The 57,671-nt window shown below is 70.6% G+C and carries 50 protein-coding genes, 2 pseudogenes and 1 riboswitch (2 of these 53 cut by a window edge); of the genes and pseudogenes, 19 read left to right on the top strand and 33 right to left on the bottom strand.

All coding sequences use genetic code 11. From position 1 onward, the window contains the following. Both G3I56_RS21350 and G3I56_RS43985 read left to right on the top strand, forming a co-directional pair. On the top strand, positions 1-1,138 hold the 3' portion of the coding sequence (locus G3I56_RS21350; RefSeq protein WP_164411241.1) for a M1 family metallopeptidase. 263 nt of this gene lie to the left of the window's left edge; the window shows 1,138 of its 1,401 coding nt (coding positions 264-1,401); its start codon lies beyond the left edge, outside the window; its stop codon occupies positions 1,136-1,138. A gap of 288 nt (positions 1,139-1,426) precedes the next feature. Continuing rightward, a pseudogene (locus tag G3I56_RS43985) lies at positions 1,427-1,699 on the top strand (alpha/beta hydrolase); the annotation flags it as partial. A 66-nt stretch (positions 1,700-1,765) separates the two neighbouring features. Here the strand turns inward: G3I56_RS43985 and G3I56_RS21340 are convergent. After that, entirely contained in the window at positions 1,766-2,689 is a 924-nt protein-coding gene (locus G3I56_RS21340) for an LLM class F420-dependent oxidoreductase (RefSeq protein WP_164411239.1), read from the bottom strand. Positions 2,690-2,959: 270 nt separating this feature from the next. On the opposite strand from G3I56_RS21340, the gene G3I56_RS43245 reads away from it, so the two are divergent. Beyond that, a complete protein-coding gene (locus G3I56_RS43245; RefSeq protein ID WP_203690336.1) occupies positions 2,960-3,130 on the top strand; it encodes a hypothetical protein in 171 nt (56 codons plus the stop codon). A gap of 151 nt (positions 3,131-3,281) precedes the next feature. Here G3I56_RS43245 and G3I56_RS21335 read toward each other — a convergent pair whose 3' ends face one another. From G3I56_RS21335 to G3I56_RS21320, 4 genes are all read right to left on the bottom strand, one after another. Then, the gene (locus G3I56_RS21335; RefSeq protein ID WP_164411237.1) at positions 3,282-3,755 is read right to left on the bottom strand and encodes a DUF6099 family protein; all 474 of its coding nucleotides are present in this window, start codon (positions 3,753-3,755) and stop codon (positions 3,282-3,284) included. 159 nt (positions 3,756-3,914) lie between these two features. After that, positions 3,915-4,232: a nucleotide pyrophosphohydrolase gene (locus G3I56_RS21330; protein WP_164411327.1), complete on the bottom strand. Its 318-nt coding sequence runs from the start codon at positions 4,230-4,232 to the stop codon at positions 3,915-3,917. Positions 4,233-4,312: 80 nt separating this feature from the next. Next, positions 4,313-5,485: an ATP-binding protein gene (locus G3I56_RS21325; RefSeq protein ID WP_164411235.1), complete on the bottom strand. Its 1,173-nt coding sequence runs from the start codon at positions 5,483-5,485 to the stop codon at positions 4,313-4,315. 92 nt (positions 5,486-5,577) lie between these two features. Next, positions 5,578-5,967 carry a cell division protein SepF gene (locus tag G3I56_RS21320; protein WP_164411232.1) on the bottom strand — a complete coding sequence of 130 codons (390 nt, stop codon included), beginning with the start codon at positions 5,965-5,967 and terminating at the stop codon, positions 5,578-5,580. A gap of 293 nt (positions 5,968-6,260) precedes the next feature. Here G3I56_RS21320 and G3I56_RS21315 point away from each other — a divergent pair, with 293 nt between their 5' ends. Further along, a complete protein-coding gene (locus tag G3I56_RS21315; RefSeq protein WP_164411230.1) occupies positions 6,261-10,391 on the top strand; it encodes a bifunctional nitrate reductase/sulfite reductase flavoprotein subunit alpha in 4,131 nt (1,376 codons plus the stop codon). A 129-nt stretch (positions 10,392-10,520) separates the two neighbouring features. Then, entirely contained in the window at positions 10,521-12,263 is a 1,743-nt protein-coding gene (locus G3I56_RS21310; RefSeq protein WP_343240016.1) for a hypothetical protein, read from the top strand. A gap of 32 nt (positions 12,264-12,295) precedes the next feature. Here G3I56_RS21310 and G3I56_RS21305 read toward each other — a convergent pair whose 3' ends face one another. After that, a complete protein-coding gene (locus G3I56_RS21305; RefSeq protein WP_164411228.1) occupies positions 12,296-12,811 on the bottom strand; it encodes a YceI family protein in 516 nt (171 codons plus the stop codon). Positions 12,812-12,989: 178 nt separating this feature from the next. Between G3I56_RS21305 and G3I56_RS21300 the strand changes: the two genes are divergently transcribed. Further along, a complete protein-coding gene (locus G3I56_RS21300; RefSeq protein WP_164411226.1) occupies positions 12,990-13,502 on the top strand; it encodes a winged helix DNA-binding protein in 513 nt (170 codons plus the stop codon). A gap of 22 nt (positions 13,503-13,524) precedes the next feature. Here G3I56_RS21300 and G3I56_RS21295 read toward each other — a convergent pair whose 3' ends face one another. Beyond that, positions 13,525-14,202, bottom strand: coding sequence for a sigma-70 family RNA polymerase sigma factor (locus G3I56_RS21295; protein WP_343240015.1), 678 nt, complete (start codon positions 14,200-14,202; stop codon positions 13,525-13,527). A gap of 233 nt (positions 14,203-14,435) precedes the next feature. Next, entirely contained in the window at positions 14,436-15,119 is a 684-nt protein-coding gene (locus tag G3I56_RS21290) for a hypothetical protein (protein WP_164411222.1), read from the bottom strand. Positions 15,120-15,432: 313 nt separating this feature from the next. On the opposite strand from G3I56_RS21290, the gene G3I56_RS21285 reads away from it, so the two are divergent. The 3 genes and pseudogenes from G3I56_RS21285 to G3I56_RS21275 form a co-directional block, all read left to right on the top strand. Then, entirely contained in the window at positions 15,433-16,431 is a 999-nt protein-coding gene (locus G3I56_RS21285; protein ID WP_164411220.1) for a TIGR01777 family oxidoreductase, read from the top strand. Between the two features lie 52 nt (positions 16,432-16,483). Next, positions 16,484-17,947 carry an alpha/beta hydrolase gene (locus G3I56_RS21280; RefSeq protein ID WP_343240014.1) on the top strand — a complete coding sequence of 488 codons (1,464 nt, stop codon included), beginning with the start codon at positions 16,484-16,486 and terminating at the stop codon, positions 17,945-17,947. Between the two features lie 42 nt (positions 17,948-17,989). Next, positions 17,990-18,619, top strand: a pseudogene (locus tag G3I56_RS21275) (AraC family transcriptional regulator); the annotation flags it as partial. 18 nt (positions 18,620-18,637) lie between these two features. Here the strand turns inward: G3I56_RS21275 and G3I56_RS21270 are convergent. Both G3I56_RS21270 and G3I56_RS21265 read right to left on the bottom strand, forming a co-directional pair. Continuing rightward, positions 18,638-19,966, bottom strand: coding sequence for a class I SAM-dependent RNA methyltransferase (locus G3I56_RS21270; RefSeq protein ID WP_164411218.1), 1,329 nt, complete (start codon positions 19,964-19,966; stop codon positions 18,638-18,640). A 124-nt stretch (positions 19,967-20,090) separates the two neighbouring features. Next, entirely contained in the window at positions 20,091-22,139 is a 2,049-nt protein-coding gene (locus G3I56_RS21265) for an APC family permease (RefSeq protein WP_164411216.1), read from the bottom strand. 453 nt (positions 22,140-22,592) lie between these two features. On the opposite strand from G3I56_RS21265, the gene G3I56_RS21260 reads away from it, so the two are divergent. Continuing rightward, the gene (locus G3I56_RS21260; protein WP_164411214.1) at positions 22,593-23,264 is read left to right on the top strand and encodes a TrkA family potassium uptake protein; all 672 of its coding nucleotides are present in this window, start codon (positions 22,593-22,595) and stop codon (positions 23,262-23,264) included. Beyond that, the gene (locus G3I56_RS21255) at positions 23,264-23,941 is read left to right on the top strand and encodes a TrkA family potassium uptake protein (protein ID WP_164411212.1); all 678 of its coding nucleotides are present in this window, start codon (positions 23,264-23,266) and stop codon (positions 23,939-23,941) included. Before G3I56_RS21260 ends, G3I56_RS21255 begins: the two co-directional genes overlap by 1 nt. Positions 23,942-24,097: 156 nt before the next feature. Here the strand turns inward: G3I56_RS21255 and G3I56_RS21250 are convergent, their stop codons facing one another. The 7 genes from G3I56_RS21250 to G3I56_RS21220 all read right to left on the bottom strand — a co-directional run bounded on the left by G3I56_RS21250 (position 24,098) and on the right by G3I56_RS21220 (position 30,700). Continuing rightward, positions 24,098-24,817 (bottom strand): DUF3159 domain-containing protein, encoded by a 720-nt coding sequence (locus tag G3I56_RS21250; RefSeq protein WP_164411210.1) that lies wholly within the window; start codon positions 24,815-24,817, stop codon positions 24,098-24,100. Between the two features lie 3 nt (positions 24,818-24,820). Then, complete coding sequence (locus G3I56_RS21245; RefSeq protein ID WP_123763560.1) at positions 24,821-25,219, bottom strand: OB-fold nucleic acid binding domain-containing protein; 399 nt, start codon at positions 25,217-25,219, stop codon at positions 24,821-24,823. A 66-nt stretch (positions 25,220-25,285) separates the two neighbouring features. Continuing rightward, positions 25,286-25,969 carry a response regulator gene (locus G3I56_RS21240; RefSeq protein ID WP_164411208.1) on the bottom strand — a complete coding sequence of 228 codons (684 nt, stop codon included), beginning with the start codon at positions 25,967-25,969 and terminating at the stop codon, positions 25,286-25,288. Further along, positions 25,966-28,593 (bottom strand): sensor histidine kinase KdpD, encoded by a 2,628-nt coding sequence (locus G3I56_RS21235; protein WP_239135011.1) that lies wholly within the window; start codon positions 28,591-28,593, stop codon positions 25,966-25,968. Before G3I56_RS21235 ends, G3I56_RS21240 begins: the two co-directional genes overlap by 4 nt. Positions 28,594-28,780: 187 nt before the next feature. Then, positions 28,781-29,551, bottom strand: a complete 771-nt coding sequence (locus tag G3I56_RS21230) for a DUF3710 domain-containing protein (protein ID WP_164411206.1) — start codon at positions 29,549-29,551, stop codon at positions 28,781-28,783. A gap of 1 nt (position 29,552) precedes the next feature. Continuing rightward, complete coding sequence (gene dut, locus G3I56_RS21225; RefSeq protein ID WP_164411321.1) at positions 29,553-30,104, bottom strand: dUTP diphosphatase; 552 nt, start codon at positions 30,102-30,104, stop codon at positions 29,553-29,555. Between the two features lie 11 nt (positions 30,105-30,115). Further along, positions 30,116-30,700: a PaaI family thioesterase gene (locus G3I56_RS21220; RefSeq protein ID WP_164411205.1), complete on the bottom strand. Its 585-nt coding sequence runs from the start codon at positions 30,698-30,700 to the stop codon at positions 30,116-30,118. 58 nt (positions 30,701-30,758) lie between these two features. Between G3I56_RS21220 and G3I56_RS21215 the strand changes: the two genes are divergently transcribed. Then, positions 30,759-31,232 carry a DUF3093 domain-containing protein gene (locus G3I56_RS21215; protein ID WP_164411202.1) on the top strand — a complete coding sequence of 158 codons (474 nt, stop codon included), beginning with the start codon at positions 30,759-30,761 and terminating at the stop codon, positions 31,230-31,232. A gap of 108 nt (positions 31,233-31,340) precedes the next feature. Here G3I56_RS21215 and G3I56_RS21210 read toward each other — a convergent pair whose 3' ends face one another. The 4 genes from G3I56_RS21210 to G3I56_RS21195 all read right to left on the bottom strand — a co-directional run bounded on the left by G3I56_RS21210 (position 31,341) and on the right by G3I56_RS21195 (position 34,854). Then, on the bottom strand, positions 31,341-32,258 hold the full coding sequence (locus tag G3I56_RS21210) for a hypothetical protein (protein ID WP_164411200.1): 918 nt from the start codon (positions 32,256-32,258) through the stop codon (positions 31,341-31,343). Between the two features lie 13 nt (positions 32,259-32,271). Continuing rightward, positions 32,272-32,568, bottom strand: coding sequence for a DUF4193 domain-containing protein (locus G3I56_RS21205; protein ID WP_006380512.1), 297 nt, complete (start codon positions 32,566-32,568; stop codon positions 32,272-32,274). Between the two features lie 393 nt (positions 32,569-32,961). Further along, the gene (locus G3I56_RS21200; protein WP_164411198.1) at positions 32,962-34,194 is read right to left on the bottom strand and encodes a HAMP domain-containing sensor histidine kinase; all 1,233 of its coding nucleotides are present in this window, start codon (positions 34,192-34,194) and stop codon (positions 32,962-32,964) included. A gap of 6 nt (positions 34,195-34,200) precedes the next feature. Then, a complete protein-coding gene (locus G3I56_RS21195) occupies positions 34,201-34,854 on the bottom strand; it encodes a response regulator transcription factor (RefSeq protein ID WP_006380516.1) in 654 nt (217 codons plus the stop codon). A 433-nt stretch (positions 34,855-35,287) separates the two neighbouring features. Here G3I56_RS21195 and G3I56_RS43240 point away from each other — a divergent pair, with 433 nt between their 5' ends. Beyond that, positions 35,288-35,461 carry a hypothetical protein gene (locus G3I56_RS43240; RefSeq protein WP_203690325.1) on the top strand — a complete coding sequence of 58 codons (174 nt, stop codon included), beginning with the start codon at positions 35,288-35,290 and terminating at the stop codon, positions 35,459-35,461. A 190-nt stretch (positions 35,462-35,651) separates the two neighbouring features. Here G3I56_RS43240 and G3I56_RS21190 read toward each other — a convergent pair whose 3' ends face one another. Next, positions 35,652-36,467, bottom strand: coding sequence for an inositol monophosphatase family protein (locus tag G3I56_RS21190; RefSeq protein WP_164411195.1), 816 nt, complete (start codon positions 36,465-36,467; stop codon positions 35,652-35,654). An 8-nt stretch (positions 36,468-36,475) separates the two neighbouring features. Further along, complete coding sequence (locus G3I56_RS21185; protein WP_164411193.1) at positions 36,476-37,603, bottom strand: ferrochelatase; 1,128 nt, start codon at positions 37,601-37,603, stop codon at positions 36,476-36,478. A gap of 150 nt (positions 37,604-37,753) precedes the next feature. Here G3I56_RS21185 and G3I56_RS21180 point away from each other — a divergent pair, with 150 nt between their 5' ends. The 3 genes from G3I56_RS21180 (at position 37,754) to sepH (ending at position 41,703) form a co-directional block, all read left to right on the top strand. Next, positions 37,754-38,992: an MFS transporter gene (locus G3I56_RS21180; protein ID WP_164411191.1), complete on the top strand. Its 1,239-nt coding sequence runs from the start codon at positions 37,754-37,756 to the stop codon at positions 38,990-38,992. Further along, positions 38,952-40,271: a D-arabinono-1,4-lactone oxidase gene (locus G3I56_RS21175; RefSeq protein WP_164411189.1), complete on the top strand. Its 1,320-nt coding sequence runs from the start codon at positions 38,952-38,954 to the stop codon at positions 40,269-40,271. The genes G3I56_RS21180 and G3I56_RS21175 overlap by 41 nt, the downstream gene beginning before the upstream one ends. Positions 40,272-40,677: 406 nt before the next feature. Further along, positions 40,678-41,703: a septation protein SepH gene (gene sepH, locus G3I56_RS21170; RefSeq protein ID WP_164411187.1), complete on the top strand. Its 1,026-nt coding sequence runs from the start codon at positions 40,678-40,680 to the stop codon at positions 41,701-41,703. Positions 41,704-41,816: 113 nt separating this feature from the next. Here sepH and G3I56_RS21165 read toward each other — a convergent pair whose 3' ends face one another. Continuing rightward, on the bottom strand, positions 41,817-42,668 hold the full coding sequence (locus G3I56_RS21165) for a sulfurtransferase (RefSeq protein ID WP_164411185.1): 852 nt from the start codon (positions 42,666-42,668) through the stop codon (positions 41,817-41,819). Between the two features lie 388 nt (positions 42,669-43,056). Between G3I56_RS21165 and G3I56_RS21160 the strand changes: the two genes are divergently transcribed. Further along, positions 43,057-43,860, top strand: coding sequence for a VOC family protein (locus tag G3I56_RS21160; protein ID WP_164411183.1), 804 nt, complete (start codon positions 43,057-43,059; stop codon positions 43,858-43,860). Positions 43,861-43,879: 19 nt separating this feature from the next. Here G3I56_RS21160 and G3I56_RS43980 read toward each other — a convergent pair whose 3' ends face one another. From G3I56_RS43980 to G3I56_RS21135, 5 genes are all read right to left on the bottom strand, one after another. Further along, positions 43,880-45,235 (bottom strand): C40 family peptidase, encoded by a 1,356-nt coding sequence (locus G3I56_RS43980; protein ID WP_239135010.1) that lies wholly within the window; start codon positions 45,233-45,235, stop codon positions 43,880-43,882. A 195-nt stretch (positions 45,236-45,430) separates the two neighbouring features. Continuing rightward, on the bottom strand, positions 45,431-46,081 hold the full coding sequence (locus tag G3I56_RS21150) for a thymidine kinase (RefSeq protein WP_164411181.1): 651 nt from the start codon (positions 46,079-46,081) through the stop codon (positions 45,431-45,433). 86 nt (positions 46,082-46,167) lie between these two features. Next, positions 46,168-47,358 carry a nucleotide pyrophosphatase/phosphodiesterase family protein gene (locus G3I56_RS21145; protein WP_164411179.1) on the bottom strand — a complete coding sequence of 397 codons (1,191 nt, stop codon included), beginning with the start codon at positions 47,356-47,358 and terminating at the stop codon, positions 46,168-46,170. Then, positions 47,358-47,945, bottom strand: coding sequence for a DUF5998 family protein (locus tag G3I56_RS21140; protein WP_164411177.1), 588 nt, complete (start codon positions 47,943-47,945; stop codon positions 47,358-47,360). The genes G3I56_RS21145 and G3I56_RS21140 overlap by 1 nt, the downstream gene beginning before the upstream one ends. Before the next feature lie 40 nt (positions 47,946-47,985). Beyond that, a complete protein-coding gene (locus G3I56_RS21135) occupies positions 47,986-50,829 on the bottom strand; it encodes a bifunctional GNAT family N-acetyltransferase/acetate--CoA ligase family protein (protein WP_164411175.1) in 2,844 nt (947 codons plus the stop codon). Positions 50,830-51,007: 178 nt separating this feature from the next. Between G3I56_RS21135 and G3I56_RS21130 the strand changes: the two genes are divergently transcribed. Then, complete coding sequence (locus tag G3I56_RS21130) at positions 51,008-51,289, top strand: HPr family phosphocarrier protein (protein ID WP_006379745.1); 282 nt, start codon at positions 51,008-51,010, stop codon at positions 51,287-51,289. 172 nt (positions 51,290-51,461) lie between these two features. Here G3I56_RS21130 and G3I56_RS21125 read toward each other — a convergent pair whose 3' ends face one another. The 4 genes from G3I56_RS21125 to G3I56_RS21110 all read right to left on the bottom strand — a co-directional run bounded on the left by G3I56_RS21125 (position 51,462) and on the right by G3I56_RS21110 (position 56,240). Beyond that, on the bottom strand, positions 51,462-52,157 hold the full coding sequence (locus G3I56_RS21125) for a GntR family transcriptional regulator (RefSeq protein ID WP_164411173.1): 696 nt from the start codon (positions 52,155-52,157) through the stop codon (positions 51,462-51,464). A 188-nt stretch (positions 52,158-52,345) separates the two neighbouring features. Beyond that, positions 52,346-53,119, bottom strand: coding sequence for a M23 family metallopeptidase (locus G3I56_RS21120; RefSeq protein ID WP_164411171.1), 774 nt, complete (start codon positions 53,117-53,119; stop codon positions 52,346-52,348). 12 nt (positions 53,120-53,131) lie between these two features. Beyond that, a riboswitch (cyclic di-AMP (ydaO/yuaA leader) is annotated at positions 53,132-53,300 on the bottom strand. A gap of 217 nt (positions 53,301-53,517) precedes the next feature. After that, the gene (locus tag G3I56_RS21115; RefSeq protein ID WP_164411169.1) at positions 53,518-54,906 is read right to left on the bottom strand and encodes a pitrilysin family protein; all 1,389 of its coding nucleotides are present in this window, start codon (positions 54,904-54,906) and stop codon (positions 53,518-53,520) included. Next, positions 54,903-56,240, bottom strand: coding sequence for a pitrilysin family protein (locus tag G3I56_RS21110; protein WP_164411317.1), 1,338 nt, complete (start codon positions 56,238-56,240; stop codon positions 54,903-54,905). Before G3I56_RS21110 ends, G3I56_RS21115 begins: the two co-directional genes overlap by 4 nt. 275 nt (positions 56,241-56,515) lie before the next feature. On the opposite strand from G3I56_RS21110, the gene G3I56_RS21105 reads away from it, so the two are divergent. Beyond that, on the top strand, positions 56,516-57,671 hold the 5' end (the start) of the coding sequence (locus G3I56_RS21105; protein ID WP_164411167.1) for a DNA topoisomerase IV subunit A. 1,301 nt of this gene lie beyond the right edge of the window; only the first 1,156 of its 2,457 coding nucleotides appear in the window; it begins with the start codon at positions 56,516-56,518; its stop codon lies off the right edge, out of view.

Raw genomic sequence — 57,671 nt, 5'->3', positions numbered from 1 at the left:
CGTACGCCTGTGGGGCAACGGCGACGACGGGTGCGGCACGCCCGGCAAGCCCTCCCCCGTCAGGGTTTCCAAGGTGCGCGGCGGCACTCCGGGCCGCCTCACCGTGGGCTGCACGGCACTGGGCGTCACCCTGCCGAAGCCGCTCGCACGCGGTGAGCGGACGACCATCGCCCTCGACGTGTCCATCAACGTGCCCGGACGGAACAGCCGCTTCGGCCGCGAGGGCGGGTTCCGCTTCCTGGGCAACGCGCTGCCGGTCCTGGCCGTGCACGACACGAAGGGGTGGCATCTCGATCCGTATGTGGCGACCGGCGAGAGCTTCTACGCTCTGGCAAGCGACTTCCGGGTGCGCCTCGACCACCCGTCGGCCCTCAAGGTCCCGGCGACCGGCCGCACTTGGACCCGCCCCGGCAAGCCCGGGCGCACGGTCACCCACAGCGTCGCCCATCAGGTACGGGACTTCGCGTGGGCGGCGGGCGCGTTCCGCACCGCGACCGAGACCTCGCCCGGGGGCGTGCGCGTGAAGTCGTACTGGGCGCCGGGCACTTCCGCCGCGGGCGTCCGCCTCAGCCGCCAGGACGGCGTAGCCGCCGTCGACCGGTTCGGCAGGGAGTTCGGCCGCTATCCGTACGGCGAGATCGACCTCGTGATGACCAGTGGGTTCGGCGGTGGCATGGAGTACCCCGGCCTGGTCCTCCTCGGCACCACCGAGGAAGGCAGCGCCGTCGTCCATGAGGTGGCCCACCAGTGGTGGTACGGCATCGTGGGCAACGACGAGTACAACTCGCCCTGGCTGGACGAGAGTTTCGCCCAGTACGCCAACGCGCGCTTCTACGGCTGGGACACACTCGACTGCTGGTCGGAGGACAACTGGCCGAGCGACCGCGCCGCGCTCACCAACTCGATGGCCTACTGGTCCGCGAACCGCGGCGAGTACCACGTCGTGTACACGGCCGGCCCCTGCGCCCTGGCCGATCTGGAGCGCACCCTCGGCGCCGACACCATGGCGCGACTCCTCAAGCGGTACGCCCGCGACCACTGGTACGGCGTCTCCAGCACGGCCGACTTCAAGAAGGCCGCCCAGTCGATGACCGACAAGGATCTGGGCCCTTTCTGGAAGCAGTACCGCATCCGCTGAAGCCGCCGCGAGCCGCCCGCCCGAGCGGCCTTCGGCCAGGCCCTCCACCACGCCTTCCACCGGACCGAACGCTGGGCGGCCCTGGCCGACGTACTGCGTACGCATCTGCGGGACAGTACGACGGGCACACCGCGCCCCGCGACCGCCCTCGACTCGCCGGACTCACGCACCTTCGATGCGGCGAGCCGGACGGTGAAGTGCACCGACGGACCCGGTCCGACCCCAGCCCGCATCCTGGCCGGCCTCCGCCGCACACGACGGCTGGACCCACAGCCCGTACTGACCGGCATGGAGACGTCGGCCTGCACCTTCCGGCACCACCGGCCCGCCCGCCGTACGGCCCTGGGCACCCCCGCCGCCCCGCCCGTCCTGCTGATCGCCTCCGCCCACGACCCGGTCACCCCGATCGAGGGTGCCCACGCACTGCGCCGCCCGCTGCTCGGCTCCCGCCCGGTCACCCTCGACGACGACTGCTCCCAGGGCGTGTTCGCGAGCCGGGACGACGCGTGCGTGGACTCGACGGCCGCCGTCCATCTGGTCGACGGGCGGGTGCCCACGGCGGATGTGCGGTGCGCGGGGCCGGGGCTGCCGGCGGTGACCGGCGGTGACCCGCCCCGCACTCCGGCGTTACGACAGCTGCGACTGCACCTGCGAGGAGATCAGCTCAAGGTGGTCCAGATCGTCGAGGTCGAGGATCTGGAGGTAGATCCGCTGGGAGCCGATCTCCGCGTAGCGGCCGATCTTCTCCACGACCTCCGCCGGGGAGCCCGCCAGTCCGTTGGCCCTGAGTTCGTCGACCTCGCGGCCGATCGCGGCGGCGCGGCGGGCCAGTTCCTGGTCGTCCTTGCCGACGCAGACCACCAGCGCGTTCGAGTACGTCAGCCCGTCGGCCTTGCGGCCCGCCTGCTCTGCCGCCGCGCGCACCCGGCCGAACTGGCGCTCGGTGTCCTCGACCGACGAGAACGGCATGTTGAACTCGTCGGCGTACTGCGCGGTGAGCCGCGGGGTACGGGCCGCGCCGTGGCCGCCGACGAGCACGGGGATCTTGGCCTGCGCGGGTTTGGGCAGAGCAGGTGAGTCGGTGAGGTCGTAGTGCGTGCCGTGGTGGCTGAACGTTTCGCCGGCCTTCGTCTCCCACAGGCCGGTGACGATCGCCAGCTGCTCTTCGAGGCGGGCGAACTTCTCCTGCGGGAACGGGATGCCGTACGCCTTGTGCTCCTCCTCGAACCAGCCCGCGCCCAGGCCGAGTTCGACCCGCCCGCCGGACATCTGGTCGACCTGTGCGACCTGGATCGCCAGGACGCCGGGAAGACGGAAGGTGGCGGCGCTCATCAGGGTGCCGAGGCGGATGCGCTTGGTCTCGCGGGCGAGTCCGGCAAGGGTGATCCAGGCGTCGGTGGGGCCGGGCAGGCCGTCCCCCGAGCCCATGTGGAGGTAGTGGTCGGAGCGGAAGAACGCGTCGAAACCAAGGTCCTCGGTGGCCTTCGCCACGGCGAGCAGGGTGTCGTAGGTCGCGCCTTGCTGGGGTTCGGTGAAGATGCGAAGATCCATGCCCCCATCCTGCACTCGGACCCCGGTCAACCCCACCGGCGCCCCCTGCCCCACGCCTCCCCGGTCGGGTGAAAAACCGTCAACAGCGTGCGAGGTGCGGGTCCGTGCCAGTGACTCCCCACCGCGATGATCGTTGGCTCGGGCGGAGCCGGCCCGACCGGCGCCCGCGCCGGCGGCGACCGGTCGGCCAGTTCGATTGCCGGCCCGCTCGCTCTCCGGGGCGCACCCGTGCCGGCTCCTCCGGGAGCCAGGGGCCGAGGAGGCCGTCCATTGTCCGAAGAAGTCGTGCCGCAGCAGGCGGGGCCCACACAGCCGAAGGGGCTGCTGCAGCAGATGGAGGAACTGATGGCCGCGCTGAACGCAGATCTGTCTGCACTGGACGCCGATTTTCAGTCGGCGGGGGTGTCGTCGACGTCCGCGGAGGAGACTGAGGCGGGTTGAAATTGCCCGGGCCGAGCCGCCGGGCTCGGCCCCCTGCCAGGCGGAGAGTCGGGCGCGCAACGCGCCCCGAAAGGGGCGCGGGGCTGTATCCACCTGGGGCTCCGCCGCGCGGGCGCGATCAGCCCCCACCGGCCCGCGCCGAACGAACCGCCTATCCGGCCACCCGCTCCGCTCCCCCCGCCGCCTCCCTGGCCGCCAGTTTGCGGAGCATCTCCAGGACGCGGTCGCGGGACTCGTCCGCCGCGTCGATCGATTCCATGCACTGCCAGTACGTCGTCTCGTCGTCCGCTGCGCTGGCGATGCCGACCAGGGCCATGCCCGCCTCGCCGAGGAGGGCGCCGAGGCAGAGGAGAGCGTGGCGGGCGTCGCCCAGCTCGGTGAGCTGGGCCGCACGTAACGCGCCTGCGGCGAGGGGCGGTTCATCCAGGACTCCGCAGCCCCGGCCCGCCAGTTCGGTCAACCCCAGCGCCTCGCCCCGCAGTTCGGGTGGCCCGTTGACCGCGAGGCGGCTGCCTATCGCCTGCGCGAGGGCCTGCGCCTGCCACACCTCCTTCAAGGTCTGAGACACACCGTCGCTGCTCGCGAGGGCGCGTCTACTCGTCAGGATGAGCCGCACCGCATCCATGCGCTGCCCCAGTCTGTCCCCGACGCGCTGTTCGCACGTCCGCCCGAACTCCACCGTCCACTACCCAGAGTGAAGTGCTGTGGGACGAAAAGCCAGAGGAAGGCGGAAATCTGCGGACAACAAATAGGGAACGGACCGCAGTTTGACTCCGTAGAGTAACTATTCCTTTGTCGGGAACCTCAGTTCGTTGCGGTCGATCTTCGCGTCGAGGGCCGTCAGCGCGTCGATCCCGAGCACCTCGCACAGTTGGAGCAGATACGCGAGCACGTCCGCGACCTCGTCCGTCACGCGGTGGGCGGTGTCCGGGTCGTCCATCACCCGTGCCGACTCCTCGGGCGTCAACCACTGGAAGATCTCGACCAGTTCGGACGCCTCCACGCTGAGCGCGGCGGCGAGGTTCTTGGGGGTGTGGAACGGCTGCCAGTTCCGCGCCGCCGCGAAGTCGGCCAGCCTGCGCTGGAGTTTCGCCACATCCAACCGGTCGCCGCGCTCCCGGTGTTCGGGCTGTTCATCCTGGTGTTCGGGCTGCTCGAAGCCGTCAGCGTGCTCCTGGTCTGTCACGGCTTCAGGTCTACCACCGTCACCCCCTCCACCCCCTCCACCCACGACGCGTCGCTCACCGTACCGATGAGGCGGATGTGCCCTCGGTCGCACATACGCGCCGCCAGTCGCAGGAGTTGGTCGCGCTGCCGTACGTCCAGGGACCGGTCGAAGCCGTCAGCCAGGACCGTGAGCGTCTGAAGGGCGTCGGGTACCTCGCAGGGCTGGTCGACAGCCAGCACACCGGGGCCGGTCAGCAGGACCAGCGCCAGGCCCGCGTACCTCAACTCGCCGTCACCCAGCCTGCCGAAGTGGGTGAGCGGACCGTCGCCCCGGTCGAGTACGGCACGGACGCGACCGTCGGCGATCCGGTCGGCCCGTACGTCCGTGACCGGGCCGGCGCAGCCCTCGCGGACGGCGGCGACCAAGAGCCCGTGCCGGATGGTGCATTCCACCCCGGTGCGCCAGAGGACCTCGGCCAGGTTGTCGCAACCCGGCAGGAGTCGCCCGCTCTTCACCGGTACCGCCGTGCGCATCCGGTCGGGCCGGGGGTCGCAGGCGAAGACGGACCGCAGGGCGACCACCATCTGCTCGGCGGCGGCGATGACCTGTCGCTGCCCGTCCGTCTTCCCGGCCACCCGCAGCGGCAGCAGGGCCGTGCCGAGCCGGTCGTCCGGCATCGGGGCGCGGGTGACCGACGCCGAACCGGCAGTGTGCCAGGCGGCCTGGACGGTGCGCCTGCCGGGATCGCGCAGCGCCGTCTCCAGGAGGACCACCCCGCCGGCGCTCAACCGCTCGCCCACGATGCGCAGTTCGGGCTCGGCCTGGACGGCGACGTCGAGCAGTACGGGACCCTCGGGGCCGTCCGCCGTACAGCCGATACGGAAGCCGCGCCGGCGCTGGGCGTCGGGGCGGGCGCGTTCCGGTACGCAGGCGGCCGGGTCCGGGAACGCCTCCCCGACGGTGGCGCCGGAGCCGAGGCGGGCCAGCGACTCGTACGCCCTGAGCGCGGTCGTCTTGCCGCCGCCGCTCGGCCCGGCGAGCAGGGTGAGCCGCCCGAGCGGGAACCTGGCCCGGCGGTGCCCCGCGTAGGCGGACAGCCTCAGTTCGGTGACGCTCGGCCGGTCGGGACGCGCCGCCCGCTGCGCTGCGGTGGACGGAGTGGGCGGTAAGTCCAGTGACAGGGTCATATCCGGACCGTAGGCCTCCGCCCGCGAGGCGAACCGTTCCGCCCGCCGCACCTTCCTACGAACGGGGGACGGATCTCGTGGCGAGGCCGGTCTCAGTGCTCCGGAATCCCCGCTCCCCCCATGAGCCCCCCGACCTCTGTGCCGGGCGGGGTGAGAAGGAACACGTTCCGGTCGACCCGGTGCATCCCGCTCGAGAGGCCGAAGACGACGCCCGTGCTGAAATCGAGGACCCGCTTGGCGGTGTCCGCCTCGGCGCTCGTCAGGTCGAGGAGTACCGGGATGCCCGCCATCAGCGTCTCCGCCACCTCGCGCGCGTCCGCAAAGACGTTGACGCGCAGGACGACGAAACGGCGCCTGGCCTCGGTCGCCGCCTCGGGTATCGACCGGTGGCCCACCGCGGACGGCCAGGCGTCCCGGCCTCTGAGCGGTACGACCTGGGCGAGCCCCTCCCACTGTTCGTCGGTGACATCGTGGCTCCTCATCGGCACACTCCGCCCTGGCTCGCACTGACTGTCTGCATCAGCCAATTCTTACTCATGGTCACCCGATCGGCCCAATACGACACGCTCAGCGACCTCCTGTGTGAGAAAAACCCGAACACCTATACGTACCTCACAGCACTGACACTCCGGCTGTGCAGCGGGTGTAACCGCTCATGATCGGATCACGTGACATCGACGTAACGGGCAATTCGTACGCTCGGCGGTAGCAGTCCCGCATGGAGAAGAACAGCGAGAGACAGCGAAAGACAGAGCAGGTCGGAGAGAGGCAGCACGTGACCACAACCCCCACGACCACGCAGGTGCGGACCGTGTGCTCGTACTGCGGGGTGGGCTGCGGAATCGTGCTGGACGTCGGGCTCGGACCCGACGGACGGCGTACGGTCTTCAAGGCGTCCGGGGACAAGGCGCATCCCGCGAACGCCGGGCGGCTGTGCACCAAGGGCGCGACCACCGCCGACATGCTCAGCGCACCCGGCCGGCTGACCACCGCGCTGGTCCGGGACGGCCTCGACGACCGGGGCGAGGAGCTGGTGCCCGCGCCCGTCGCGGACGCCATCGCTGAGACCGCGCGCCGGCTGCGCGCCATCGTCGACGAGCACGGGCCGGACGCCGTCGCCTTCTATGTGTCCGGGCAGATGGGCCTGGAGGCCCAGTACCTGGCGAACAAGCTGGCCAAGGGGTTCGTGGGCACGAACCAGATCGAGTCGAACTCCCGGCTGTGTATGGCGAGCGCGGGCACCGGATACAAGCTGTCGCTGGGCGCCGACGGGCCGCCCGGCTCGTACGACGACTTCGACCACGCCGACGCCTTTCTCGTCATCGGGTCGAACATGGCCGACTGCCATCCGATCCTGTTCCTGCGGATGATGGAGCGGGTCAAGGCGGGGGCGAAGCTCATCGTGGTCGACCCACGGCGTACCGCCACCGCCGCCAAGGCCGATCTGTTCCTGCAGATCAGGCCCGGGACGGATCTGGCCTTCCTCAACGGCCTGCTCCATCTCCTGCACGCCGACGGGTACACGGACCAGGAGTTCATCGCCGCCCACACCGAGGGCTGGGAGGAGATGCCGGCCTTCCTCGCCGACTACGCGCCGGACGCCGTCTCCGCGATCACCGGCATCCCCGAGGACGACATCCGGGAAGCGGCGCGGATCATCGGGGAAGCCAGTGCGTCCGGTGAGTGGATGAGCTGCTGGACCATGGGGCTCAACCAGTCCACGCACGGTACCTGGAACACGAACGCCCTGGTCAACCTGCATCTCGCCACCGGCGCGATCTGCCGCCCCGGCAGCGGGCCGTTCTCCCTCACCGGGCAGCCCAACGCGATGGGCGGCCGGGAGATGGGGTACATGGGGCCGGGGCTTCCCGGGCAGCGGTCCGTGCTGGTGGACGAGGAGCGGGCGTTCGTCGAGGAGCTGTGGGAGCTGCCGGCCGGCACGCTCCGCAAGGACGGCGCCGGGCACGGCACGATCGAGATGTTCCGGCGGATGGCCGAGGGGCGCATCAAGGCCTGCTGGATCATCTGCACCAACCCGGTCGCCTCGGTCGCCAACCGCCGTACGGTCATCGAGGGCCTGGAGGCCGCCGAGTTCGTCGTCACCCAGGACGTCTTCGCCGAGACCGAGACCAACGCGTACGCCGATGTCGTCCTGCCCGGCGCGATGTGGACCGAGGCGGAGGGCGTCCTCGTCAACAGCGAGCGCGGTCTCACCCTCGCCCGGGCCGCCGTCGACCCGCCCGGCGACGCCATGGCCGACTGGCGGATCATCGCGGCCGTCGCCCGCGCGATGGGGTTCGAGGGGTTCGCGTACGAAAGCGCGGAGGACGTCTTCGAGGAGCTCAAGCGGGCGTGGAACCCGAAGACCGGCTGGGATCTTCGCGGGGTCACCTACGAGCGGCTGCGCGAGACTCCCGTGCAGTGGCCGGCGGCCTCGGTGGACGGGCCCGCGCGCAATCCCATCCGGTACCGGGAGCAGGAGGGGGCGGGACCGCGGTTCCCCACTGCCAGCGGGCGTGGCGTCTTCCACGCCCGGCCGCATCTGCCCGCCGCCGAACTGCCCGACGACGACTTCCCGTTCGTCCTGAACACCGGGCGCGTGCAGCACCAGTGGCACACCCTGACGAAGACGGGGAAGGTCGCCCAGCTCAACAAGCTGAACTCCGGGCCGTTCGTGGAGGTGCATCCCGAGGACGCCCGGGAGTTGGGGGTCGAGGACGGCGACTCCGTCGAGGTCGCCTCGCGGCGCGGACGGGCCGTACTGCCGGCCGTCGTCACGGACCGCGTGCGGAGGGGTTGCGTCTTCGCGCCCTTCCACTGGAACGACCTCTTCGGGGAATACCTCAGCATCAACGCGGTGACGAGCGACGCGGTCGATCCGCTGTCCCTGCAGCCGGAGTTCAAGGTGTGCGCGGTGTCCCTGGTGAAGGTGCACCGGCCCGAGGCTCAGGTGCAGCGCCCTGAAGCCCCTCCATCCGCTCTCCCTCAAGTTCCGGTCGCCGTGCCGGAGTTCGCGTTCACACCCGCGCCCCCGCCCGTTCTCAGCTCGCAGGAACGCCAGTACCTCTCGGGTTTCCTCGCCGGAATCCCCACCGGTGCCGCGGGAATCCCCGTGCTGCCCGCCTCCGCTCCCTTCAGCGCCGAGCACGCCGACTGGGTGAACGGAATGCTCGCCGGCATGTACTCCAGGACGGAGGAGGCCCCGCCGCAGGAACGGGTCGGTGTCGGGGTCGAGGTCGGCGGGCGTGAGGTCGTCGTGCTGTGGGCCTCGCAGACCGGCAACGCCGAGGAACTCGCCGGTGCGGCGGCCGAGCGGCTGAACGCCGGCGGGCACCGGGCGAGGCTCGTCGGCATGGACGAGGCCGATGTGACCGCCCTCGCGCGCAGTGCCGATCTCCTCTTCATCACCAGTACGTTCGGCGACGGCGACGCCCCCGACAACGGCTCCGGCTTCTGGGACTCGCTCTCCGGGGAGCAGGCACCACGGCTGGACGGCGTGCGGTACGCCGTACTCGCGCTGGGCGACTCCTCGTACGACGACTTCTGCGGGCACGGGCGCCGACTGGACGCGCGGCTCGACGAGTTGGGGGCGGTGCGGATCACTCCGCGCACCGACTGCGAGCCCGACTTCGAACCGTCGGCGGACGCGTGGCTCGACCAGGTCCTCGACGTGCTGGACCCGAGCGCCACGAACGGCACCACGGGCACGGAGACCGAGCAGGAGCAGCGGGCGGGCGGTACGGCTTCCCCGGCCTCAACTCCCGTCCCCTCCCCTGCCGTCCGGTCCGCCAAGCCCGCCGCCTCGCCCGCCCGGCTCGTCGGCAACCGGCTGCTCAGCCTGCCCGGCGCGACCAAGGAGGTGCGCCGGTTCACCTTCGACACGAGCGGTACGGCACTGACGTACGAAGCGGGTGACGCGCTCGGGGTGCGGCCCGTCAACTCCACGTCCCTGGTGGCGGAATGGCTGGCCGTGACCGGACTGGACGCGTCAACCGGCGTGCGGGTGGAGGGAGTCGGTGAGTTCTCGCTCTCCGAGGCGCTGCACCGGCAGCTCGACATCACCCGGATCACACCCGACCTGCTGCGCTTCGTCTCCGAACGAGCCCGGGACAACCGCGAGTTGAAGAAGCTGATGCGGTCGGACAACAAGGACGGGCTGGCCCGCTGGTCGTGGGGTCGGCAGGCCGTGGACGTGGTCGCCGAGTACGGGGTGCGGGCGTCCGCACAGGAGTGGGTGACGGTGCTGCGGCGGATGCAGCCCCGGCTGTACTCCATATCGTCGAGCCCGCTCGTCGACCCGGCGCGGGTGTCGCTGACGGTGTCCGTGGTGCGGTACGAGAACCTGCACGGCCGGCCGCGCGGCGGGGTCTGCTCGCCCTTCCTGGCCGACGCTGGGCCGGACACTGCGGTGCCCGTCTTCGTGCAGCGCTCGCCGTACTTCAGGCCCCCCGGGGACGCCTCGACGCCGATGGTGATGGTCGGGCCGGGTACCGGAGTGGCGCCGTTCGTGGGGTTCCTGGAGGAGCGGCGGGCGCTCGGGCACGCGGCGCCGAACTGGCTGTTCTTCGGCGAGCAGCACCGCGCCACCGACTTCTACTACGAGGACGAGCTGGCAGACCTGGTCGCCGAGGGCACGCTGACCCGCCTGGACACCGCGTTCTCCCGCGACCAGCGCAACAAGGTCTACGTCCAGGACCGGATGCGCGAGCACGGGCCCGAGCTGTGGCACTGGCTCCAGGAGGGCGCCCACTTCTACGTCTGCGGCGACGCCTCCCGTATGGCCAAGGACGTGGACCGGGCGCTGAGGGACATCGCGGTGGCACACGGCGGTCTGAGCGAGGACGAGGCGGGTGTGTACGTGAAGCAGCTCATCGCGGCGAAGCGCTATGTGCGGGACGTGTACTGAATGACGCCATGACGCGAGGCCGTCCGAATCGACATAAATGACTACTGGCGGACATTCTTACCGGCCTCACACCGGACCCTTCACCTCCACCCGCGTGCGGCACACCGGGCACGATTACGTTCCGGTGTCGTGCACTTGGCAGAAGCAGCGCCGGACATCACGGCGAAGACGGCCCCTCCGCGATCCCGGGCCCCGGAGGCCGACTCCCCCGCGCAGTGGCATCGCGTCCTGACGCTGCTCGCGACCGTCAGCCTGTTCATCGGTACGCGGGCGGTGTGGACGCAGGCCGCCAGCCACCGGCCCGTCGTCGCCGCCGTCATCTCGCTCTGCTATCTGTCGATCCTGGCCTGCGGAGTACTGGCGCTGACCGTCCGCCGGACGCGTTCGCTCGCCCACGTCGACCTGTGTGTCCTGGTCACGGCCGTGACACTGACCCTGTGCACGTTCGCCCTGAACCACGGCGGCGGCGACGAGGGCGTCCTCACCGCGCAGGCCGCCCGCGAACTGGTCGCCGGGCACCCGGTGTACGGGCAGCCCTGGCCTTGGCTCTTCCAGCACAACCCCGACGTCGCCCTGACCCCGACGATGAACGGCGGCTACGACCTCACGTACGGCTACCCGCCCCTGGCCCCTCTGCTGACCGCGCCGTTCCTGTGGCTCGGGCACGGCGCGCTCGCGGCGACCGCGGTGACGACCGGGGCGCTGCTCGTCGGTGCGGTGACACTGTGGCGGCTGCTGCCGGTGCCGTGGCGGTCGGCGGCGACCATGGCGTGTCTGGGCTTCGGTTTCCTGCCGAGTTACGCGCGGCTCGGCTACCCGGCGATCATCGGGCTCGCGCTGCTCATCCCGGTGGTGGTGCGCTGGCCGCGGCTCGGTGCGGGCGGGCGGCTCGGGTGGGGCGGCCTCGCGCGGGCTGCCTGTCTGGGCGCGGCCTGCGCGGCGAAGCAACTGCCGTGGTTCCTCGTGCCGTTCCTGCTGGCCGGGATCTACGCCGTGCGCCGGGGTGAGCTGGGCGCCCGGCCCGCCGCCGGGGTGGTGCTGCGGATCGCCGGTACGGCGGTCACCGTATGGCTGCTGATCAACACGTACTTCGTCGTGAGTGAACCGCGCACCTGGGCGGGCGGGGTCGCGCTGCCGCTGACGCAGAACGCGACGATCCACGGGCAGGGCCTGGTGGGCGTAGCGCTGTACTACACCACCGGCAGCGACCGGCTGGCCTGGTACAGCCACGCGAGCATGCTGCTGACGGGGGCCCTGCTGGCGCTGCTCGTCCTGTTCGTGCGACGGCTCGGTCCGGCGGCCATGGTGCTGCCGTGGTGCGCCTTCTTCCTGGCGACGCGTTCGCAGGACGGCTACTACCTGCTGATGACCCCGCTGTGGCTGGCCGCCGCGGTGACCACGCCGGCCGCGTCGTTCGCCGGCGCGTGGCAGCCCCGGCCGCGCTTCCTGTCGGGTCCGCGCGGGCGTCCCGCGCTGGTCGCGACGGCCGCGCTGCTCCTCGTACCGGCGCTGGCGAGTGCCGCCGTGGCGGCGACGGGTTCGCCGCCGCTGCGGATGCGGGTGACGAGGGTGCTCACGGTCCGGCCGGGCGCCGTGTCGGAGCTGACCCTCCGGGTCACGAACGTGGACGACAGCGCCCTCACACCCCATTTCACGCTCACCACCGGTCAGGGCATGAGTCGCTGGTGGAAGGTGGTCCGGGGGCCGGCCACGCTGCCCGCCCGCGCGAGCGCCGTCTACCGGCTCCAGCCGCCCGGACCGGTGTTCCACGTGCCCCGGCGCCCTGGTACGCGGATCCGGCTGCGCGTCTTCACGGCGTCGCCGGACACGCTGTCGAGCATGGACGTCAGGCTGCCGGGCGAGCGGCCGTAGAGCCCTGCGGCCCTGCGGCACCGCCCCTCAGCTCAGGCGGGGGTGCGGCTGAAGCGGAGAGTAGCCGTGACCGTCGTAAGGCCGCGGATCATGCCCAGCTGGTTCCAGCCCAGGCCGAACTGGCCGCGGTCCACGGTGAACTCCGCGTCCAGGGTGAGCGCGTCGGCGCCTGCGTCGGTGAGGCGCGCGGTGAGGGTCGTGGGGCGGCTGATGCCGCGCACGGTCAGCTGACCGTTGACGTCGACCGTGTCGCCGTCGCGGAGTTCGGCGCCACGCACCGCGAAGGTGATCTCGGGGTGGTTCTCGGCGTCGAAGAAGTCGGCTCCGTGCAGGTGCTTGTCACGCTTGGCGTGCTTGGTGTCCAGGGAGGCGGCGTCCAGGGTCAGGGTGCCCGTGGCGGAGCCGTCGGGGAGGACCTCGCCACCGCCGCCGGTGATGGCGAAGGTGCCGTTGACGGTGACCAGGTTCCACATCGTCTTGTGCTTGATGGCGACGGTGGAGGCCGTCCGGTCGAGCTGCCACAGGCCGGTTTCCACGGCAACGGTCATGAAATGTCTCCTGACAGGAACGAGGGTCGTGCGAGTTGTGCAAGGTGTGCGAGTCGCGCGACCCGAGTCATCCAAAGTCATCCAAATTTGGATGATGGGGCGATGGCGCCACGCTAGCCTGTTATCCAAATATGAACAACCCATAGTGCAAAATTGGACGACCGGTAGAATCGACGGCATGGCCGCCCCTCCCGAACACTCCGCAGAGCTGACCCGATGTCCCACCGCGCAGGAGGGCGGGCTGCTCCCGGCCGAGCTACGGGGCTGGATGGTCCTGCTGGCCGCGACCGGGGCGATCGAGCAGCGGCTCGGCCCCGTCCTCAAGGACACGCTCGGGGTCTCCCACGACGAGTTCCTGGTGCTGTGCCTGCTCGCCGAACGGCCCGACGGCGGGCTGCGGATGACCCGCATCGCGGAGCTGCTCGGCCGCCCCAAGACCCGGCTCACCTACCAGATCGCCTGCCTCTCGCACGCCGGGCTGGTCACCCGGCGCTCGGTGTGCGGCGACAAGCGGGGCGTCGAGGTGGCCCTCACCGACAAGGGCCGCCGCGTGTTCACGGAGGCCTCTCCGACGCTGGCCGACACCGTCGGCTCGGGGCTCGCGGAGATCGGCCCCGAGGAACGCGAGACGATGTGCGGGCTGCTGCCGGAGAACCCGGAGCGGGCGGACGCGGGCAGGGAGAAGCGGTGAGCTCCCTGCCGCGTCCCCCGCGTCAGGCGGCCAGCACCGCCGGCGGGTGCTCGTTCGCGACCTCGGACGCGGACTCCGGCGCCGCCTGACTCTCGGCCTCCGTGAGCAGGTCGACGAGGGTCGCGCGGGCCCGGGCCACGCGTGAACGCACCGTCCCCACCGGGCAGTCGCTGACCTCGGCCGCCTCCGCGTAGGGCAGCCCCATCAGTTGCGTGAGGACGAACGCCTCGCGCCGCTCGTCGGGCAGCGCGGCCAGCAGGTCGAGGAGCGCGACCCCGTCGTCGAAGCCGGGCAGCCCGCGCGGCTGAGCCAGTTCGACGGTCAGCCGCCAGTCTTCCGTGTCGCACAACCGGGGCCGGGCGGCGGCGTGCCGGAAGCTGTCGATCACCGCGCGCCGCGCGATGGCCATCAGCCAGGAGCGTGCCGAGGACCGCCCCTCGAACCGGTGCAAACTGCCGAGCGCCCGCAGGAACGTGTCCTGGGCCAGGTCGTCGGCGGCCTGCGGATCGGCGCAGAGACGGGCGACGTACCGCACCACATCGCGGTGCAGGGCTCCGACGAAACGTTCGACGGCGACCGGATCGCCACCACGGGCGGCGAGCGCCCAGGCGGTTATCGACTCGTCGACCGAGAGGGCCGGGGAGGCCGGGAGGGTCGAGAGGATCGGGAGGGTCGGGGCGGGCAGTACAGGAGTGATCACCTGGTGTCCTTCTCGGATCATCCGGAATCCGGCAGGGCGGCCCACGCGACGCGGTGCGAGGCAGCACGACGCAAGGGCGGTGCGGTGCACGAGACGTCGTGGGCGCACGCCGCTACCGGCAGAGGGAGGACGGCCGTCCGTGAGGGTGGGTGCGGCCGAGGCCCGGGGCTCCCGCGGGGGCCGACACGGATCGCGTCGGTGCCACCTGGAGCGGTCCCGGGGAACCAGCTGTCTCAGACGACAGCGAGCCCTGTCGGCGGGCCCCGAGAGGTGATCACGTGGACGAGCGGGAGCAGCCGCGGCGCCCGGTCCGAGCCGCTGCGCCGCAGGTGCGGACGGGGGCGGTCCGGCGTCGCGGGCAGCGCGAGCGCCAGCCGCAGCGGAGCCGCCAGCCGACCGGCCACCGCCCGCAGGATGCGGAACGCGGCCCGCTCGCCGTACGCCAGCCACAGACCGCACAGCAGCGCGGCGAGCGTGTGGGCGGCGAGCATGCCGTACGAGGACGACAGGACGTCCATGCCATGGCCGCCGTGGGCCAGGTGACCCACGCCAGCGCCCATGTCCATGCCCATGCCGGTGACTGCGCTGGTGCCGGCCATGTCCATGGAGTCCATCGCCATGCCCGCTGAACCCGCACCCGCGTCCGCGCCCGTGCCCGTCCCCGTGCTCCGGGTGAGCGAGAACGCCGAGTGGAGCGCGCCCTGGGCGACGACCACCACGCCCACGACCAGCGGGAGTCCGCGCTCGCGGCCGGTCAGGCACCAGCCCGCGCCGCCCGTGACCAGGGCCCCGGCTGCCAGCGTCCACCAGGCGACGGCGGATCCGGACATCAGCACATGGCCGAGGGCGGCGAGCAGCACACAGACGGCCGCGAACACCGCGGCCCGTAGCGTGCGTGCACCCCACCCGGCAGTCATGACGGCTCTCATCCTCCTGTCCGGCGCTCGAACGTCACCGGTAGGTACGCAAAGTACCGATCAACGGTTCGACGGGGTACCCCCGGCCGGTCGGCGGGGTTCCTCCGGACACCCTGCAGATGCTCCGTCCGACCTGCGAGTTCCCAGTCCGGAGGCATGAAGGGGAACGCTTCCCCGCCGAACTCCGGCCCCCGCACTCAGATCGAACCCACAGATCCTGTCAGCACCGCCACCGAATCCCGGGCGCTTTTTGAACACGTTCAAATATTTGCGCTACTCTCTCACCAACACGTTCCAAGCCCTAGGGGGAGCCGTGAAGGTAGTCATACCCGGAGGAACCGGTCAGGTGGGTGGCATCCTGAACCGAGCGCTCACCGCCGCGGGTCACGACGTCACCGTCCTGACCCGACGGCCGGCGCACGACCGGGAGATCGGCTGGGACGGCGAGACCCTGGGCGCCTGGTCCGAGGCGGTCGACGGCAGCGACGTCGTGATCAACCTGGCGGGCCGCAGCGTCAGCTGCCGCTACACGCCCGCCAACCTGCGGGCCATGATGGACTCGCGCGTGCACTCCGCCCAGGTCGTCGGCGAGGCGATCGCAGGCGCCGCGCGGCCTCCCCGGCTCTGGCTCCAGATGAGCACCGCCACGGTCTACGCCCACCGCTTCGACGCCCCGAACGACGAGGCGACCGGCGTCATCGGCGGCGCCGAACCCGGCGTACCGGACTACTGGGCCTACAGCGTCGACATCGCCAAGGCCTGGGAGAGGGCCCAGGAGCAGGCGGCGACCCCCGCGACGCGCAAGGTCGCCCTGCGGACAGCCATGGTGATGAGCCCGGACCGCGGCGGCGTCCTCGACGTCCTGCTGCGGCTGGCCCGGCTCGGCCTCGGCGGCCCGGTCGCGGGCGGCGCGCAGTACGTGTCCTGGATCCACGACCACGACTTCGTACGAGCCGTCGAGTTCCTGGCCGACCGGGACGACCTCACCGGCCCGGTGAACCTCGCCGCTCCCCACCCCCTTCCGCAGCGCGCGTTCATGCGCGCGCTGCGCGCCGCGTGGGGCGTTCCGGTGGGTCTGCCCGCGACGCGGTGGATGGCGGAGCTGGGCGCGTTCGCGCTCCGCTCGGACACCGAACTCCTGCTGAAGAGCCGCCGTGTCGTTCCCGGCAGGCTGCTCGACGCGGGCTTCACCTTCGAACACGCCGAGTGGCCGGAGGCCGCCGCCGACCTCGTACGCCGGGTGCGTGCCAGGGCGGGGACGAGCGGCGGAACCCCGGACGCGACTGTCGCCAACGGCCGGTCCGTGCGCTGACGGCGGACAGCCGACAGCGGCCCCGCCGAGGAGCCGCCGTGGAGTCGCGCAAGTGACCCCTGGTGCGTGGGCCGTCGAGGGCGAGGGGGAAGCTGGTCACGACCAACTCTCCCTGGAGGTACGTGAGATGACGAGCCGTCTGCCACGCCGTACGGTGCTGGGCGGAATGATCGGCGGTGTGGCGCTCGCCGCCGCCGGCACGGGGGCCGGATCCGCACTGGCCGCAGGACGAGCACCGGGCGCCGCCGGACAGGCAGCCGGCCCGGAGCCGTACGTGCCGGTGGCCGTGGGCGCCGGGGGCGGGCCCGCCGGGACGGACCGGGTGCATGTCCTGAAGGTCGGCCCCGGCACGGCGACCACCGTCCTCGTGCTGGTACCCGGCATGTTCGGGGCGGCCAACGACTTCCGGCTGCTGGCCCGTGACCTGGTCGCGGCCGTGCCCGGGTTGCAGGTGTGGGCCCTCGACCGCCGGGAGGAGAACCTCGCCGACCGGACGGGATTCACGGGCCCGGACCCCCTCTCCTACTATCTGGGCGGCCACTACCGCACCCAGGACCCGGCAGCCTCCCCCTTCGCCGCGCGCTGGGGCCTGCCCCTGACGCTCGCCGATCTCCGGGCCGTCGTCCGGTCGGCGGGGCGCGGTGGCCGGCGGGTGGTGCTCGGCGGGCACTCCTGGGGAGCGACGACCGCGATGGCGTACGCGGCCTGGGACTTCGACGGCTGCCCCGGCTACCGGGACCTCGCCGGGCTGGTGGCCGTCGACGGCGGGGTGCTCGGGGCCTTCGACGGGACGGGCGACCCGGTCCACGACTCGCCGGAGGAGGTACGGGAGCGGCTGGCGGCCATCGACGCCGGGGCGGTCTTCGACCTGACCCTGAGCGGTGTGGGGCTCGGCAGCCGCGCGGAGAGCACCCAGATCTGGTACCAGCTCGCCGGCCACTACGCGCTCCACGACCCCGACGGCACCTCGGTCCTCCAGCCCCGTCTGCCCGACGCCCTGCGCCTGCCGTACACCGTCACCAACGCGGCCCTGCTGGGCTTCTTCGTGGACGCCGGCTTCGGTTGGCCGAACGCCATCACCGTGCACTCGGGACACCTCGCCGACAGCGGGGACGTACGCGGCTGGGTCGACGCCGGGATCACACCGATAGGCCGGGTCGCGGCGGCGTACGCCGGTCCGGTGCCGACCGTGTGGGAGTGGTACTGGCCCGCCCGGCTCTCCGTCGACCTCGACGTCGCGGACGCCTACACCGACACCCCGCTCACCCGCTCCCTGGGCCTGCGACTGCACCACGCCGACCGTCTCGACGTACCGCTGTACGCCTTCGGGACGAGCCAGGCCAAGGGCACGATCGAGGAGGCGGCGCGCAGGGTGGTGGCCGGTTCCCGTATCCCGTACGCCACTTACGAGACGGACACCGGCATGAACCACCTCGACCCGCTCTTCGCGGCCCCGGGCCACAACACCCTGACGCGGACACTGGCGGAGTTCCTGAAGGGGCCGGCTGCCCGCTGAGGAAGGAAGCCTGCCCGGCCGGTTCCCCGCGAGGAACCGGCCGGCCCCCGAGCTCCGGGTGCCGGCGCCTGGGACACGGAAGGGGCCGACAGCACGCTCCTGATGAGTGCTCTGTACACCGTGGGCAGCGGCACCCCGGGCAGACTGCTCGCCGCGCTGCCACCCCTGGCCGTCATCGAGGCGCACGTGGGTGTCTGCCCGGTCGGCCGGACGACGTTCGAGGAGATCACCCGCGAGGAGCCCGGTCAGCAGATCCTCCTGGACCGGGTACTGGACCTGATGCTCATCACCGCCCTGCGCGCCTGGTTCACCCGCCCCGGCGCCCAGGTCCCCGCCTGGTACCGGGCGCACGGCGACCCCGTGGTCGGCCCCGCCCTGCGGATGCTGCGGAGCGACCCCGCCCACCCGTGGACCCTGCCGGCCCTGGCAGCGAGGACCGGCGTGTCCCGGGCCGGCCTGGCCCGCCGCTTCGCCGCCCTCGCCGGACAGCCGCCCATGACCTACCTGAGGAAACGGCGCCTGGCTCTGGCCGCCGACCTCCTGCGCGAGCCCGACGCCACGCTCGCCAAGGTGGCGGACCACGTCGGCTTCTCCAACGCCTTCGCTCTCAGCGCCGCGTTCAAACGGGAACACGGCGTCAGCCCGAGCGAGTACAGAACAAGCGTCACATGAGCCCCACGGAGCGGTGACTCAGGCGCCTTTTGCGGCCGGCTCCAGGATCGCGACACACTCCACGTGATGGGTCATCGGAAACAGGTCGAAGGCCCGCAACGTCCGCACCCGATACCCTCCCTCCCGGAAGTACCCCAGATCCCGCGCCAGCGCCGCCGGGTCGCACGCGACGTACGCGATCTTGCGTGCCCCAAGCTTCACCAGCTGCTCGACCGTCTTCCGGCCGGCCCCCGCGCGCGGCGGGTCCAGGACGATGAGGTCGACCTCGGTGATACCGGTGCGCGGCAGCACCGCCTCGACCTTGCCCTGTTCGATGCGGACGCGATCGAAGGCGGCGAGGTTGTGCCGGGCGTCCTCGACGGCGCGCTTGCCCGACTCGATGCCGAGGACCGCGCCCTTGTCGCCGATCCGGTCGGCGAGGGCGCCCGCGAAGAGGCCGACGCCGCAGTAGAGGTCGAGGGCCATGTCGCCCTTGCGCGGGAGCAGACCCTGCATGACCGCCTTCGTCAGCATGTCCGCCGCCGCCGGGTGGACCTGCCAGAAGCCACCGCTGCCGACCCGGTGTGTACGGCCGTCGGCGCGCTCACGGACGAAGCCGCGGCCGTGGACCCGGTGGATGCCGCCGTCGTGCTCCTCGACCCGCATGACGGAGACGGGCTTGTCGAGCTCGACCAGGGGCAGCCGGGCGCCCGGCTTCGGCTCCAGGATTACCATGCGGTCCTGGGATCCGGTCGCGGCGATCACGTCGACGGACTCCATGCCGGACCAGTCGTGCTTCTCGATGCCCAGCTCGCTGACGCCGGGCGCCGCGATCATGCAGTGCTCGATCGGCTCGACCTCGTGCGAACGGTGGTGCCGCAGCCCGGCGTTGCCGTCCGCGTCCACCGCGTACTGGACCCTCGTACGCCACTGGGGCACCTCGCCCGGCGGCAGTTTGTCGCCCTCGGCCGGCATGACCGTGCCGTCCCAGCCGGCCTCCTCGGGGGTCAGACCGGCGAGTCGCTGCAGCTGTTCGGTGATGACCTCGCCCTTGAGGCGGCGCTGGGCTCCCGGCTTGGCGTGCTGCCAGTCGCAGCCGCCGCAGCGGCCGGGTCCGGCGTACGGACAGGGGGCCTCGACCCGGTCCTTGGACGCCGTCAGCACCTCCACCGCGTCGGCGCGCAGGAACCGCGCCCCTTCCTCACCGTCCGTCACCCTGGCCACGACCCGCTCACCGGGCAGCGTGTGCCGGACGAAGAGCACCTGTCCGTCGTCCGTACGGGCGACACAGTGGCCGCCGTGGGCGACGGGACCGACCTCGACCTCGTACTCCTGCCCCGCCAGCGATTTCTTCGGTTCTGCCTGCATGGCGGGGTGACTCCAGGGGAGAGAAAAGGGAACGGCCGGACAACAGCCCACCAGTCTACGTGGGTGCCGCCCGACCACTCACCACAAGCCTTTACCAGACGTGGTCACCGACAACCGACAGCCGTCAGTTCTTCGAGCTCGGTTCGTGTGTCCGCTCCTGGGCCGGCCCGCGCCGGACGGATCCGGGCGCGTTCCAGTCCTGCCGCTTGCGGGCCCGCTTCTTGGCCACCTCGGACGACTCGAGCTGGTAGGGCACCGACGTCACCATCACGCCCGGCGTGAACAGCAGGCGCCCCTTGAGCCGCAGCGCGCTCTGATTGTGCAGCAGCTGCTCGTACCAGTGGCCGACCACGTACTCCGGGATGATCACGGACACGACGTCGCGCGGCGACTCCCGGCGCAGCCCCTTCACGTACTCGATCACGGGCCGGGTGATCTCCCGGTACGGCGAGTCGAGCACCTTCAGCGGGACGGTGATCCCCCGCCGCTCCCACTCCTCCTGGAGCGCCTTCGTCTCCGCCGGGTCGACGTTGACGCTGAGCGCCTCCAGCGTGTCGGAGCGCATCAGTTTCGCGTACGCGAGCGCGCGCAGCGTGGGCCGGTGGATCTTCGAGATCAGGACGACCGAGTGCACCCGGGACGGCCGTACGCTGTCGTCGCTCGGGCCTTCCGGGGCGGCGATCTCCTCGGAGACCCGGTCGTAGTGCTTACGGATCGCCGTCATCACCGCGTAGAAGATCACCATGCCGAGCAGCGCCACCCAGGCGCCGTGCGTGAACTTCGTACCGAGTACGACGACCAGCACCAGCCCGGTGAAGAAGGCGCCGAAGGTGTTGATGGCGCGGGAGCGGACCATCTGCCGGCGCTTCGTCTGGTCCTTCTCGGTGGCCAGGTGGCGGTTCCAGTGCCGGACCATGCCGGTCTGGCTGAGCGTGAAGGACACGAACACGCCGACGATGTACAGCTGGATGAGGCGGGTCGAGTCAGCCCCGTAGATCCACACCAGCAGGATGGCGGCGCCGGCGAGCAGCACGATTCCGTTGGAGAAGGCGAGCCGGTCGCCGCGCGTGTGCAGCTGGCGCGGGAGGTAGCGGTCCTGCGCGAGGATCGAACCGAGCAGCGGGAAGCCGTTGTACGCGGTGTTGGCGGCCAGGAAGAGCACCAGCGCGGTGGCGGCGGCGAGCAGGATGAAGAAGAAGCTGCCGTCACCGAACACGGCCTCGGCGACCTGCGAGATCACCGGGTTCTGGACGTAGCCGGAGCCGACCTCGACGCCCTTGTCCAGCAGGTCGTGCGCGGGGTTCTCGGCCATCCGCACCTTGGTGGTCATGGCCAGCACGATGATCCCGCAGAACATCGTGACGGCGAGGATGCCCATCGCCGCGAGCGTGCTCGCCGCGTTCTTGGACTTGGGTTTACGGAAGGCCGGCACACCGTTGGAGATGGCCTCGACGCCGGTGAGCGCGGCACAGCCGGAGGAGAAGGCGCGCAGCAGCAGGAACACGAGTGCGAACCCGGCCAGTCCCTGGTGTTCGGCCTTGATCTCGTACCCGGCCGTCGGCGCGCGCATGTGGTCGCCCAGCACCAGGCCGCGGTACGCGCCCCACGCGATCATGATGAAGACGCCCGCGACGAACACGTACGTCGGAATCGCGAACAGCTTCCCGGACTCCTTGACGCCCCGCAGGTTCATCAGCGTCAGCAGCACGATGACGGCGACCGCGCAGAACACCTTGTGCTCGACGACGAAGGGGACGGCGGAGCCGAGGTTCTCGATGCCGGAGGCGATGGACACGGCGACGGTCAGCACGTAGTCGACGAGCAGCGCGCTGGCGACCGTGAGGCCGGCCTTGGGGCCGAGGTTGGTGGTCGCCACCTCGTAGTCGCCGCCGCCGCTCGGGTAGGCGTGCACGTTCTGGCGGTAGGAGGCGACCACAGTGAACATCAGTACGACGACAGCGAGCGCGATCCACGGGCTGAAGTGGTACGCCGACACGCCCGCGATCGACAGGACCAGCAACACTTCCCCAGGGGCGTAGGCCACGGAGGAGAGGGGGTCGGAGGCGAAGACGGGGAGAGCGATGCGCTTCGGCAGGAGCGTTTCGCCGAGCCGATCACTGCGCAGTGCGCGCCCGATCAGGATCCGTTTGGGCACGTCGGTCAGTTTGGACACGGACAGGATCGTAAGCTCCCCGCCTTGCTCTGGGCACATCCGGGTGAAAACCCGACGGTCCGCCGAGTGAAATCCCGGCATCCGAGACAGGCGAACACCCCTGGGACCGCGTCCTCATGGCTATATGACGAAACCACAGCACCCCTTATGTCATCTTTAGCCAGCTTTCCGGCTTCCTCTCGCTCCTCTCGCTTCCTCTCTTGCCCGGGAGACCCCATGCCGCAACTCGCCGCGGAGCTGATCGGCGCCGCTCTCGCACTCGTCGTCCTCGTCCTGCTGACCGTGGCCAGCGTGCGCAGCATCAGCCGCAGGTAGACGGCCCGCGGGTACACACGGAGTGCACACGGGGGTGCCCTGCGGCCACCGTGCGTGTATAGCTTGGGCAGGGGTCTGAGACCCTGTTCAAGCCAAGTCGACAACGGCGGGCTTCGACATCGGATCGGAAGGACGGTCGTGCACATCGTCATCATGGGCTGCGGCAGAGTGGGTTCCGCTCTCGCGCAGACCCTGGAGCAACAGGGGCACACGGTCGCCGTGATCGACCAGGACCCCACCGCCTTCCGACGACTGGGCTCCGGGTTCGGCGGCCGTCGTGTCACCGGGGTCGGTTTCGACCAGGACACCCTGCGCGAGGCTGGTATCGAGGACGCCGGCGCGTTCGCCGCCGTCTCCAGCGGCGACAACTCGAACATCATCGCCGCCCGGGTGGCCCGCGAGATGTTCGGCATCGAGAACGTCGCGGCCCGTATCTACGACCCGCGCCGGGCCGAGGTCTACCAGCGGCTGGGCATCCCGACCGTCGCCACGGTCCGCTGGACGGCCGACCAGATGCTGCGCAGGCTGCTGCCGTCCGGTGCGGAACCGCTGTGGCGCGATCCCACCGGTGGCGTCCAGCTGGCCGAGGTGCACGCGTCGTCGGCCTGGGTCGGACACAAGATCAGCAAGATGCAGGACGAGACCGGCGTACGTGTCGCCTTCCTCACCCGCCTGGGCGAGGCGGTTCTGCCCACCTCGCAGACGGTGCTGCAGGAGGGCGACCTGGTGCACGTGATGATGCGTACGGACCACGTCGAGAAGGTCGAGGCGTCTTTCGCCGAGGGCCCTGAAGAGGAGGCCGGTCACTGATGAGAGTCGCCATTGCCGGTGCCGGTGCCGTCGGCCGCTCGATCGCGGGCGAGCTGCTGGAGAACGGCCACGAGATCCTGCTGATCGACAAGGCCCCCACGGCCATCTCGGTCGAGCGGGTCCCCCAGGCGGAGTGGCTGCTGGCCGACGCCTGCGAGATCACCTCGCTGGACGAGGCGGCGTTGCAGCGCTGCAACGTCGTGATCGCCGCGACGGGCGACGACAAGGTGAACCTGGTCGTGTCCCTGCTCGCGAAGACGGAGTACGGCGTTCCGCGCGTCGTCGCCCGCGTCAACAACCCCAAGAACGAATGGCTGTTCACCGAGGCCTGGGGCGTGGACGTGGCGGTCTCCACTCCCCGTCTGATGTCGGCCCTGGTCGAGGAGGCGGTGAGCGTCGGCGACCTGGTGCGCCTGCTCCGGTTCAGCCACGGCGACGCGAACCTGGTCGAACTGACCCTCCCCCCGGAGTCGGCGCTGGCCGGCACCCAGGTGGGCGACGTGGAGTGGCCGGACGACACGTCCCTGGTGACGATCATCCGCGGCTCCCGGGTCCTCACCCCGACCCGCGAGGACTCCCTGGAAGCCGGCGACGAACTCCTGTTCGTAGCCGCCCAGGCCAGGGAGGAACAACTGGAGGACCTCCTGTCGGTACGCAAGGAGGAAGCCCCGAGCTGACCGACGCTTTTCAGCCCGTCCGGCGTTTGAGGACGAGGCCGTCCAGGCCGAAGGGGGGTCTGGGGGCGCAGCCCCCAGAGATGGGGCACGGGTAGGGGCGGCGGGGGCGAAACACCCCGACGCCCGCTCCCACTGTTCGACTCCCCTACGCGGAACCTACTCGGAAGAGGAAGCCGCAGCCTTCCGCTCCTCAGCCGCCCGCTCCTCCGCCTCCATCTCCGCGAACACATCGATCGGCGCCGGCGCCTTCGCCAGGAACACCCACGTGAGCCACACGGCCAGCAGGAACGGCGGAATCTTCAACGCCACCAACACCCACCCGAGCGACGCCGTGTCGGCCCACAGGTACAGCGGGAAGAGAATCGCGCACTTGGCGAGCAGGATCAGCCCCCACGCCCAACTGGCCTTCGTGTACGCCTTCTTGCGCCCCGGATTCCGCGTACGCCAGGAGAGGTTCTCCTTGAAGACCGGGCCGAGGATCAGCCCGAGCAGCGGAACACCGGCCAGCGTCGTGATGATGTACGCCAGCGCCAGCCCCAGCGTGTAGAACATGCCGGGCAGATAGAAGTTCTTGGCGTTGCCCGTAAACATCGCGAAGAAGACACCGAAGGCGACACCGAACACACCGCTGAAGGCGTGCTTGACGGTGTCCTTCATGACGAGGCGCACCACGACCAGCAGCACCGAGACACCAAGGGCCGCGATGGCCGACGAGTGCAGGTCCTTGTTGATCGTGTAGATCGTGACGAAGAGCAGCCCCGGCAGGACCGTCTCGATCATGCCCCGCAGACCGCCGAACGCCTCGAAGAGCGCGGCCTCGGTCACCGCCCTGGAATCGTGCTGGGCGTCTTCGGTCGGCTTGTCGAGCGACGTCACCGGCTACTCCCGTCCGAGAGGTCTCAGTTCGTATTTCGGATTGAACAGCACACGGCGGCCCCGGCTCATCGAGATCCGCCCCGACGCGATCAGCTTGCGCCCCGGCTCTATCCCGACGATGGAACGCCTGCCGAGCCACACCACGTCCAGCGCGGCCGAACCGTCGAAGAGCTCGGCCTCCAGGGCCGGAACCCCCGCCCTCGGCCGCAGCGTGACCGTGCGCAACGTACCAGTAACCGTCACTATCTGTCGGTCGTGGCAGTCACCGATACGCGTACAGCCCGCGGTCTCGGTGTCCTCGCGCAGCTCCTCGGACTCCAGGTCCTCCTGCGACGAGGAGAGCCGGTCGAGCATGCGCCGGAACCGGCCCACCGGCTTCTCGGAACGAGGAACAGCACTCATACCTGAAGCGTACCGGCGCCCACCGACACCGACGTACCCCGGGACCATGCCTCCCTGAGGACAGCCCTACCGCTCGAACCGGTACCCCATCCCGGGTTCGGTGACGAAGTGCCTCGGATGCGAGGGATCCGCCTCCAGCTTGCGCCGCAGCTGCGCCATGTACACGCGCAGATAGTTGGTCTCCGTCCCGTAGGACGGCCCCCACACCTCCTGGAGCAGCTGTCTCTGGCTGACCAGCCGTCCCGTGTTGCGCACGAGCACCTCCAGCAGATGCCACTCCGTGGGCGTCAGCCGTACGTCACGTCCGCCGCGGTGGACCTTCTTCGCGGCGAGGTCGACGGTGAACTCGTCGGTCTCGACCATGACGTCGTCCTCGGCGCTCCCGGTGGGCTCGGCCCGGCGGACCGCGGCCCGCAGCCGGGCCAGGAGTTCGTCCATGCCGAAGGGCTTGGTGACGTAGTCGTCGGCGCCCGCGTCGAGCGCCTCGACCTTCTCGTCGGACGAGTGCCGGGCCGACAGCACCAGGATGGGCACCCGTGTCCAGCCGCGGAGCCCCTTGATCACCTCGACGCCGTCCATGTCGGGCAGTCCCAGGTCGAGCACGACCACGTCGGGATGGCGGGCGGCGGCGAGTTCGAGGGCGGTGGCACCGTCGTGGGCCGCGTCGACCTCGTACTTGCGTGCCCTGAGGTTGATCACGAGGGCACGCACGATCTGCGGCTCGTCCTCGACCACCAGCACCCGGGTCATGAAACCTGCCTTTCCGACTCCGCCGCCGCTGTCCCTGCCGGCCCTGTCCCTACCGCCGCTGTCGGCACTTCTGTTCCCGTTTCCGTCGTCCCCGCCCCACCACGCCGCAGGAACTCATCCCCTGCGCCCGCCGTCGCCGCCCGCACCGTGAGCACCATGCTCAGCCCGCCCCCAGGCGTGTCCTCGGCCCGCAGGGTGCCGCCCATCGCCTCGGCGAACCCCCGCGCCACCGCGAGCCCCAGCCCCACCCCGGCCCCGCGCGGAGCGTCACCGTATCGCTGGAAGGGCTCGAAAATGCGGTCCTTGGCCTCGTCCGGCACCCCCGGCCCCCGGTCCACCACCCGCACCTCCACCCGCTCGGCGATGGCACTGGCGGCCACCAGCACCGTCTCCCCGTCCGGGCTGTACTTGACGGCGTTCTCGACCAGGTTGGCCACCGACCGCTCCAGCAGCCCGGGGTCGACGGCAACCATCGGCAGGGTCTCGGGAATGTCCAGCTCGACGCTGTCCTCGGGTACGCCGCCCAGCGCCATCGGCACCACCTCGTCGAGGTCGATCTCCCTGATCAGCGGGGTGACGGTGCCGGTCTGGAGCCGGGACATGTCGAGCAGGTTGCCCACGAGGTGGTCGAGCCGGTCGGCCCCGTCCTCGATGCCGGCCAGCAGTTCGGCCTGGTCCTCCTCGGACCACGCCACATCGTCCGACCGCAGCGACGAGACCGCCGCCTTGATCCCGGCCAGCGGCGTACGGAGGTCATGGCTGACAGCGGCGAGCAGCGCCGTGCGGATCCGGTTGCCCTCGGCGAGGGTACGGGCCTGGTCGGCCTGGGACTGGAGGCGCCGGCGGTCCAGCACCACGGCCGCCTGGGCGGCGAACGCGGCCAGCACACGCCGGTCGGCGGCGGGCAGTACCCGGCCGGACAGCGCGAGCGCCATGTGGTCACCGACCGGCATGTCCACGTCCGCGTCCTCCGGCCGCTCCACCGCCTGCCGGGTGCCGACGCTGCCCGCGCAGGTCCACGGATCGACGTCGGAGGCCCGCTCCAGCAGGGCCACGGACTCCATGCCGAAGGTCTCCCGGACCCGGTCGAGGAGGGCCTCCAGGCTGGTCTCGCCGCGCAGGACGCTGCCCGCGAGGAAGGAGAGGATCTCCGACTCGGCCCGCAGCCGGGCCGCCTGATGCGTGCGCCGGGCGGCCAGATCCACCACGGACGCCACCGACACGGCGACCCCGAAGAAGATCACGAGGGCGACGATGTTCTTCGGGTCGGCGATGGTCAGCCGGTGGTACGGCGGCGTGTAGAAGTAGTTCAGCAGCATCGAGCCGACCGCCGCCGAGGCCAGCGCCGGGTACAGGCCGCCGAGCAGGGCCGCCGCCACCGTGAGCGCCAGGAACAGCAGCATGTCGTTGGCGAGACCGAGGTCGACGGCGTTCAGCAGCAGCGCGAGGACCACCGGACCGGCCACGCCGACCAGCCAGCCCCACACGATCCGCGCCCGCCCGAGCCGGGCCCCCCGGGCCACGGGCAGCCCGCGGCCCTTGCCGGCCTCGTCGTGGGTGATCAGATGGACGTCGAGGTCGGGCCCCGAGTCCCGGGCCACGGTCGCGCCCACCCCGGGCCCGAAGACGTACTGCCAGGTCTTGCGCCGGGAGACGCCCAGCACGATCTGTGTGGCGTTCACGCCCCGCGCGAAGTCCAGCAGCGCCGCCGGGACGTCGTCCCCGACCACGTGATGAAACGTTCCGCCAAGATCTTCGGCCAGCGTGCGCTGAACGGCCAGCTCCTTCGGCGAGGCATTGGTCAGACCGTCGCTGCGGGCGACGTAGACGGCCATGACCTCGCCGCCGGCGCCCTTCTCCGCGAGCCGCGCGGCCCGCCGGATCAGCGTGCGGCCCTCGGGGCCGCCGGTCAGTCCGACGACGATCCGCTCGCGCGAGCCCCAGATCCTGGAGACCTGATGCTCACTGCGGTACTCGGTCAGGTACTCGTCGACCCGGTCCGCCACCCACAGCAGTGCCAGCTCCCGCAGAGCCGTCAGGTTCCCCGGCCGGAAGTAGTTGGCGAGAGCCGCGTCGACCTTGTCGGACTTGTAGATGTTGCCGTGGGCCATCCGCCGCCGCAGCGCCTGCGGGGACATGTCGACCAGCTCGATCTGATCCGCACGCCGGACCACCTCGTCGGGGACGGTCTCCTGTTGACGAACACCAGTGATCGACTCAACCACATCACCCAACGACTCAAGATGTTGAATGTTGGCAGTCGAGATCACGTCAATACCCGCGGCCAGCAACTCCTCCACGTCCTGCCAGCGCTTGGTGTTGCGCGAGCCGGGGATGTTGGTGTGCGGCAGTTCGTCCACCAGGGCGATCTGCGGCCGGCGGGCGAGCACGGCGTCCACGTCCATCTCGGTGAACACGGCTCCGCGGTAGGGCAGGTCCTTGCGCGGAATCTGCTCCAGCCCGTGGAGCATCACCTCCGTGCGCGGCCGGCCGTGGTGCTCCACGAAGGCCACCACGCAGTCCGTCCCGCGCTCGACACGACGGTGCGCCTCGGACAGCATCGCGTACGTCTTGCCGACGCCCGGTGCCGCACCGAGGTAGATCCGAAGCTTGCCGCGTCCCATGGCCTCATTGTCTTCCCGCGCCCACTGATTGCGCAGCGTCGACCTTACGTCCAACAATGTCGACAAAAGGGACGAGAAGCGGGCCGAGACAGGTCTTTGACGCAACCCTGACGCACCCACCGGCGAACGGAACACGGGCCGTACTCCTCGGTGAGGAGTACGGCCCGTGGCGTGAGAAGTGACGCGGCTAGCGAACCTCGGTGATCTCCGGTCCGCGCTGCAGCTGGCCCATGCCGCCACCGAAGCGGGAACCCGCCTCTTCCTCGACCTGCTGGACGCCCTCGGGCACCATCTGCGCGTCGTTCGGCAGTTTCAGGACGATCGGGTCGCGGGGCGCCATCGGCCCCTCGCCACGGACGACGACCGTGTCCCTGAAGATCTGCTCCAGGAGACCGGCGGCCTGCGGCTGCACGGCGCCCTGCCCGGAGATGACCCCTCGCAGGAACCATCGCGGACCGTCCACACCGACGAACCGTACGACCTGGAAACCGCCCGTGCCGTCCGGCAGTTGCACCGGCACCTGCGCCCGCAGCTCCCAGCCCAGCGGCCCCTCGACCTCGTCGACGATGCCACCCTGCTGGGTGATGCCGCTGGCGATCTCCTCGCGCACCTCGCCCCAGATGCCCTCGCGCTTGGGCGCGGCGAAGGCCTGGAGCTGCACGGCGCTGTCGCGCAGCACGACGGTCGCCGCGACGATCGCGTCACCCGCGACCTCGACACGCAGTTCCATGCCGTCGACCCCGGGCACGAACAGTCCGCCCAGGTCCACCCGGCCCTCGCCGGGCTCGCGCACCTCGGTGTCGTCCCAGGGCCCGTCGGGACGGGGCTCCGGCTCCAGCCGGACGCGCGCACGGCCGCCCGCTGCTTCGTCCGCCTCGGTATCGACGCTGTCGACGACCTGCTCGGCCTCGCCGGCCGCGTCCTCGGCGGCACCCTTCTTCTTGCGACGTCCGAACACGTCACTGTCCTTCCCGGTCGGCTACGACCGAAGCGTATCGATTCCCACCCGTTGTGCCGCTTACTGCGGCCTGATCGCTGTGACCGCTCGCACCGCCCACCGAGGCGTGACCGCCGGTGGACCCGAAGCCCCCCTCGGCCCGCGCCGAGCCTGGAAGTTCCGCGACCTCCCGGAAGCGGACCTTCTCGACCTGCTGGACGACCAGTTGGGCAATCCTGTCGAAGCGCTCGAATCGCACGGGTTTGTGCGGGTCGAGATTCACCACGATCACCTTGATCTCCCCACGGTACCCGGCATCAACCGTCCCCGGGGCATTCACCAGAGCGACACCGCACCGGGCCGCGAGGCCCGAACGAGGGTGCACGAAGGCCGCGTACCCGTCCGGGAGCGCGACAGACACCCCGGTGGGGAGAACAGCCCGTTCCCCGGGCGCCAGTTCGCACTCCTGCGTGGTCCGCAGGTCGGCTCCGGCGTCACCCGGCTGCGCGTACGCCGGAAGCGGTACGTCCGGATCGACGCGGCGGATGAGTACGTCCAGGGGCTCACGGCCCACGGGTGCGGGGCTCACGGGTTCACCTCGAATGCGCGGGCGCGCCGGATCTGGTCCGGGTCGCTCATGGCCGCCTGGATCTCCTCCGGGCGGCCGTTGTCGATGAAGTGCTCGACCTTGACCTCGATGAACAGCGCCTCGGCGCGCACCGCGACGGGCCCGTCGGGGCCACCGATGCGTCCGGTGGCGGTCGAGTAGATCTTGCGCCGGGCCACCGCGGTGACCTCGGCCTCCAGGTACAGCAGGGTGCCGACGGGCACGGGCCGGACGAACTCGGTCTCCAGCCGTCCGGTCACGGCGATGGTACGCAGCAGCCAGTTCAGCGAGCCGAGTGTCTCGTCCAGCGCGCTGGCGAGCACGCCGCCGTGGGCGAGGCCGGGGGCGCCCTGGTGGGCCTCCCGCACGGTGAACTCGGCGGTGACCGTGACACCGTCTCCGGCCCGGGCGGCGAGGTGCAGTCCGTGCGCCTGTCCGTCGCCGCATCCGAAACACTGTTCGTAGTGGGCACCGAGGAGCTCTCCGGGCGCGGGCGCGTCCGGGTGCCGCACGGGCGCCACGGCGTCGACGGGGGGCTTCAGAGCTGCGGAAGTACCACTCACAGCCGCAGACCTTACCCGCGAGTCGGCCGCCGACCGACACCATGCCAAGCTTGGCTCCATGCAGCATTCCGCCTCCCCGTACGAAGAACGCCTCACGGCCCCCCGCTCCTGGTGGCTGATCTCGTTCCTGGTCGGCGTCTCCTTCGCCCTGATCCTGCTCCCGTTCGGCACGCTGCCCCTGCTCGGCGGCCTGGTGGGCGGCACCGCGGTGGCCGCGGTGGCGGCGAGTTCGTACGGCTCGATCCGGATCCGGGTCGTGGGGGACGCGTTGATCGCGGGCGAGGCGAAGATCCCGGTGGCGGCCCTGGGCGAGACGGAGATCCTGGACGCGGAGGAGGCGCGTGCCTGGCGCACCTACAAGGCGGACACCCGTGCCTTCATGCTGCTGCGCTCCTACATCCCGACGGCGCTGCGCGTCCAGGTCACGGACCCGAAGGACCCCACCCCGTATCTGTACCTGTCGACGCGGGAGCCCGAACAGCTGGTGGCGGCAATCGAGTCGGCGCGGGCGGCTGTGCGCGACGCGGGCTGAACCGGCCGGAGCGGCGACTCGGCGCGCGTCGGCAAATTCTTCTTCGGCGGCGGGCAAAGACTTGCCCGCCGCACCTGTGTCCAGGGTCGCGCGCGCCTCTCCAAGCCCCTACTTCCCGAGTTCCTTCGGCCCGTCCCCGAGGCTCAGCGCGTCCGTGGGCGGCTCGAGCGGGGGCAGTTCCGGGAGCTGGTCCCAGGGGACCTGGAACGTGCGCAGGTCCTTGCGGATACGTTCCGCGAGCTTTCTGGTGTCGCGCCGGTTCATGACCGCGCCGACGGCGGCGCCCACCATGAACGGCATCAGGTTGGGCAGGTCCCGGATCATCCGCTTCATGATCTGCTGGCGCAGTTCACGCTTCATCTGGCCCCCGAGGGCCGAGTTGATCGTCGACGGCTTCGTCACGTCGATCCCGCGCTCACCCGACCAGGAGTTCAGGTACGCGGTACTGCGCTGCTTCAGGGTGCCCGGCGGCCGCACGCCGTAGACCTCGTGCAGTTCAGCGATCATTTTCAGCTCGATCGCGGCCACACCGGTGATCTCGGCGGCCAGCTCGGTCGGCATGGCCGGTGGCACCGGCAGCATCGCCGCCGCCCCGATGCCCGCGCCGACGGCTCCCGTCGCGCTCGCGGCGCCCACGACGAGCTTGTCCGCGAGCTGCTCCGGACCGAGACCCGGGAACTGCCGACGGAGAGTGGCGAGGTCGCGTACGGGGATACGCGGGGCGTTCTCGATGATCCGGTCGGTGAGGTAAGCCAGGCCCGCCCTCGCGCGGCTGCCGCCCTTGCGGACGCCTTCCCTGGCCTTCTCCCGGATCGTGGCCGCCCGTCCGGTGACGGGTGCGGAAGGCTCGGCCGGCACCGGGAGGTCATCCCCGTGGTCGGCCGGCCTGGCGGCCGGTTCGAGCGAGGCCGATCCTGTATCGGATGAGCCCCGCTCGTCGTCACGCACACCGGGGCCGTCCTGCGGCCCCTGGTCCGCTCCCCGCAGGGGGAAGCGGCGCTTCCAAGGTGGGGTCGAGCCTGTCACGGCCGACCCTTCCTCAGTCGCAGTCGCGGCAGATCGGCTGACCGTTCTTCTCGCGGGCCAGCTGACTGCGGTGGTGCACCAGGAAGCAGGTCATGCAAGTGAACTCGTCCTGCTGCTTGGGCAGTACCCGGACGGCCAACTCCTCGTTCGAGAGGTCCGCGCCGGGCAGTTCGAGGCCCTCGGCGGCCTCGAACTCGTCGACATCTACGGAGGAAGTCGACTTGTCGTTCCTCCGTGCCTTCAGTTCTTCAAGACTGTCCGAGTCGACGTCGTCGTCGGTCTTGCGTGGGGTGTCGTAATCCGTTGCCATGTCGCGCTCTCCCCCTCTGGGTGTCTGCGGTGTCTCAGCGCAGGTAACGCGTGAGAGGCCGGACTTGTGCCCGACCTGAGGCGGAGATTTTGCCTCACATCAAGGTCTGTTACTCAATCGACACCCAACCGGCCCCTCGGAGAGAGATCGGCATGGATGGCGATCGGGACCGTACACGGTCCGAATGCCATTCTTCAAAGGCCCCCACCGTGTACTTCCCGTGATCAAGACCTTCGAAAACCCGGATCTACCGGGCCTTACGACGACTTGTGCAATCACGGAGAGTGGATGGCCGTAAATTCGCCCTTGTGATCGATCACACACGAGGCCGCCGGGAGGGTACCCCGGAAATTCCGCGCAAAGCGAACATCCTCGCGTGTCGGCGACATGATCTCAGATCGGCAGGGCGACTCGCATCACGAGTCCACCTCCCTCACGCGGCAGGGCCGAGATGTGGCCGCCGTGAGCGCGCGCCACAGAGCGTGCGATCGATAGTCCGAGGCCCACACCCTTGTCACTGCCCGTACGCTCCGTACGCAGCCGCCTGAAGGGCTCGAAGATGTTGTCGATCTCGTACGCCGGGACCACGGGACCCGTGTTCGAGACAACCAGTACCGCCTGCCCGTGCTGGACCTCCGTGGTCACCTCGACCCAGCCGTCCTCCGCCACGTTGTACCGCACCGCGTTCTGTACAAGGTTCAGCGCGATCCGCTCCAGCAGTACGCCGTTGCCCTGGACGACCGCCGGATCGCGCTTCCCGCGCAACTCGACGCCCTTGGCCTCGGCCTCGGCATGTGTCTGGTCGACGGCCTGCTCGGCGACCTCGGCGAGGTCGACCGGTTTGCGCTCGATGATCTGGTTGTCGCTGCGGGCGAGCAGCAGCAGGCCCTCGACAAGCTGCTCGCTGCGCTCGTTGGTGGCCAGCAAGGTCTTGCCGAGCTGCTGGAGTTCCGGGGGCGCCGCCGGGTCGGACAGGTGCACCTCCAGAAGCGTGCGATTGATCGCCAGCGGCGTTCTCAGCTCGTGCGAGGCGTTGCCGACGAACCTCTGCTGTGCGGTGAAGGCCCGCTGGAGACGCTCCAGCATGTCGTCGAGGGTGTCCGCCAGCTCCTTCAGCTCGTCGTCGGGGCCGTCCAGCTCGATCCGGCGGGACAGGTCCGAGCCGGCCACCGCACGGGCGGTACGGGTGATCCGGCCGAGCGGGGTCAGGACCCGGCCGGCCATGGCGTAGCCGAAGGCGAAGGCGATCACGGCGAGGCCGAGCAGCGTGAGCAGGGAGCGGCTGAGGAGGTTGTCCAGGGCATGCTGGCGCTGCACGTTGACGCACTCGTTCATGGCTCTGTTGAGCTCTGCCGCAGTCGGCGAGGACGGGAAATTGCACACGTCGCTGCCTACCTGGCCGACGATGATCTTGAAGGGCAGGTCGCTGCCCACGTTCAGCGCGTTCGCCGCGAACAGGTAGATGATCGACAGCAGCAGGATGCCGGCGATCAGGAACATCCCCCCGTACAGCAGCGTGAGCCGTATGCGGATGGTCGGGCGCAGCAACGGGAACTGCGCCTGCGGCCTGCGGGGGTCCCAGGTGGGTTTCGGGGGTGTCTGGGGAGGTGCGGGTGTCGTTGCCACCGCTGATCAGATCCGGTAGCCGGAACCCGGCACGGTGACGATCACCGGCGGCTCGCCCAGCTTGCGGCGAAGAGTCATCACGGTCACCCGGACGACGTTGGTGAACGGGTCGGTGTTCTCGTCCCAGGCCTTCTCCAGGAGCTGCTCGGCCGAGACGACCGCGCCCTCGCTGCGCAGCAGCACCTCCAGGACGGCGAACTCCTTGGGCGCGAGCTGGACTTCCTTGCCGTCGCGGAAGACCTCCCGGCGGTTCGGGTCGAGCTTGATCCCGGCGCGCTCCAGGACGGGCGGCAGCGGCAGGCTCGTACGCCGGCCGAGGGCACGCACGCGTGCCGTCAGCTCGCTGAAGGCGAAAGGCTTGGGAAGGTAGTCGTCGGCGCCGATCTCCAGCCCCTCGACCCGGTCGCTGACATCCCCGGAAGCCGTGAGCATCAGCACGCGCGTGGGCATGCCGAGTTCGACGATCTTGCGGCAGACGTCGTCGCCGTGCACCAGCGGGAGGTCCCGGTCGAGGACGACCACATCGTAGTCGTTGACGCCGATGCGTTCCAGGGCCGCCGCGCCGTCGTACACGACGTCGACGGCCATGGCCTCCCGGCGCAGTCCGGTGGCCACCGCATCGGCGAGCAGTTGCTCGTCCTCGACGACGAGTACGCGCACGTCGTTTGTCCTTCCTCGGGGTCGCCCGCGGGCCGGGACGGCACGTTGGCGGAAACTTTTCCAGTGGTCAGGCCTCCATCCTGCCGCTTTGGGCCGTAAACCGGTTGTAAGAGGCCTCTGGACGATCACTGCGGGGCTCCTTCCCGGCCGACCGGAGTCGCTCCTGCCGACAGTGACGGAAGAAATCTTGGTGGGCGGAGGTTTCCTCTCCGGGGAGCGCGGGGAGGACGGCTTTACACCCCGCGATCACGCTCTGCGTGTGCCATGACACCTAGTGGTACAACGAACCGCTTTCCGCGGAGCGGGCGTGGGTGTCCGGCACCGTGGCCGCCCGGCAGGGCAACGCCGGGCATCCAGTTGGAGACGTGATCGCCCCTTCCGGACGGCACACCCCCGTGCCGTCGACCCACGACCCAGGACGAGGGGGCGCAGCATGGACGCATTCACCGCAGGACTTCTGCAGCGCATAAGGGCGACTGAGACCGACCTGACGCGGGCTCGCGACGAGGGCGACGACTTCCTCGTCGAGGTTGAAGAGGCCGACCTCGACGAACTGCGCCGCCTCGCCGCCGAACATGGCGTGGAGGTCGGCGCGGCCAGCGTCTGATCAGTCCGTAAGAGAGAAAAAGAGGAGCCCCGGCATCGATCCAGTGCCGGGGCTCACCTCTTTTTGCCCGTTCGCCTTAGGGGCGCCGAAGCCGGTTTCGAGACGCCGATCGCCTGACGACAGTGAACCTTGGTGGGCCCGCGCCGTTGCCTCAATCGGGGTTGGTGTGGTGGGGCCAATGTGCCCTTCGTCAGTCGTGCCAGGCTCCGAAGTCCTCCAGGAGGCGCTGAAGGGGTTCGAATACCCCGGGGGTGCCCGCGACCGTCAGATGGCGTGACGGGCGCTCTCCGGGGCGTCCACCGGTCAGCGCGCCCGCCTCCCGGGCGATCAGGTCGCCCGCGGCAACGTCCCAGGCGTTGAGACCGCGCTCGTAGTAGCCGTCCAGGCGACCCGCCGCCACGTCGCACAGGTCGACCGCCGCCGAGCCGCCACGCCGGATGTCACGCAGCAGCGGGATCAGTCGCCGGGCCACCTCGGCCTGGTGGGCCTTGACCTCGGCGACGTAGTTGAAGCCCGTCGACACCAGGGCCTGGTCCAGCGGCGGGGCCGGGCGGACGGCGAGCCGGCGATCGCCCTTCCAGGCCCCGGAGGCCCAGGCTCCCCCGCCGAGCACCGCGTGGAAGGTCTCGCCACGCATGGGCACCGCCACCACGCCGACGACGCGCTCGCCGTCCTGCTCGGCCGCGATGGAGACGGACCAGGTAGGCAGCCCGTACAGGTAGTTGACCGTGCCGTCGAGCGGGTCGATGACCCAGCGGATGCCGCTGCTGCCCTCTCTGGAGGCACCCTCCTCGCCGAGGAAGCCGTCGTCCGGGCGATGGTCGGAGATCACGTCGGTGATCAGCTTCTCCGCCGCGATGTCCATCTCCGTGACGACGTCGATGGGGCTGGACTTGGTGGCGGCGACCGCGAGGTCGGCCGGTCGGCCGTCCCGCAGCAGCTCCCCCGCGCGGCGGGCGGCCTCCTGGGCGAGCCGGAGCAGTTCGGGCAGCAGGGCGTCGCTCACAGGGGTCCTCACGCGTACGGGCTGTCGGCGCCCGCGGCGGCGGGCCTGGGGGCACGGGACGGGCAGCAGCCCACGGGGCACAGGTCGTGGCTCGCGCCGAGCGCGCCCAGGGCGCACGGCGTGATGTCCTGCCCGCTCTCGGTGGCCGCGCGTTCCAGGACGAGTTCACGGATCGCGGCGGCGAAGCGCGGGTCGGCGCCCACCGTCGCGGAGCGGCGCATGGGCAGGCCAAGCTCCTCCGCCTTTGCCTTGGCCTCCGTGTCGAGGTCGTACAGGACCTCCATGTGGTCCGACACGAACCCGATCGGCGCGATCACGACGGCCGGGGCCCCGGCGCCGTGCAGCTCCTCGACGTGGTCGCAGATGTCGGGCTCCAGCCACGGGATGTGCGGTGCTCCCGAGCGCGACTGGTAGACGAGCCGCCAGGGGTGGTCGACGCCGGTCCGCTCGCGTACCGCGTCCGCGATCAGCCGCGCGGTGTCCAGGTGCTGATTCACGTAGGCCCCGCCGCCCCCGTGGCCCTCGACGGGTCCGGAGGTGTCGGCGGACGCGGTCGGGATGGAGTGGGTCGAGAATGCGAGGTGCGCCCCGTCCCTGACGTCCTCGGGGAGTTCGGCGAGGGAGGCGAGCACGCCTTCGGTCATTGGCTCCAGGAAGCCCGGGTGGTTGAAGTAGTGCCGCAGCTTGTCGACCTGGGGCAGGTCGAGGCCCTCGGCCTCCAGGGCGGCCAGGGAGTCCGCGAGGTTCTCGCGGTACTGGCGGCAGCCCGAGTACGAGGCGTACGCGCTGGTGGCGAGGACGAGGACACGGCGCCTGCCGTCCTGGACCATCTCGCGCAGGGTGTCGGTCAGATACGGGGCCCAGTTGCGGTTGCCCCAGTAGACCGGCAGGTCCAGACCGTGATCGGCGAAGTCCTTGCGCAGGGCGTCCAGGAGGGCGCGGTTCTGGTCGTTGATCGGGCTGACCCCGCCGAACAGGAAGTAGTGCTGTCCGACTTCCTTGAGGCGTTCCTTGGGGATGCCCCGTCCACGCGTCACGTTCTCCAGGAACGGGACCACGTCGTCCGGGCCCTCGGGGCCGCCGAAGGAGAGCAGGAGCAGGGCGTCGTAGGGGGTGGCGTCGAGCGCATCTCGCATGGTTCCGATCCTGCCACCCCCCTCTGACAGCCGGGATCCCGGCCCGTCCCCGCGGGTGCGTTGGGTTCACCTGACTCGTAAGCTGTAACGGCTCCCTTCACGCCTTACCCGCGTATCCGTCACGCCTTACCGGATCGACCGGAGACTCCCGTGCCCAGCCCCTACCGCGCCCTGTTCGCCGCCCCCGGCTCCAGGCGCTTCACCGCCGCGGGGTTCCTCGGCCGGATGCCGATGTCGATGATGGGCATCGGCGTGGTCGCGATGGTCTCCCAGCTCACCGGCCGGTACGGGCTCGCGGGCGCCCTCGCGGCGACCATCGCCCTGGCCGCCGCGGTGGTGGGCCCGCAGATCTCGCGCCTGGTCGACCGGTACGGACAGCGCCGCGTGCTGCGTCCCGCGACGCTGTGCGCCCTGCTGGCCTCGGCCGGGCTGTTGCTCGCCGCGCACTTCGGGTGGCCGGACTGGGTGCTGTTCGTGTGCAGCGCCGGCATCGGCTGCGTACCGAGCGTCGGCGCGATGACCCGGGCCCGCTGGGCGGCCGTGTACCGGGACACCCCGCAGCTGCACACCGCGTACTCCTTCGAGTCCGTGGTGGACGAGGTCTGCTTCATCTTCGGGCCGATCATCTCGATCGGGCTGTCGACGGCGTGGTTCCCGGAGGCGGGACCGCTGCTCGCCGCCTGTTTCCTGGCGGCCGGCGTCTTCTGGCTGACGTCCCAGCGCGACACCGAGCCGAAGCCGCATCCGCCCGCGCAGCACAGGAGCGGTTCGGCGCTGCGCTCCCCCGGTCTCCAGGTCCTGGTGGTCACCTTCACGGCGACCGGGGCGATCTTCGGGGCCGTCGACGTGGTCACCGTCGCCTTCGCCGAGGAACGGGGTCACAAGGGCGCCGCGAGCGTCGTACTGGCCCTCTACGCGGCCGGCTCGTGCGCGGCGGGAGTCGTGTTCGGGCTGCTGCACCTCCCGGGAACCCCGGAACGTCGGTGGTTGCTGGGCGTATGTGCGATGGCCGTGAGTATGATCCCCCTCCTACTGGTCGGAAACTTGCCGTCTCTGGCCGTGGCGCTGTTCGTTGCGGGTCTGTCCATCGCTCCCACGATGATCACGACGATGTCCCTCATCGAACAGCACGTACCACGCGCGCAACTGACCGAGGGCATGACCTGGGTGAGCACCGGGCTCGCGGTCGGCGTCGCGCTCGGCTCCTCCGTGTCCGGCTGGGTCATCGACGCCGCCGGTGCGAGCGCCGGGTACGGGGTTCCGGTGGCGTCCGGGGCCGTCGCGGTCGCGGTCGGTTTCCTCGGGTACCGCCGGCTGAACAGACCGGCTCCGTGTCGGGGAGGCACCGTTGAACAGCACAGTGAGCGGCAAGAGCGGCACGTGGCGTAACTGGGCGGGCAACGTCACCGCCCGGCCCGCCCGGGAGGTCACGCCCGCTTCCGTGGAGGAACTTTCCGCGGCCGTGCGGGAGGCAGCCGCGGACGGGTTGAAGGTGAAGGCTGTAGGTACCGGGCACTCCTTCACGGCCGCCGCCGCCACGGACGGGGTGTTGATCCGCCCTCAACTGTTGACCGGCATCCGCAATGTTGACCGGGAGAACATGACGGTCACGGTCGAGGCGGGCACTCCGCTCAAGAGACTCAACATGGCCCTCGCCCGCGAGGGTCTGTCGCTCACGAACATGGGCGACATCATGGAGCAGACGGTCTCGGGCGCCACCAGCACCGGCACGCACGGCACGGGCCGTGAGTCGGGCTCGATAGCCGCCCAGATCAAGGGACTTGAGCTGGTGACGGCGGACGGTTCGGTGCTCGTCTGCTCCGAGAAGGAGAATCCGGAGGTCTTCGCCTCGGCCCGGGTCGGCATCGGCGCCCTGGGGATCATCACGGCGATCACCTTCGCCGTGGAGCCCCTCTTCCTGCTCACCGCCCGCGAGGAGCCGATGACCTTCGACAAGGTCACCAGCGCCTTCGACGAACTCTGGGCCGAGAACGAGCACTTCGAGTTCTACTGGTTCCCGCACACCGGCAACACCAACACCAAGCGCAACAACCGCAGCGCCGGCCCCGAGAAGCCGGTCAGCCGGATCAGCGGCTGGATCGAGGACGAGTTCCTCTCCAACGGTGTCTTCCAGGCGGCCCAGCTGGTCGGCCGGACGGTGCCCGCCACGATCCCGACGATCGCCCAGATCTCCAGCAAGGCCCTGTCCGCGCGGACCTACACCGACATCCCGTACAAGGTCTACACATCGCCGCGACGGGTGCGCTTCGTGGAGATGGAGTACGCCGTTCCGCGCGAGGCCCTGGTGGCGACGCTGCGCGAACTCAAGGCGATGGTCGACCGGTCGGACATGCGGATCAGCTTCCCGGTGGAGGTGCGCACGGCCCCCGCGGACGACATCACGCTCTCCACGGCCTCGGGCCGCGACAGCGCCTACGTCGCCGTCCACATGTTCCGCGGAACGCCCTATCAGGCGTACTTCACCGCCGCCGAGCGCATCTTCACGGCACACCAGGGACGGCCGCACTGGGGCAAGGTGCACACACGGGACGCCGAGTACTTCGACGGGGTCTACCCCCGCTTCGGGGAGTTCACCGCCCTGCGGGACCGGCTCGACCCTGAACGCCTGTTCCAGAACGACTACTTGCGCCGGATTCTCGGCGCGTAGCGAAGCAATCGACTCCGTTTCCGATGTTTACGTGAACCACGCTGCGCCCGAGGTCACGGAACCGGCGGGGGAACGGCCAACTCGCACTCTCCGGCTGGAATTGGGTGGCGTGCCAATCCACGCACGTGGCCCAAATGGAGTACTGTTGCGAGCCCTGGGTCCGGTCTCCCGCCTGGGCGTCCGGGACTTTCCAGGACGACCAAGAGGGGGCTCGTTGCACAGGGTGACGGAGTTTGTCACTTAGCGTTGCGAATAGATAACCGTGGCATAACGGCGATCTCGGGCCCACGCCCGACACGCCGGGCAACTCGGCAAGGTTGTGGCAGGCTGCACCCGGGCAGGCCACACTCGACTAGCGGAAGCAGCGACGCACGTGACGTCGGCAGGCACCACCCGGGAGGTCCCCATGCCCGAACTGCGTGTCGTGGCCGTCTCTAACGACGGCACACGGCTGGTGCTGAAGGCTGCGGACAGCACGGAGTACACGCTTCCGATCGATGAGCGTCTGCGCGCCGCCGTACGCGGCGACCGTCCCCGCCTCGGCCAGATCGAGATCGAGGTGGAGAGTCATCTCCGCCCCCGCGACATCCAGGCACGCATACGTGCCGGCGCGTCCGCGGAAGAGGTGGCGCAGCTCGCCGGGATTCCGGTGGACCGCGTACGCCGCTTCGAGGGCCCCGTGCTGGCCGAGCGAGCCTTCATGGCCGAGCGGGCCCGGAAGACTCCGGTCCGTCGGCCCGGTGAGAACGCCGGTCCACAGCTCGGCGAGGCCGTGCAGGAGCGGCTGACGATCCGTGGCGCCGACAAGGAAACCGTCCAGTGGGACTCCTGGCGCCGCGACGACGGCACCTGGGAAGTCCTCCTGGTCTACCTGGTGGCCGGCGAACCGCACTCGGCGAGCTGGACGTACGACCCGCCCCGGCGGCTCGTCCAGGCCGTCGACGAGGAAGCCCGCTCGCTGATCGGCGAGTCGGACGACCTCTCGGCGCCCGAGCCCAGCTTCCCGTTCGTACCGCGCATCGCCCGGCTGCCTCGCGACCGCCCGCTGGACCGTCCGGCCCTGCCCGCGCCGTCGTCCGAGCTCATCGAGGAGGGCGTGAGCGCGAGCGAGCGCGACTCGCTGACCAGCCTCCTGGAAGCGGTACCGAGCTTCCGCGGCGACATGGTCGTGCCGGAACGGCCCTCCTCCACGGAAGTCGCGGAGGAACCGGCACCCGAACCCGAGCTGGAGGAGCCCCCGGCTCCCGCGGCCTCGGCCGGTTCCGCCTACGCGGACGTGCTCATGCCCCGCTCGGTCGGCGCCCACCGCGACCGTCTGGTCGGTGCCACCGACCGCCAGGCCGAGGCGGACGGCGTCCGTCCCGGCCGCAGAGCGGCGGTACCGAGCTGGGACGAGATCGTGTTCGGCACACGCCGGAAGAACAAGGAGTAGTCACCCGTCCGGGTTACTCGTACGACTGTGGGGCCGCATCCGTCGGATGCGGCCCCACAGTCGATCACGCCCCCGTTCGGCCGCACACTCCGCCTGCCTGCCGAACCACCGCGCTACTGCGGATCGGGCCCCACCGCCACGGGCCGCGCCGGATCTCCCGACCATTCCGACCAGGAGCCGACGTACAGTGCGGCCGGAATACCAGCGACAGCCAGGGCCAGGACCTCGTGGGCGCCCGAGACGCCCGATCCGCAGTACACGCCCACCGCGGTGGCGTCCGTCGCGCCCAGGGCCTTGAAGCGGGCCGTCAACTCGTCCGCGGGCAGGAACCGCCCGTCCGCGGCCACGTTCTCGTTCGTGGGCGCCGAGACCGCGCCCGGGATGTGCCCGCCGACCCGGTCGATGGGCTCGACCTCGCCCCGGTAACGCTCCCCCGCACGCGCGTCGAGCAGCAGCCCGGAGCGGGCCAGCGCGGCGGCCCCGTCTGCGTCGAGCAGCCCCACCGCTCCCGGCACCGGCGTGAAGTCGCCCTCGGCGGGCATCCGTACGTCTGTGTCGAGTACCCCCTCCCAGGACGGCAACCCGCCGTCGAGGACCCGCACGTCCGGGTGACCCGTCCAGCGCAGCAGCCACCAGGCGCGGGCCGCCGCCCAGCCCTGTCCGCCGTCGTACACGACGACCGGGACTCCGGACGAGACGCCCGCGCGGCGCATGGCGGCGCCGAACGCCTCCGGGTCGGGCAGTGGATGCCGGCCGGCCGGTCCCGCCGCCGAGGCGAGTTCCCTGTCCAGGTCGACGAAGACCGCGCCGGGAAGGTGCCCGGCGGCGTACTCCGCGCGCCCGTCGAAGGGCGCCACGCCGCCCGCGGCGGGCATGCTCAGCTGCCAGCGGATGTCGAGCAGGACCGGCGGATTGGAACCAGCCAGCTCGTTCACGAGTTCGAGTGGGGAGATGATGGCGTTCATGGCTCCATCCTTACCCACGGGGTGGCCGCGGCGGCCGGGGCGGGCTACTCTCCCGCCGGACAGGTTCGATCACGCGGCGTACGGGATCGGGCACATGCTGTACAACTGATGGACACCTTGCGGCAATTGCGCCGAAATGGGCGGGAAACACCGGTTGAGGCAACCTCAGGACGAGGACGTACGGGGTCGGCGCGGCCCGGACGCGCGGTACCGCGGGTGGTGCGAGCATCGGCACGGAACGTGCGGGCACGCGGGCACGTGACAACGCAGTACGGCACGAGCGACGTGCGCGACGGAGTACGCCGTACGACAGCACGCGGCAGGTCCGCCGACACGGCGGACAGCGGAAGTGACACGGCCACCGCGAGGGGTCGAGGAGAGAGTGACGATGACCGAGGCACGGGAGTCGGCCGACCGGAACAGCGAAGCGCCGGCCCGGCACGCGCCCGGCACACCCTGCTGGGTGAGTCTGATGGTGCACGGCATGACAGCGACCCAGGACTTCTACGGGGAGTTGTTCGGCTGGGAGTTCGAGCTGGGCCCGCAGCAGCTCGGCTGGTACGTACGGGCCCTGCTCGACGGTCAGGAGGTGGCCGGCATCGGCCTGCTGCCGCCGGACCGGCATCTTCCCGTCGCCTGGACGCCGTACCTCGCCTCGGACGACGTGGACCTCACGGCGGAGATGGTCCGGCACTCGGGCGGCACCGTGGGCGTGGGCCCCCTGGACGCGGCCGAGGCGGGCCGGCTGGCGATCGCCTCCGACCCGATGGGCGCGGTGTTCGGCATCTGGCAGACCGCCGCCCATCTGGGCACGGGTATCACCGGAGTCCCCGGCACCCCCGCCTGGAACGAGCTGGTGACCCGCGACTCGTCGAGCGTCGCCAAGTTCTACAAGACCGTCTTCGGCTACGAGGAGGAGCCCGTGGTGTCGGCGGACCTCGACTACGTCACCCTGCACGTCGAGGGCCGCCCGGTCGCCGGCATCCACGGTGTGGGCAACTTCCTGCCCCGCGACCGGGGCCCGCACTGGATGACGTACTTCGAGGTCGCCGACACGGACGCGGCGGCAACCCGCCTGGTGGACCTGGGCGGTCACGTCGTCAACCCCCCGCACGACAGCGCACACGGCCGCGTGACGACGGTGACGGACCCGGAGGGGGCGATGTTCTCGCTGATCCAGGGAGCCCGCTGAGGGCCCCCTGGGAGGGCGTCTACGCGGGCCGCAGGACGCTGTGGATCGCCGCCTCGCCGGCCGCGAAGATCGAGTCCTCCTGCACCCTCGAACCCGGACTCGGTGCGTGCATCATCATTCCGTCACCCACGAAGATGCCCACGTGACCGACCTGGCCCGCGTCCCCGTGGAAGAAGACGAGGTCACCGGGCCGGACATCGGCGACGCTGATCGCCATACCGGCGCTCGCCTGCTCGTGCACGGAACGGGGAAGCGCGACCCCGGCGGCCTTCCAGGCGGCCTGGATGAGGCCCGAGTTGTCGTACGACCCCGGCCCGACCGCGCCCCAGACACACGGTCTGCCGATCTGCGCACGGGCGAAGGCAACCGCCTTCGCGGCCTTCGCGCCGGGCTCCACACCCAGCATGAGGCCGGTGCCGAAACTCGTGCCGGTCCCGGCACCCGGAAATGATTCCGCGCCCAGGTGGTAGGTCCCCGTGGCATAGGAGGTCTGGATGCCGTGGGGCGGCGTCTGGGTTGTGTAGGCCGTCTGCACGCCCTGCGGAGGCGTGTGCGTTCCGTAGGACGGCGTGCCGTGCGGCGGCGTCTGTGTGATGTAGGGCGTCTCCGTCACGGGGAACGGGTCGGCGACCGGGAACGGTTCCGTGACGAGGGGGAGTTCGGTGACAAGGGCGTAGTCCCCGTCGCGGAGCGTGCCCGCGTAGAGGGGTGTTGCCGCGTCGAGGAACGCGTCCGCGCTCAGGCCGGCCGGCTGGGGCAGTTGCCACTCCTCGGCGGGCTGCGGGCGAGCCTGTTCAACGGGGTTGGGCAGGCGCCAGGCATCCTCGACGGGCAGCGAGCCGACCGGGAGCGGAGAAGCGCCCTGGGCAGGCGACGGGAACCAACTGGGCTCGGCCGAAAGGGCGTCCAGGCTCCCCCGGGCTTCCTGGCGCGGAGCGGGCACGGCCGACAGCGCGGCCATGGGTGCGGCGGGCAGCGCGGGCACCAGTCCTGCGGGCAGCGCGGCGCCGGGTCCGGCGGTCAGCTCCGCCACCGGAAGGGCGGTCAGCTCGACGTTGGGGCCCGCGGGTCGGGCGGGCCGGGCCTCTGCCGCGCGGGCCGGACTCCTGTCGGGCGGGAGCACCGCGGGCACGGTCGGGCCCAACTGGGCGCGCCCCACGTCGAACCACGGTCGGGCGACCTCGTCAAGGGCGGGATCGGAACGCCTGCGTGCGGTTTCGGGCGCCGGGTTGACGCGCTTGCGTATCCCGAGCCTCATCGCGCGGGTGGCGTTGAAGGTCCCGGTGAAAGTCTCGGCCTGGTCGTAGAGGCTGTTGATCCGTTGCTGGACCTCCTCACGGCTCGGCCCATCATCTCGGGTTCGTTCCGGCGCCATGGCGGGACGAGCTCCTTCCGTGGTACGTCCCCCCGGCCCACTGTCAGGTGCGGACAGCAGGTTTGGGAAGGTGTTCGGAGGTCAACTTAGCCAACTTGTGTGCTTCAGGTGAAGGTTGAAGCGCGAAATGCCCGATACGTTATTGTGACCTTCATCGTATCGAGAACGGCCGGAAAGAACCGCCCAGGGTAACGATCAGGCCGAATTGACCGGCAGGACGTCCGGAGAGATGACGGAGGCGTGCGCGGAGGCGCTGGTCATACGGCGTCGGTGGTGGCGTCGGCACAGCACCTCGTAGCCGACTTCCTCGGCCGTCCGGTTCACGTCACCGACGACGACCTGTTCACCCTCCACGACCATCACGCCTCCCACGGTGCGCGCGTTGTGCGTGGCCCGTGCGCCGCACCAGCACATCGCCTCCACCTGGAGGGTCTCGATCCGGTCCGCCAGCTCGATCAGCCGCTGCGAGCCCGGGAAGAGCTTCGTGCGGAAGTCGGTGGTGATGCCGAACGCGAAGACGTCCAGTCCCAGGTCGTCCACCACTCGCGCCAACTGGTCGATCTGCTGCGGCGCGAGGAACTGCGCCTCGTCCACGATCACGTAGTCGACCTTGCCGCCCCTGGACATCTGGTCCACCAGATAGGCGTGCAGATCCATGCCCACGGTCGCCTCGACCGCCTCCGTCACCAGACCCAGCCGCGAGGAGAGCTTGCCCTCCCCCGCCCGGTCGTCACGCGTGAAGATCACACCCTGCAGCCCCCGCGCCGACCGGTTGTGCCCGATCTGGAGCGCCAGCGTCGACTTCCCGCAGTCCATCGTTCCGGAGAAGAACACCAGCTCGGGCATGGGAGGTCGAGCACCTTTCGGCGAGATACGCGCAGGACAGGAGGAGGGCGGGAGGCTGGGCAGGGGCTGTCGGGCGGGAAGGGGCGTCAGGAGCGTACTTGCAGGAGCGGGACCAACTGTTCCGCAGGGGTCATCGAACCGTGGTTGCCGACCATCGCCGACTCCCTCGGCTCCCGCTCGGAGGCCACGATCAGGACGTCGTCCCGAGCAGCCGCGACCACGTCACCGATCCGGCCGTACACCCGCTCGTCGACCGTCGGTCCGAACCAGCCCGCCGCGATCGCCTCGTCGCGCGAGGCCACCCAGAACTGCTCGCCGAGCACCTCGCGCCAGCAGGTCAGTACGTCGGCCTCGGCACCCGGCACCGCGTACACGTGCCGCGCACGGCCCTCGCCGCCCAACAGGGCGACGCCCGCGCGCAGTTCCCAGTCCTCGTCGAAGTCGATGCGGTGCTGCTCGTCGAACGGGATGTCGATCATGCCGTGGTCGGCGGTGACGTACAGCGCGGCGCGCGGCGGGAGTTGCTCCGCCAGCCGCTGGACGAGCCGGTCGACGTACATGAGCTGACCGCGCCAGGCGTCCGAGTCGACGCCGAAGCGGTGGCCCTTGCCATCCACTTCCGCGTAGTACGTGTAGACCAACGAGCGGTCACCGGCAGCCAGTTGCTCGGCCGCGAGGTCCATCCGGTCCTCGCCGGTGAGCTTCCCCCGGAACGTCCCGCCACTGAGCGCGATCTTCGTCAGCGGGGTGTTCTCGAAGGTCGGCGAGGAGACCTGGGCCGTGTGCACACCGGCCGCGTGCGCCAGCTGGAACACCGTGGGGTACGGCTGCCACGCGCGCGGGTCCGTCCACGGCTGCCAGCGCAGTTGGTTCATCAGGTCGCCGGTGGCCGGATTACGCACGGTGTAGCCGGGCAGTCCGTGCGCGCCCGGTGGCAGCCCGGTGCCCACGGAGGCGAGGGAGGTCGCGGTGGTCGCCGGGTATCCGGTGGTGATCGGGCGGCCCGTGTCACCGCGCGAGCTGCTCATGAGCGAACTCATGAAGGGGGCCTCGTCCGGGTGGGCCCGGAGCTGCTCCCAGCCCAGTCCGTCGATCAGGAACACGCAGTTCCGGTCGGCGGGTGCCAGCTCCGGGATCGTCGCGGACATGCCCGGTACGCCCATGCCGGCGGCCAGGGTGGGCAGCAGGTCGGCGAGCGACCCCGAGCCGTAGTGCGGGACTGGGGCGGAGGACACGGCCAGTGGTTCCGGGTAGTCCCAGGCGGTCGGCTGCGCCATCAGCGGGGGACGTCCGCGGTCGCCTCCGAGAGGGCCTGGGCGAAGACGAGGGCCTGGCGGACCGTCTCCGGGCCGTCACCGGCCTCGCTGACGCGCAGGCTCAGGTCGTCCGCCGTCGAGCTGCCGGTGTAGCCGTGGTCCGCCTCGCAGTTGGGGTCGCCGCAGGCGGCAGGCTCCAGGTCGATGCGGGAGACGGCGCCCCAGCCGATGGTCAGGACGACCTCGCGGGGCAGCGTGCCCGGCGCGTACGACTCCGGGTTGGCGACGACCCTGCTGAGGACGACGGACGAGATCCGGCCCAGCTTCACGGATTCCGTGGACGTGGTGGCGTACGGCGTCGGGGACGTGGTGTCCTCGGCCTGCTCGTCGGTGTGGCTGACGATGAAACGGTTGCCCGTGAGGACGAGCACGGTCACGTGCCGACGCACCTCGTTCGCGTCGAATGTCGTCTCCTGGTGGACCAGGTACGACCGGATGGAGTCGCCGCCGATCGCGGCCTCCACCGCCTCGGCCACGAGGGCCGGGTAGTAGCCGCTGCGCTCGATCGCCGCTCGCAGCCCCTGGGTCGACGTACTGGTCTTGGCCATGTGCCCATCCTACGGGGGACCACTGACTGCGAGGCACCGCTCAGTACACAGGAAGTGTCCTGGGACCCAGGTCGTCACGGACGGGCGGCGGCGCCAGCCGCACCGACGCGCCGAGCACGCTCAGTCCGTGCTGCGCGACGACCACCGGCTCCAGGGACACCGCGATGACCTCGGGGTGATCGTCGACGAGCCGCGACACCCTGAGCAGCAGTTCTTCCAGTGCCCCGGTGTCGACCGGCGCCGAGCCGCGCCAGCCGAAGAGGAGCGGCGCCGTCCGGATCGACCGGATCAGCGAGGCCGCGTCGCGGTCGGTGACCGGTATCAGCCGGTGCGCGATGTCCCCGAGCAGCTGCGAGGCGGGGCCGGCGAGCCCGAAGGAGAGCACCGCTCCGGCCGCCGGGTCGATCACCGCCCGTACGACGGTGTCGACTCCCCGCGGCGCCATCCCCTGCACCACGGGCCGCACCTCCTCCGGGCTACCGAAGAGGCCGGTCAGTTCGGCGTACGCCCGCCGCAACTGCTCCTCGTCCGCGAGATCCAGGCGTACGCCGCCCAGGTCGGCGCGGTGCCGCAGGTGCGGGGCGGTGGCCTTCAGGGCGACGGGGTAGCCGAGGGTCCGCGCGGCGGCCACGGCGCCCTCGGGGCTCGGTGCGGGCAGGGCCCCGCGCACCGGGATGCCGTACGTCCCGAGCAGCTCGCACGTCTCGTCCGTACCGAGGGTGAGCCCCTGCCCACGCGCGAGGAGCCCGCCGATCTGCGCGGCGGCGCCCTTCTCGTCGACGTCCTCATAGCCGGGCACCTTGCCGGGCTCGGCGGCCTCCCGCCGCCACTGCGCGTACTTCACGGCTTCCCCGAGGGCCCGCACGGCACGCTCGGCGGCGGGGTAGGCGGGGATGAGACGGGAGCAGGAGTCCGGGTTGGGCGGGGTCGGGGATTCCGGTGCCTGCGGGACCCGCGCGCGGGGCTGCCGTTCCGGCACTGCGGTGCCGGGTGCCGGTGCACCTGCCTGCGGGGCGGTGCTGGCCGCGGCCGACAGCGCCTCCGCGAGCCCGCCCAGCTCCACATGAACCACCAGCACGGGCTTTCCGGGAACCTCCGCCGCAGCCGTCCTCAGCGCCTCGGCCAACGCGGCGTCCCCGGGGGAACCCTCCCCCACCGTGGGGATCGCGGTGACGACGACCGCGTCGCACTCCTCGTCGGCCAACGCCTCCGACAGCGCCCGGTGGAAGTCCCCGGGCGTCGCCGCTGTCGTCAGATCCAGTGGCGCCAACGGCCGCAGCCCCTCGGAGAGGCACGCGTCGTACGTCAGCAGGCCCAGTGACTCCGAGTTCCCCAGGATCGCCACCCGCGGACCGGCGGGCAGTGGCTGCCGGGCCAGCAGCAGCCCCGCGTCGACCAGTTCGGTGATCGTGTCCACCCGGATCACCCCGGCCTGCCGCAGCAGCTCGGACACCGTCGCGTGCGGCAACCGCGTGGCCCGTACGGCATGCCCCTGGGGGGCGGCGCCGCCGTGCCGTGTCCCCTGTACGACCACCAGTGGCTTCGCCGCCGCCGTGCGCCGCGCGAGGCGGGTGAACTTGCGCGGGTTGCCGATGGATTCGAGGTACATGAGGACGACGTCGGTGTCCGGGTCGTCGTACCAGTACTGGAGTACGTCGTTGCCGGACACGTCTGCCCTGTTGCCGGACGAGACGAAGGTCGACACCCCGGTGACCCCGGTGACGCCTCCCCCGCGCCGGTGCAGGCGGGACAGCAGGGCGATCCCGATGGCCCCGGACTGCGCGAACAGCCCGATCCGCCCGGGCCTCGGCATCTCGGGGGCGAGCGACGCGTTCAGCCGGACGTCCGGCGCCGTGTTGATGACGCCGAAGGCGTTGGGGCCGATGATGCGCATCCCGTACGTGCGCGCGTGCCGCACGAGTTCACGCTGCCGCTCCCGTCCCTCGGGGCCGCTCTCGGCGTACCCGGCGGAGACCACGACGAGTCCCTGCACGCCGTGCTCACCGCACTCGGCGACGACACCGGGGACGTACGCGGCCGGGACGGCGACGACCGCGAGGTCGACGGGGCCCCCGATGTCGCCGACCGATCGGTGCGCCGGTATTCCGTCGATGTCCTTCTGGTCCTCCGGGAAAGCGCTGTTGACCGCGTACAGGTCACCGGTGAAACCGGCGTCCCTGATGTGGTCGAGGACGCTGCGGCCGACGCCGCCGGGGGCCCGGCCGACGCCGATGACGGCCACGGCTCCCGGGACGAGCAGCCGCCGCACGGATCGCGCCTCGGCCCGTTGCTCCCGCGCGCGCTGGACGGCGAGCGAGCGGTCGGTGGGCTCCAGGTCGAACTCCAGGCGTACGACACCGTCCTCGAAGCTGCGCTTCTGGGTGTACCCGGCGTCCGTGAACACCTTGATCATTTTACTGTTGGCCGGCAGCACCTCGGCGGCGAAGCGGCGGATGTCGCGCTCGCGGGCGACAGCCGCGATGTGTTCGAGGAGGGCGGAGGCGACGCCCCGGCCCTGGTGCGCGTCCTGCACCAGAAAGGCGACCTCGGCCTCACTGGCGGGACCGGAGGCGGGCAGTCCCTCGGCGTCAATACGGTCGTAGCGTACGGTGGCGATGAACTCGCCGCCGACCGTGGCCGCGAGCCCCACCCGGTCCACGAAGTCGTGGTGGGTGAAGCGGTGGACGTCCTTTGCGGACAGGCGCGGATAGGGCGCGAAGAAGCGGTAGTACTTCGACTCGTCCGAAACCTGTTCGTAGAAGCTGACCAGCCGGTCGGCGTCGTCCGCCGTGATGGGCCGGACACGGGCGGTGCCGCCGTCGCGCAGCACGACGTCCGCCTCCCAGTGGGCGGGGTACTCGTGCCGGTCCGCCGAGTTCTGCATGCGCCCCAGAGTACGGCTCGCGTCCGACAACGTCGCGGGGCAGTCTGTGGGGGACCGAAGTCGGGCCCAGGCCGGGGTTCGAGCGCGGTCCGGGACGGGTTTCGGCCTGCCTCCCGGCACGCTTCACGCTATGGAATAATGGTCTAGACAACCCTGAGACAGTGAAGGGCAGCATCACATGGCTGAGCGCCGCGTCAACGTCGGCTGGGCGGAGGGCCTCCACGCCCGCCCCGCCTCCATCTTCGTCCGTGCGGCCACGGCCGCCGGCGTCCCCATGACGATCGCCAAGGCCGACGGCAACCCCGTCAACGCGGCCTCCATGCTGGCGGTCCTCGGCCTGGGCGCCCAGGGAGGCGAGGAGATCGTCCTCGCCTCCGAGGCGGAGGGCGCCGACGCCGCGCTCGACCGCCTGGCGAAGCTGGTGGCCGAGGGACTCGAGGAACTTCCCGAGACGGTCTGAAAAGTCCGGCGGAGTCCTTGATTGACGGTGGCCGCGGACGCCACCGCAATAGCGTCATCCGCACACGACGAAGGGCCCGCCCGAATATCGGGCGGGCCCTTCGTAATTCCCGGTCGCAGGCAGCAGAAATAATCCCCCGCGAATTCAACCCTCTTTGTATACGGCGCCCGTGTTAATGACGCAGGCCCGTCATGTTTACGGGATGTTGCGAAGTCCTCACACGATCCGCCCGGTCCCCGGCGCCCGGAAATCGAAGCCGGTGCGCACCGGTCGCGCGCTCGGTGTGCAGCGCCGTGATCGCCCGTGCCCGCTCGCTGTCACCGCGCGCCACCGCGTCCACTATCGCCCCGTGCTCCGCCCAGGAGTCGACGGGACTGGCCGGCGCCTCCACCGCGTACATCCAGGCGATCTTGTGCCGGAGCTGGGTGAGCGTCGAGGTCAGGGCATGACTCCCGGAGGCCTGGGCGAGCGTCTCGTGGAACCAGCCCCCCAGGGAGCGCAGATCCTCACTGTTCCCCCTCCTGGCCCGCTCCTGGCCCAGCCTGACCAGGCCCCGCAGCACCTTGAGGTGGGCCTCGGTGCGACGCTGGGCGGCCCGGGAGGCACCCAGTGGCTCCAGAAGCATGCGCATCTCCAGCAGGTCGGAGGCCTCCTGCTCGGTGGGTTCCGCGACGCACGCGCCCGCGTGCCGCCGGGTCACCACGAAGCCCTCTGCCTCCAGGGTGCGCAGGGCCTCACGGACGGGGACGCGCGAGACGCCGTACCGGCGGGCGAGCAGTTCCTCGGTGAGCCGGCTGCCGCGCTCGTAGACACCGGCGACGATGTCGTCCCGGATCGCCGTGCATACCGAGTGCGCCGGAATACGCATGTCCGACCTCCGCTTTAATCCCCGTGAAACGTCGACGATTGACGTGTGTTCAGTGACTCTATTGCAGAGAACCGGAATTTCCGACGGCAGGCCGGAATCCGTGGATATTTTTTGGACACACCACCCTCCGAAACACCGAAAGCCCCGGCTCGGGGAGCCGGGGCCACGACAAGTGGTGCGCGGGGTCGTCAGACGTTCACACCGTGCGAGCGGAGGTAGGCGACGGGATTGATGTCCGAGCCGTACTCCTGCGTCGTGCGCGCCTCGAAGTGGAGGTGCGCGCCGGTGACGTTGCCGGTGGCTCCCGAGAGGCCTATCTGCTGGCCCGGGGTGACCGTCTGACCGACGGAGACATTGATGGACGACAGATGACCGTACTGAGTGTATGTACCATCAATCATCTTGATCACGATGTTGTTGCCGTAGGACCCACCCCAGCCGGCCTCGACGACGGTGCCGGAACCCACCGCCTGGACAGTGGTGCCGGACGCGGCGTGGAAGTCGACGCCTGTGTGGCTGCCGGAGGACCAGAGGGCGCCGCCCGTCTTGTAGCCCGTGGAGATGTACGAGCCGGCGATCGGGGCGACATAGCTGGTCAGGCGCTTGCGCTCGGCCTCACGGGCGGCGCGGGCCTTCGCCTCGCGCGCCTCCTTGACCCGCTCCTCCGCCTCCTTCTGCGCGGCGGCCACAGCCCGCTCCTCGGCGGCGGCCTTCTCGGCGGCCTGCTCCTGGGCGACGGCCTGCGCGTCGATCTGGTCGGCGAGCGCCTCGCCGATGGAGATCACCGGGGTGAGACCGGTCTGCTCGACGGCGGACTCCGCGGCGAGAGCCGGAGCGGCGAGGGAGCCGACGACGCCGGTGGTCGCGAGGGCTGCGACTCCGGCCGCGCGGACCGTCGTACGGGTGACAAGACTGGGACGGCGGGGACGACGGTGCTTCCCGGTGGCGCGGGTGAACGCCATGTGGTGGTGGGTCCTTTCCTTCCTTCTCGCCTACCGGGTTAGCTGACGGGTTCGGAGCAGGAAGGTCTCCTACGGACACCCTCGCTGCACGCGCGGGCATCCGATTCACCCCAGGGACTGCACATGGTGGGTCCCCGGCTCCCCTGGCTCGCGCCGTACGGGGACTCGGCGATGACTGTCCGGTTGCCGCGGGTGCGGCGCAGTGCATGACGGACAGCCGGACAGACGCTAAGCGGGACGTCTTTCAATCAACAAACCGATCACGGGTTTTGTAGCGCATGCCACAGTGCAGACAGTCCACCTCTCCATCAATACGGACAACTTGCGCATCAACATGGACAAAGAAGCCCCGGTGACGCTTTCGCCACCGGGGCCTCTGTCGTGTACGCCGGGTGCCGCTACTCGGCGGGGACGACGGTCACTTCGCCGATGCCGAGGGCCCGGACGGGCTCCTCGATCGTCGCCGCGTCACCGACGAGGACCGTCACCAGACGATCCACCGGGAAGGCGTTGACGGCCGCCGCGGTGGCCTCCACGGTGCCGGTCGCGGCGAGCTGCCGGTACAGCGTCGCCTGGTAGTCGTCGGGCAGGTGCTGCTCGACCTGGTCGGCCAGCGTGCTCGCCACGGCCGCCGCGGTCTCGTACTTGAGCGGGGCGACACCGACCAGGTTCTGCACCGCGACATCGCGTTCGGCGTCGGTGAGCCCCTCGGCCGCGAGGGTCCGCAACACCTTCCAGAGGTCCTCCAGCGCGGGACCGGTGTTCGGCGTGTCGAAGGACCCGCTGATGGCGAGCAGCGAGGCGCCCGTGCCGTCCGGCGCCGACCTCAGGACCTGGCCGAACGCCCGCACACCGTAGGTGTAACCCTTCTCCTCGCGCAGGACACGGTCCAGGCGGGAGGTGAGGGTGCCGCCGAGGCAGTACGTGCCGAGGACCTGGGCGGCCCAGACACGGTCGTGCCGGTCGGCGCCGATGCGGCCGATGAGCAGCTGGGTCTGCACGGCGCCGGGGCGGTCCACGATGACGACCCGGCCGGTGTCGTCGGCGGTCACCGGCGGCACGGGCCGCGGCTCGGCCGACGAGCCCGTCCAGGCCCCCAGGGTGTCGCCGAGCAGCGCGTCCAGGTCGATGTCGGTGAGGTCGCCGACGACCACGGCCGTGGCTGTGGCGGGCCTGACGTGCCTCTCGTAGAAGGCGCGTACGGCAGCCGCGTCGATCTTCGCGACCGTCTCCTCGGTTCCCTGGCGCGGACGGGACATCCGCGAGGCCGCCGGGAACAGCTCCTTGTACAGCTGCTTGGCGGAGCGACGGGCCGGGTTGGCCGTCTCGTGCGGGATCTCGTCGAGCCGGTTGCGCACCAGCCGCTCGATCTCGCTGTCCGAGAACGCGGGCGCCCTGAGGGCGTCGGCCAGCAGACCGAGCGCCTTGGGGAGCCGCGACACGGGGACTTCGAGGCTGAGGCGCACACACGGGTGGTCGGCGTGCGCGTCGAGGGTGGCGCCGCAGCGCTCCAGCTCGGCGGCGAACTCCTCGGCGGAGTGCTTGTCGGTGCCTTCGGAGAAGGCCCGGGCCATGATCGTGGCCACTCCGTCGAGACCGGCCGGCTCGGCCTCCAGGGGGGCGTCGACGAGCACCTCGACGGCGACGACCTGCTGGCCGGGGCGGTGACAGCGCAGGACTGTCAGACCGTTGCCGAGTGTGCCGCGCCCGGGGGCCGGGAACGCCCAGGGCCTGGCCTCGCCCGCCTGGGGCTGGGGGTGGAACTCCATCGTGGCGAGCTCGGTCACTTGGCCGCCTCCTCGTCGGTGTCGGTGGCAGTGTCGGCGGTGAGGGGCTCGTAGACGAGCACCGCGCGGTTGTCGGGGCGCAGCCGGTCCTTGGCGGCCTGCTGGACCTCCTCGGCCGTCACGTCCAGCACGCGCTGCACGGCGGTCAGCGCGAGCTGCGGATCGCCGAACAGCACCGCGAAACGGCACAGTTCGTCGGCGCGGCCCGAGACCGTACCGAGCCGGTCCAGCCACTCGCGCTCCAACTGGGCCTGGGCGCGCTCCATTTCCTCGGCCGTGGGGCCTTCCGCGGCGAACCGGGCGAGCTCCTCGTCGACGGCGGCCTCGATGACCGGCACCTCGACGTCCGCGGAGGTCTTCACGTCCAGCCACCCCAGGGAGGGTGCTCCGGCCAGCCGCAGCAGGCCGAACCCGGCCGCGACCGCCGTACGGTCCCGCCGTACGAGCCGGTTGTAGAGGCGGGAGGATTCGCCGCCGCCGAGGACGGTGAGCGCCAGGTCGGCCGCGTCACACGCACGCGTGCCGTCCTCCGGGAGCCGGTAGGCGGCCATCAACGCGCGCGAGGGGACCTCCTCCACGACGACCTCGCGCAGTTCCTCGCCGATGACGTCGGGGAGGGCGCCGGAGCGCGGCGCGGGCTTGCCGTCGTGCCCGGCGACGGATCCGAAGTACTTCTCGACCCAGGCGAGCGTCTGGGCGGGGTCGATGTCCCCGACGACCGACAGGACGGCGTTGTTGGGCGCGTAGTAGGTGCGGAAGAAAGCGCGCGCGTCCTCCAGCGTCGCCGCGTCCAGGTCGGCCATCGAGCCGATCGGCGTGTGGTGGTAGGGGTGGCCCTCCGGGTAGGCGAGGGCGGTCAGCTTCTCGAACGCCGTCCCGTAGGGGACGTTGTCGTAACGCTGCCTGCGCTCGTTCTTGACGACGTCCCGCTGGTTCTCCATGGACTCGTCGTCGAGGGCCGCGAGCAGCGAGCCCATGCGGTCGGCCTCCAGCCAGAGGGCGAGCTCCAGTTGGTGGGTGGGCATGGTCTCGAAGTAGTTGGTGCGCTCGAAGCTGGTGGTGCCGTTGAGCGAGCCGCCCGCGCCCTGGACCAGTTCGAAGTGGCCGTTGCCCTTCACCTGGCCCGAACCCTGGAACATCAGGTGCTCGAAGAGGTGAGCCAGGCCGGTACGCCCCTTGACCTCGTGGCGCGACCCGACGTCGTACCAGAGGCACACCGCTGCGACCGGGGTCAGGTGGTCCTCGGAGAGCACCACGCGCAGCCCGTTGGCGAGGCGGTGCTCGGTCGCTGTCAGGCCGCCGGAGCCTGCCTCGGCTGTGGCCGTGTGACCCATGGGCATGTACGTCCCTTCGATCGCGGATGCGGTTGTTGCAACCGCTGTTTTCCTGCCGGTCCTGCCACTGTATGCAAGCGTGTGGAGTGCTGGCGAAGTTCCCGGCGGACGTACGCCGACAGCGAGATTCCTCGGGTGCCAGGCGGTACGTTTCAGCAACAGCGGCCATCGCCCAACACCGCCGCAGGCACGGGCCTTGGTCCGCGTTGTCAGTGCGGCAGTCCACAATGGTCCGCGTCAGATCCTGTTCATGTCTCAGCAAGGAGCCGGCAGCGATGGCCCGCCGCACCACGAAGACCCCGCCGCCCGATGACTTCGAGGAGCGGATCCTCGACATCGACGTCGTCGACGAGATGCAGGGCTCCTTCCTCGAGTACGCGTACTCGGTCATCTACTCCCGAGCCCTGCCCGACGCCCGCGACGGCCTCAAACCCGTACACCGTCGCATCGTCTACCAGATGAACGAGATGGGCCTGCGCCCCGACCGCGGCTATGTGAAGTGCGCCCGCGTCGTCGGCGAGGTCATGGGTAAGCTGCACCCGCACGGCGACGCGTCGATCTACGACGCCCTGGTGCGTCTCGCCCAGCCGTTCTCCATGCGCGTGCCGCTGGTCGACGGTCACGGCAACTTCGGTTCGCTGGGCAACGACGACCCGCCGGCCGCCATGCGGTACACCGAGGCCCGCATGGCCGACGCGACGTCCCTGATGACGGAGTCGATCGAAGAGGACACCGTCGACTTCGCCCCCAACTACGACGGCCAGGAGCAGGAACCGGTGGCACTGCCCGCCGCCTTCCCGAACCTGCTGGTGAACGGCGCGTCCGGCATCGCCGTCGGTATGGCCACGAACATGCCGCCGCACAACCTCGGCGAGGTCATCTCGGCCGCCCGTCACCTCATCCGCTACCCGGGCGCCGACCTCGACACCCTGATGCGGCACGTCCCGGGCCCCGACCTGCCCACCGGCGGCCGGATCGTCGGCCTCGCCGGGATCAGGGACGCGTACGAGACGGGCCGCGGCACGTTCAAGATCCGTGCCACGGTGTCGGTGGAGAACGTGACGGCGCGCCGCATGGGCCTGGTCGTCACCGAACTGCCCTTCACCGTCGGCCCGGAGAAGGTGATCGCCAAGATCAAGGACCTGGTCGGCGCGAAGAAGCTCCAGGGCATCGCCGACGTCAAGGACCTCACCGACCGCAGCCACGGCCTGCGCCTGGTCATCGAGGTCAAGAACGGCTTCGTGCCGGAAGCCGTCCTGGAACAGCTCTACAAGCTGACGCCGATGGAGGAGTCCTTCGGCATCAACAACGTGGCGCTCGTGGACGGCCAGCCCCTCACTCTGGGGCTCAAGGAGCTCCTGGAGGTCTATCTCGACCACCGCTTCGAGGTCGTACGGCGTCGCTCGGAGTTCCGCCGCACCAAGCGCCGCG

Source organism: Streptomyces sp. SID12488, assembly GCF_010548275.1.
In the GTDB taxonomy this organism is placed as follows: Bacteria; Actinomycetota; Actinomycetes; order Streptomycetales; family Streptomycetaceae; genus Streptomyces.
Note: the sequence above shows the minus strand (reverse complement) of the source record. Positions and strands in the feature narration are given on the sequence as shown.

Coding starts and splice junctions, on each gene's coding strand:
- G3I56_RS21320 (WP_164411232.1), bottom strand. CDS start 5,967: ATGAGGAGCCACGATGTCACCGACGAACAGTGGGAGGGGCTCGCCCAG.
- G3I56_RS21305 (WP_164411228.1), bottom strand. CDS start 12,811: ATGACCGTTGCCGTGGAAACCGGCCTGTGGCAGCTCGACCGGACGGCC.
- G3I56_RS21140 (WP_164411177.1), bottom strand. CDS start 47,945: ATGGCCAAGACCAGTACGTCGACCCAGGGGCTGCGAGCGGCGATCGAG.
- G3I56_RS21215 (WP_164411202.1), top strand. CDS start 30,759: ATGCAGCATTCCGCCTCCCCGTACGAAGAACGCCTCACGGCCCCCCGC.
- G3I56_RS21325 (WP_164411235.1), bottom strand. CDS start 5,485: ATGACCCTGTCACTGGACTTACCGCCCACTCCGTCCACCGCAGCGCAG.
- G3I56_RS21245 (WP_123763560.1), bottom strand. CDS start 25,219: ATGAGTGCTGTTCCTCGTTCCGAGAAGCCGGTGGGCCGGTTCCGGCGC.
- G3I56_RS21235 (WP_239135011.1), bottom strand. CDS start 28,593: ATGGGACGCGGCAAGCTTCGGATCTACCTCGGTGCGGCACCGGGCGTC.
- G3I56_RS21165 (WP_164411185.1), bottom strand. CDS start 42,668: ATGAACGCCATCATCTCCCCACTCGAACTCGTGAACGAGCTGGCTGGT.
- G3I56_RS21205 (WP_006380512.1), bottom strand. CDS start 32,568: ATGGCAACGGATTACGACACCCCACGCAAGACCGACGACGACGTCGAC.
- G3I56_RS21130 (WP_006379745.1), top strand. CDS start 51,008: ATGGCTGAGCGCCGCGTCAACGTCGGCTGGGCGGAGGGCCTCCACGCC.
- G3I56_RS21185 (WP_164411193.1), bottom strand. CDS start 37,603: ATGCGAGATGCGCTCGACGCCACCCCCTACGACGCCCTGCTCCTGCTC.
- G3I56_RS21125 (WP_164411173.1), bottom strand. CDS start 52,157: ATGCGTATTCCGGCGCACTCGGTATGCACGGCGATCCGGGACGACATC.
- G3I56_RS21300 (WP_164411226.1), top strand. CDS start 12,990: ATGGCCGCCCCTCCCGAACACTCCGCAGAGCTGACCCGATGTCCCACC.
- G3I56_RS21290 (WP_164411222.1), bottom strand. CDS start 15,119: ATGACTGCCGGGTGGGGTGCACGCACGCTACGGGCCGCGGTGTTCGCG.
- G3I56_RS21340 (WP_164411239.1), bottom strand. CDS start 2,689: ATGGATCTTCGCATCTTCACCGAACCCCAGCAAGGCGCGACCTACGAC.
- G3I56_RS21240 (WP_164411208.1), bottom strand. CDS start 25,969: ATGACCCGGGTGCTGGTGGTCGAGGACGAGCCGCAGATCGTGCGTGCC.
- G3I56_RS21135 (WP_164411175.1), bottom strand. CDS start 50,829: ATGCAGAACTCGGCGGACCGGCACGAGTACCCCGCCCACTGGGAGGCG.
- G3I56_RS21335 (WP_164411237.1), bottom strand. CDS start 3,755: ATGGATGCGGTGCGGCTCATCCTGACGAGTAGACGCGCCCTCGCGAGC.
- G3I56_RS43980 (WP_239135010.1), bottom strand. CDS start 45,235: ATGGCGCCGGAACGAACCCGAGATGATGGGCCGAGCCGTGAGGAGGTC.
- G3I56_RS21120 (WP_164411171.1), bottom strand. CDS start 53,119: ATGGCGTTCACCCGCGCCACCGGGAAGCACCGTCGTCCCCGCCGTCCC.
- G3I56_RS21145 (WP_164411179.1), bottom strand. CDS start 47,358: ATGGCGCAGCCGACCGCCTGGGACTACCCGGAACCACTGGCCGTGTCC.
- G3I56_RS21160 (WP_164411183.1), top strand. CDS start 43,057: ATGACCGAGGCACGGGAGTCGGCCGACCGGAACAGCGAAGCGCCGGCC.
- G3I56_RS21255 (WP_164411212.1), top strand. CDS start 23,264: ATGAGAGTCGCCATTGCCGGTGCCGGTGCCGTCGGCCGCTCGATCGCG.
- G3I56_RS43240 (WP_203690325.1), top strand. CDS start 35,288: ATGGACGCATTCACCGCAGGACTTCTGCAGCGCATAAGGGCGACTGAG.
- G3I56_RS21150 (WP_164411181.1), bottom strand. CDS start 46,081: ATGCCCGAGCTGGTGTTCTTCTCCGGAACGATGGACTGCGGGAAGTCG.
- G3I56_RS21110 (WP_164411317.1), bottom strand. CDS start 56,240: ATGGGTCACACGGCCACAGCCGAGGCAGGCTCCGGCGGCCTGACAGCG.
- sepH (WP_164411187.1), top strand. CDS start 40,678: ATGCCCGAACTGCGTGTCGTGGCCGTCTCTAACGACGGCACACGGCTG.
- G3I56_RS21270 (WP_164411218.1), bottom strand. CDS start 19,966: ATGCAGGCAGAACCGAAGAAATCGCTGGCGGGGCAGGAGTACGAGGTC.